The following is a 57,197-nucleotide window of genomic DNA, read 5'->3' on the forward strand; positions in this document are numbered from 1 at the left end:
AGGCACGCCAACCTGACGGGACAGCAGGATGTGCTCACGTGTCTGAGGCATCGGGCCGTCAGCAGCAGAACATACCAGGATCGCGCCGTCCATCTGCGCCGCACCGGTAATCATGTTCTTAACATAGTCGGCGTGGCCCGGGCAGTCAACGTGCGCGTAGTGACGGTTCGTTGTCTCGTACTCAACGTGAGCCGTGTTGATCGTGATACCACGCGCTTTTTCTTCAGGCGCCGCATCAATCTGGTCGTAGCCTTTGGCTTCGCCGCCAAACTGCTTGGACAAGACCGTTGTAATCGCCGCTGTCAGCGTTGTTTTGCCATGGTCAACGTGACCAATCGTACCAACGTTTACGTGTGGTTTGGTACGTTCAAACTTACCTTTTGCCATAATATCTATCCAATACTTAATCTATCTGAATATGAAAACGTTGCACCTGCCCTACCTTGGGTAAAAACAGGTGCAACACCTTTTGTGTTTTATTTGCTGCGGGCGCTGATGACTTCGTCGGCAACGTTCTTAGGTGCTTCAGCGTACTGCTTGAATTCCATCGTGTACGTTGCACGACCTTGCGTCAGAGAACGCAGGTTGGTCGCATAACCGAACATCTCGGCCAGGGGTACCTCGGCCTTGATGACCTTGCCGCCGCCAACCATATCGTCCATGCCCTGAACCATACCACGACGTGAAGACAGATCGCCCATCACAGTACCGGCATAGTCTTCAGGTGTTTCCACCTCAACAGCCATCATGGGTTCGAGCAATACGGCCTGAGCCTTGCGCATCCCTTCCTTGAAGGCCATCGAAGCAGCCATACGGAACGCGTTTTCGTTCGAGTCAACGTCATGGTAAGAACCGAAGAACAGCGTTACCTTGACATCAACAACCGGGTATCCGGCAACCACACCGGCACTCAGTGTTTCCTGAATACCTTTGTCAACGGCAGGAATGTATTCACGAGGAACCACACCGCCCTTGATGGCGTCAACGAATTCGTAGCCGGCACCGCCTGGAGGCAGGGGTTCCAGTTTCAGCACGACGTGACCATACTGACCACGACCACCGGACTGTTTGACGAACTTGCCTTCGACTTCTTCACATACCTTGCGGATGGTTTCACGGTAGGCTACTTGTGGTTTACCCACGTTGGCTTCCACGTTGAACTCGCGCTTCATGCGGTCTACCAGAATTTCCAGGTGCAGCTCGCCCATACCGGAAATAATGGTCTGGCCTGATTCTTCGTCGGTGCGGACGCGGAAGGACGGATCCTCTGCGGCCAGACGGGACAGCGCCAAGCCCATTTTTTCCTGGTCGGCCTTGGTTTTTGGCTCAACCGCCTGTGAAATCACAGGCTCAGGAAATACCATGCGTTCGAGCATGATGTGCGAATCTACGTCGCACAGCGTTTCACCGGTCGTGACGTCTTTCAGACCAACGACAGCGGCGATGTCGCCCGCCAGCACTTCCTTGATTTCGGCACGGTTGTTCGCATGCATCTGAAGAATCCGGCCGATACGTTCTTTTTTGCCCTTGATAGGGTTGTAGACCGTGTCGCCAGAGGCCAGGACGCCCGAGTAAACGCGCACGAAAGTCAGCTGACCAACAAAGGGGTCGGTCATCAGCTTGAATGCCAGTGCAGAGAATTTCTCTTTGTCATCGGCCTTGCGGCTGACTTCGTTACCGGCGTCATCTTCGCCAGTGACAGGAGGAATATCGGCAGGTGAAGGCAGATAATCGATCACTGCATCCAGCATGCGCTGCACGCCTTTGTTTTTGAACGCAGTGCCGCACAGCATAGGCTGAATTTCGCAGGCAATGGTCCGCTGACGAATGGCGGTGTTGATTTCCTCTTCGCTCAGCTCGCCGCTCTCAAGGTACTTGTCCATGAGTTCTTCGGTGGCTTCTGCTGCCGTTTCAACCAGCTTTTCGCGCCATTCATTGGCTGAGTCAACCAGTTCTGCCGGGATATCTTCGTAATCGAACTTGGTGCCGTGGCTGGCCTCGTCCCAGATGATCGCTTTCATCTTGATGAGGTCGACCACACCCTTGAAGTTATCTTCGGCGCCGATTGGGATGACCACAGGCACAGGATTGGCACGCAGGCGTGTTTTCAACTGGTCATAGACCTTGAAGAAATTCGCACCGGTACGGTCCATTTTGTTCACAAAGGCCAGACGAGGCACTTTGTACTTGTTGGCCTGACGCCATACGGTTTCAGATTGAGGCTGTACGCCGCCCACTGCACAGTAAACCATGCAAGCGCCATCAAGCACACGCATGGAACGCTCAACTTCAATGGTGAAGTCAACGTGTCCCGGGGTGTCGATGATGTTGATGCGGTGCTCAGGATAATTACCCGCCATGCCCCGCCAGAAAGCGGTAGTCGCAGCTGAAGTAATGGTAATACCGCGTTCCTGTTCCTGCTCCATCCAGTCCATGGTGGCGGCACCGTCGTGCACTTCACCGATTTTATGGTTCACACCGGTATAAAACAGAATACGTTCTGTCGTTGTGGTTTTACCAGCGTCAATGTGAGCAGAAATACCGATATTGCGGTATCGTTCGAGCGGGGTTTTGCGGGCCATGGTTGTGTCCTTAAATTACCAGCGGAAATGAGAGAAAGCTTTGTTAGCTTCTGCCATTTTGTGTGTGTCTTCACGCTTTTTCATTGCAGCGCCACGGCCTTCGGCCGCATCCATCAGTTCCCCGGCAAGACGAAGGTCCATTGATTTTTCACCGCGTTTTTTCGCGGCTTCACGCAGCCAGCGCATTGCCAGCGCGAGGCGACGGACGGGACGGACTTCGACAGGTACCTGATAGTTGGCACCACCCACGCGACGGCTTTTAACCTCGACGATGGGTTTGATGTTGTTGATTGCCAGGTTGAACACCTCGATAGGCTCTTTACCTGTTTTGGCCTGGACTTGATCAAGCGCGCCATAAATGATACGTTCTGCGACGGCTTTTTTGCCTGACAGCATGACAACGTTCATGAATTTTGCAAGATCGACACTGCCGAATTTTGGATCGGGCAGGATCTCGCGTTTTGGTACTTCGCGACGACGTGGCATTGTACTTCCTTAGAGTGTCTGTTTCAGTTGAACCACTTGCGTGGCCGTGGCTGCCTATATGAGAGGTCAGCCCCTTACGTACCGCAGATAATTTTTTCTCGCAGCTGCGGCTGCACGCTTACCAACCGGTGGGAAGGAAGCTGTCTGGGCGTTTCCGCCTTACGGATGAACCGTTCAAAAAAAGCGGATTAGGCTTTCTTCGGACGCTTGGCACCGTATTTGGAGCGGGACTGCTTACGGTCCTTGACGCCTTGCAGGTCAAGTGAGCCGCGTACGATGTGATAGCGCACACCCGGGAGGTCTTTTACACGACCGCCACGAACAAGAACCACGGAGTGTTCCTGCAGGTTGTGACCTTCACCACCGATGTACGAAATAACTTCGAAACCGTTGGTCAGGCGCACTTTGGCGACTTTACGCATCGCAGAGTTCGGTTTTTTAGGTGTGGTTGTATACACACGTGTGCATACGCCACGACGCTGAGGGCAGTTTTCAAGCGCTGGGCTTTTGCTGCTCTCATGGCTGCTTTCGCGCGGTTTACGCACGAGCTGGCTGATGGTTGGCATAACCTTCTATCCTATTTCATGTACAGAAAACCTGTACCGATTTATATTTGCGTCTGTTTTACGTACTGACGTTAATGTACGTCCGGAAGAGAATGGGGCAAAGTCGCGATATTAACGCCGGCATATGACCGGTGCGTGTCGCCACTGTTCGGACAGGATTTTTTCTCTTGCTGAAAAATCCTGTACAGGCCATGTGCGAAGCTCAGGCAATCAACACAACCGCTGCACTCGTGGGCGCAAAGCGCCTGACTGCGGCGTTGTCTGTCTGCATGTTGCTTTGGCACGACATTCTGACCAGGATACGGCTTTTAAAATTGTGCTCCCGAAGATGTCTGCACCGAAATTGCAAAACCCATTCCAGAATAGTTTACGCGAAACCTTTACCAGAACCCTGTTTTGCCACATTCGGGCCACCAAAGAGCAACAAGTCTACTGCTTTTACTGCTACCACCTAACGCTATTACCACTAGGTAGCCCGTAACATTAACATAATTGCGATAAAACGTCAAGAAAACAGGACGTTGCGAGAACAAACAGAACAACCGGATGTGTTGCAGGCCGGCCTCAGCTTTCTATCTGGATCCGAAATCCCAAAAAACAACTGTTTTGCTATAATTTCGAACCTGAGGCCCGCCACGTGCGGGCGGCTAGAGAAGCCAGTGATCCTGGCTTTGCTGCATTAGGAATACTCACATGAACATTGCCATACTGGAAGACGATCTGCCTCAGGCAGCGCAGATGACGCAGGCAGTAGAAAAAATGGGATATACCTGCAGGCATTACAGCTCAGGCAAGGACTTGATAGTCGACCTCATGGCACCGAATTCATTCGAGCTGCTTATTCTGGATTGGGAGTTGCCGGACATTACCGGCAAGGACGTCCTGATCTGGATGCGCCAGAATCTGGGTTATGCCCTGCCGGTGCTGTTTATCACCAGCCGCAGCGGCGAAGAAGACCTGGTCGATGCAATCGAGACCGGCGCCGACGACTATATTGTCAAACCTTATTCCGAACCGGCCCTGCGTGTGCGCCTGCTTGCATTGCTGCGCCGCAGGAATGCAGCAGGCCCCGATAGCACGGTTTTTGAAGTCGGTCCTTACGTTTTCGACGCGCAGGCGCGCTCCGTCCATCTGCATGACGAGGCAATCACCCTGGCACCCAAGGAATTCGATCTGGCGGTGCTGTTTTTCCGTAACCTGGGGCGGCTTTTTTCCCGCGACGCACTGAGCGTCGCCATCTGGAACCGCGAAATTCCCGCCACCTCGCGTACGCTGGACACCCATTTGTCCAACGTGAGGCAAAAGCTGCGTATCCGTCCCGAAAATGGCTTGCGTATCGTGTCGTCTTACGCATTGGGTTACCGCCTGGAAACCGTTTCCGATTCTGCACAGGCCGACAATCCCCCTTTATCGGGACAGACTGGAACAAGCAGGTCTGCCGGTCAGATATGAGCGTCCTGTGCTGTAATGGATGACAGATGCCATGCAGAAGTCACTGTATCGGCGCTATCAGCGTGAATGGATCCTGGTTGCATTGCTGATTCTGGGCATCACCCTGTTCTGCAGCCGGTTTTCCGTCTTCTCGCGCATCAGTTCCAGCCTGTATGACAAGGTGGTCAGTTACACGCATGTCCGCCAGCCCGATCACGATATTGTCATGATCGTGATCGATGACAAAAGCCTGGCACGAATCGGATTCTGGCCCTGGAGACGCAGTTTGCACGCCCGTCTTCTTGAACGACTGCACCGTGCCCGGGCGGTGGGATTCGATATTCTTTTCTCGGACGCCGATTGGGCTCACCCGCAAGATGACGACGCATTATCCGGCGCGATCCGGCGCAACGGCAAGGTTGTGCTTGCCTATTTCCTGTCAGGGACGGCCATGCAGCGGCCGGTCCGGCCGGTCTCGGGATTGAGCACGGCCACCCGGCATCTCGGCTTTATTAATATCGTGCCCGATCCCGATGGCACGGTACGCCGAATACGTCTCTTTTCTCCAAATGACCCAAGCTATAAACACCTTGCCCTGGCCATGCTCGAAGCGGGCGGTCAGACCGCGGCCGTTGACAGGCTCAGGGCCCATCGTACCGAGCCGCCCTTGCTCATCCCATTTGTCGGCGCACCCCTGCGATTTCCGATGATCCCATACAGCGAGGTGCTGGCGGGAGACGTTCCGGCAGATTATTTCGCCAATAAATACGTTCTGATCGGCGCCTGGGGAACAGGCATGGGAGACAGTTTTCCGACACCCGTTTCCGCGGACACGATCGACAATATGGCCGGCGTCGAAGTGCTGGCCAATGTCCTGCAGTCTGCGCGCGAAGGCAACTGGATCCGCCACCCAGGCCAGACCATGCAAAGCCTGATATCACTGGCGCCCGTTTTATTGCTGCTTGTGGCAGTCAGGCGACTGTCGCCGCGGCGCGTTCTGCTTGCCACCGGCATCGCCCTGGTGGTGGTGCTGTCCGGTACCCTGCTGACGCTATATCTGGGCAATTATTGGATATCGCCTGTTGCCGCCATGATGGGTATCGCCCTGACCTACCCGATCTGGAGCTGGCGCACACAGGAAATCGCCCTGAGCCAGATGAGTCGGGAAATGGGCGAGCTCAATCGCGAGTACCCCCTGCTGGGTGCCGAGGTGGCGGCGACAGACCCTGCCGGCAAGGATCGCCTGTCCCTGAATGAAAGAGTCATGCAGTTACGCTTTGGGCTGAACCGCGTGCGGTCACTGCGCCGGTTCATCAGTGACAGTTTTAACGCCATTGCCGACCCGGCGGTGGTTTTCGATGCCCATCATCAGTTGACGCTTTGGTCAGCCAGCGCCACGCGTTATATGACCAGCCTGAACGCGCCTCCGCTGACCGACGGTCTGCATATCCAGGCCTTTCTGGAAACGATTATTGCCGATCCGGTCGTGTGCCGGGAATTGGTCGCCGCCATCGACCACCCCGAGCAGGCTCAGGACGGCCACACACCACAATCCGGTGTCGGGGCATGGGCGGTGCATACTGACAAGGGGTACGAAGTGCGCGACTGTGCCGGGCGCGATTTGCTGCTCAAATCCATGTCCACCCATACCGCCACGGGTCGCCACTCTGGGTTCATTCTGAATCTGATCGATATCAGTGCTTTACGCCAGGCCGAACGCAGGCGCGACGACACCCTGCGCTTTATTTCACATGACATGCGAGCGCCGCAAGCCTCGATCCTGGCGTTGATCGATCTGCAGCAACATCCCGCACAGGCCCTTCCTGCCGGGGAACTGCTGCAACAGGTGAAGCAGCTTTCAACCCGCACGATCAGGCTGGTAGATGATTTTGTGCAGTTTACCCGTGCCGAGCAAAGCGGCATGGACTTCGTGCCGCTGAATCTGAGCGATCTGCTGCAGGACGCCGTCAACGAGTTCTGGGCGGCCAGCCGGGCGCGTCATATCACGATTGTGAACGAAGACGGGCCCGTTTGCGCCTTTGTCCGCGGAGACCAGTCATTGCTGACCCGCTGTTTTGGCAATTTGCTGGACAACGCCCTCAAATACAGCCCGGACCATACCACGGTCACCTGCACGATTGTGTCGGCAGGCGATTTCTGGGAAGTCACCATTCGCGACCAGGGCCGCGGTATCAGCGAGCATGATCAGAAGGCGCTCTTTACACGCTTTAGCCGCGTGAGTCCGGGCGAGGCGGATGACCCGGGTGGCCTGGGCCTGGGGTTGCTGTTCGTCAAGACCGTTGTCACCCGTCATCATGGCGATATCCGGGTCAGGTCCGCCCCCGCTTGGGGGTCGGACTTTATCGTGCGCCTGCCTAAGGATGAGCCTGAAGAATCTGACGAGCCTTCTCTATGACCGGCATATCGACCATCTGGCCATCCAGCTTGAAGGCGGCACGGCCGCTTTTCTGATGCTCGTCCAGCACCCGTTGCGCCCATTCCCGTTCGCTGGCCGTGGGTTCGAACACGCCATGAATGACCGCCAGTTGCGAAGGATGGATGCACAAGGCGCCTGCAAACCCCATACCCTTGGCCAGTCCGACCGACTGTGCAAGCCCGTCGCTGTCTGAAATATCGGGAAAGACGCCGTCCAGAGGCGCCTGAATGCCTGCTGCACGACTCTGTATAACCAGTTGCGGGCGAACGCTGGCCAGCAACTGCTGCGCCCCCGCCGAATCGCGATCCATGTTCAGGTCCAGCGCCAGATCCAGCGCGCCGAAAGACAGCCGGGCCACACCAGGCGCCTGGCATAGTTCCGGCATGCGCATGAGGCCCATCGCGCTTTCAATGATCGGGTACACCGGCTTTCGGGCCAGACTGGCGGCCTGAATCTGGGAGCTGCTTTCGGCCTTGGGGAGCATGACGCCGGTAATATTCGCAACTTTTGCGCACATGGCAATATCGTCGTTGAACCAGCGGCTGCGCGCATCGTTGACCCTCAGCATAAACTGCGCCTGCGGATTGGCCTGCGCAAAATCGCTTAATGCTGCGCGTGCGCTTTCCTTGGCGTCCTGCTCAACGGCATCTTCAAGATCGACAATAACGGCATCGGCGCCACTGGCCAGGGCCTTGGGGATCCGGTCGACCCGGGTCGCAGGAACAAACAGTGCAGAACGCATTCTCATGACAGGCAAAACTCCTAAATGGGGATTAACGGCAAGACAGATGACAGAAATCGGCAGGCAAGCCGCTCAAACGATACCGCCCGCTTTCCACTCACTGACGGTGGCCTCATCATAGCCCAGCTCGGCCAGAATCGCAGCCGAATGTTCGCCCAGATCCGGAACCGCATCGATCCGGAAGTCATAGCTATTGTTGACGCCCGGCGGCAATAAAGCAGGCAGCGTACCCACCGGACTCTCCATATGGGTCCAGCGATCGCGTGCCTTGAGCTGGGGGTGCTCCCACACGGCTTTCATGTCGTTGACTCGTGCGTTGGCAATCCCCGCTTTTTCCAGCCGTTCGATGATTTGTTCGTCATCATAGGCGGCAAAGGCCTGAATAATCAGGTCACGCAGCGCATCACGATTGGCGGTGCGCATGGAGTTGGAAACAAAGCGGGCGTCCGTTGCCAGTTCGGGCTTTTCGAGCACCAGGTCGCAGAACGTTTTCCATTCCCGTTCATTCTGCAGGCCCAGCATAATGGTTTTGCCGTTACCCGCCAGAAACGGTCCGTAAGGATAGATGGAGGCGTGCGCCGCCCCCGCCCTGACCGGCGCCGGTGCGTCTTCAAATGCATAGTAAAGGGGAAAGCCCATCCATTCGACCATGCTCTCGAGCATGGTCAGATCAATGTGACTGCCTTTGCCGGTCTTGCCACGCTGCAACAGGGCGGACAGAATATGCGAATAGGCGTACATGCCGGCTGAAATATCGGCAATCGAACAGCCGGCCTTGGCCGGTTCGTTGGCACTGCCCGTGACGGACACAAAACCGCTTTCGCTCTGGATCAACAGATCGTAGGCCTTCTTGTGTTCATATGGGCCGCCGGCGCCGTAGCCGGAAATATCGCAAACGATCAGCTCCGGATACTGTTCATGCAGGGCCTCGAACGACAGTCCCAGGCGCGCCGCCGCACCCGGCGCCAGGTTTTGCACCAGCACATCGACCTGAGGCAGCAGGCGCGCCAGCACTTCACTGGCCTCGCGGCTTTTGAGATCCAGCGTCAGGCTTTCCTTGGACCGGTTGGTCCAAACAAAATGCGAAGCCATGCCTTTAACACGTTCATCATAATTACGTGCGAAATCTCCCACGCCTGGCCGCTCCACCTTGATGACGCGCGCGCCCAGGTCGGCCAGCTGGCGGGTGCAGAACGGTGCCGCGATGGCGTGTTCCAGGCTCAGGACGGTAATGCCGTCAAGGGGACGAACCCCGTTTGTTTGCTTGTGTGTTTTCATTTGAAATTGACCTCTGCTGTCTGGGCAACGCTACCCTCCTGCTCTGCCCATACGCGGGCGCGACCCGGCTCGGCGATGGCGCCCTGTGCGCGAAAGACGGCCGGCGCAATCAGCGGTCGATGGCCGCGAAATGAAAAGCCGGTCACGGTTTTATCGGGATTGGCATGGGTGAAGGCCTGCAGCAGGCGTGTCGCAATCATGGGGCCATGCACCACCAAGCCCGGATAGCCTTCGGTTTCGGTGACATAAGGATGGTCGTAATGGATGCGATGACCGTTGAAGGTGACGGCGGAATAGCGAAACAGCAAGGTACTGGTCGGCGAAATGCTTTCCGACCAGGCCGCAGTTTGCGCAACCTCGGTACCACCCAGTTTCGGTGGCGAAGGCTCACGATAGACAATGTCCTGCTCTTCGTAAATGCACAGTTCACCGTCCTGTGTGTATTCGTGGGTGACGGTGACAAAAAGCAGTTTGCCGGTACTGCCTTCTTTCTCTTTGATTGCCTTGATGGTGGACACGCGCTCGCCGTCCCGGCCGACCAGAAGCGGCCGATGAAACTGCAGGCGACCGCCCGCCCACATGCGGTTGCGATCATCGGCGGGTGGCAGAAAACCGCCCCGCTGCGGATGGCCGTCAGCGCCAAGCTGATCCTGTGGTGCCGGTTCGATAAACAGCGCCCATTGCCACAAGGGCGGCAGCGGCTCGCCGGCAGCAGGCGCGCTCGCCTCCAGCGAAGCCGCAATTTTTCTTACGTGGGACGGATTGATGAAATCCTGAGCCACTTCCTGACGACCAATCCAGTCGGAAAGGTCGGACTGCCGAGCATCCTGAGTCATGCGCACTGTTTCCTGATATGAATATAATAATTAACATCAGCATAACCGGTTCGGCATTCTCAGGGGAATTATTAATCCTGAAAGGGGGACTTTGCCAGACCAGATAGGCGCGCGTTGCACCGATTTATCACAACCCGCGCCACCGATCGTAATGCCTTCTGGCATGCGTCGCGCAGATCAGAATGGACCCCGGCGGCTATCGCGCAGAGGTCGGGATGCGTTCGGACAGGTGTCGCGCAAAACGGAATGGGCCCAGGCTGGCGTCGCACTGCATCCGTGCCGGTTACGCAGCATCGGCGCCGTTTGAGGCGCCGGCGTCTTGCTGCATCAGCGCAACCAGTTCCTGGGCAAACGACGGGAGTTCTTCCAGACGGCGCACGCAGACATACAGCCGGCGCAGCGCCCAGCTGTCGGTCAGGCGAATAATTTTAAGCGGCATGGTGGCGGCATAGCGCAGCGCGGCCGTCTCGGGAATCACGCCAATGCCGGCGTTGGCGGCAATCATTCGGCAGGCGGCCTCAAAGCCGCCCACCTCAATGCGAAAGCGCAGCGGGCTGCCCAGCGTTTCGGCCGCCTGCTTCAGAAACGAATGAATGGCGCTCCACTCCGACAGGCCAACGAATTCGTATGACAGGCTTTCTGCGAACGACAGTTCATCATGGCCGGCCAGCTGATGCCCGCGCGAGGTCACCAGCACCAGATTGTCGGAGCGATAGGGAATGAAGCGCACGCCCTCTTCCGACACCGCCTGATCTTCGTCGATGCCGGCCACTACGCCGATATCGGCCACGCCTTCGCTGACCAGCTTGACGATGCGATAGCTGAGCCGCTCGCGCAGTTCGACGCTGACATCCGGATGCAACGCCAGGTATCGGCTCAGGATGTCGGGCATGAATTCGTTCATTGCAGTTGTATTGGCGTAAACGCGGACCTTGCCCTTGATGCCTTCGGCAAACTCGCGGATATCGCCGCGCAGATGTTCCAGCTGACGCAGCACGATATGCGCGTGGCGCACGAAGGCTTCGCCCGAAGGGGTCAGGGTGACACCCTGGCTATTCCGATACAATAGGGCTGTTCCCAGATTGTTTTCGAGGTTTTTGATCCGGTTGCTGGCGGCGGGCAGGGACAGGTGCGAGCGTTCGGCACCTTTGGTCAGGCTGTGCACTTCGCTGATGTGTACCATCAATTGCATATCCGTCAGGTCAAAATGCATCGCCATCTGCGGCGCTCCTTAATAAACGCTAAAGTCTTAGTTAAGCAAACAACAATATTCAGAACCGGCGCGATCTGTCACAGTACAGGCTGTTCCTGTTCATATTTCCGAGATTCCGACCATGCAACATCAAACCGACGCCTACCAGGATATTCGCGATGCCATTCGTGATTTGTGCGCCCAGTTTCCTGCCGAATACTTCCGTGATATTGACGAAAAGCGCGCCTACCCGGAAGCTTTTGTCAATGCCCTCACCGAGGCCGGCTGGCTGGCCGCCCTGATTCCGCAGGAATATGGTGGGTCGGGCCTCAGTCTAACTGAAGCGTCGGTCATCATGGAGGAAATCAACCGTTGCGGGGGTAATTCCGGAGCTTGCCATGGCCAGATGTACAACATGGGCACCCTGCTGCGCCATGGCTCTGATGCACAGAAAAAAACCTATCTGCCGAAAATCGCCACCGGCCAGCTGCGTCTGCAGTCCATGGCCGTGACCGAACCGACCACCGGCACCGACACCACCAAGATCAAAACCACCGCGACAAAGAAAGACGGGCGCTACGTGATCAATGGCCAGAAAGTCTGGATTTCGCGCGTTCAGCACTCCGACCTCATGATTCTGTTGGCCCGCACCACGCCGCTGGAACAGGTCACACGCAAGTCCGAAGGCATGTCCATTTTCCTGGTCGATATCCATCAGGCGCTCAAATCCGGCATGAGCCTGCAGCCCATCCCCAATATGGTGAACCACGAAACCAACGAACTGTTTTTTGACAACCTGGAGTTGCCCGAAGAGAGCCTGATCGGCGAAGAAGGCAAGGGGTTCAAGTATATTCTGGATGGCCTGAATGCCGAGCGCACGCTGATTGCCGCCGAATGTATCGGCGACGGCTACTGGTTTATAGACAAGGTGAGTGCGTACGTCAAGGAACGCAAGGTGTTTGGCCGGCCTATCGGCCAGAACCAGGGAGTACAGTTCCCCATTGCCAAGGCCTTCATCAATATTGAAGCAGCGAGCCTGATGCGCTATGAAGCCGCCCGTCGTTTTGACGCCAAGCAAGCTTGCGGCACCCAGGCCAATATGGCCAAGCTGCTGGCCTCGGAAGCATCATGGGAAGCGGCCAATGCCTGCCTGCAATTTCACGGCGGCTTTGGCTTTGCCAACGAATACGATGTCGAGCGCAAATTCCGCGAAACCCGGCTGTACCAGGTGGCGCCGATCTCCACCAATCTGATTTACTCTTACGTTGCCGAACACGTGCTGGGGCTGCCCCGTTCGTTCTGATCCCGTCAACACGTTTCTGCCCCAGTCCAGGATATATGCCATGTCACAAACTCCCAGTGCTACGCTCGCCGAATTTACCGCTACCCTTGCCGATGACATGATCCCCGATGCGGTCATGTCGCGCTGCGAGGACTTTCTGCTGGATACGTTCGGTTCCATGCTTGCGGGCTATCCGGCCCGCCCCGTCAAGTCCATCCGCGATTTTGCGCTTGCCATGGGGCCAGCCCAGGGCAGTGCGCAAATCATCGGTTCGACCCGGACAACGTCGCCACTTTTTGCCGCGCTGGCCAATGGCGCCGCTGCGCATATGGTGGAACAGGACGACGTGCATAACGGCTCGGTCTTTCATCCTGCCGCCGTGGTGTTTCCTGCGGCGCTGGCCGTGGCCCAGGAAACGGGCGCCTCGGGCCGCCAGCTGCTCACCGCCTGCGTGGCTGGATACGAGGCGGGAATCCGGGTTGGAGAATTCCTGGGGCGTTCTCATTACCGGATTTTTCATACGACAGGGACGGCCGGCACCATTGCGGCCGCAGTGGCAGTGGGTCGGTTGATGTCCTTGACGCCAGCCCAAATGCTGGATGCCATTGGCTCGGCTGGCACGCAGGCGGCAGGATTGTGGGAATTTCTGCGTACCGCCGCCGACTCCAAACAGTTGCATACCGCCAAAGCCGCCGCCAACGGCCTGACAGCCGCCTGGCTGGCCCGGGATGGTTTCACCGGTGCCAGACAGATTCTGGAAGGCACGCAGGGAATGGGGGCCGGCATGTCCAGCGACGCGGATCCGGCCCGCCTGACCGACAGGCTGGGATCGCGCTGGGCACTGGCGGAAACTTCGTTCAAATATCATGCTTCATGTCGTCATACCCATCCTGCGGCCGACGCGCTGGCGCAGGTCATGCAGGATAATAAGCTGTCAGCGGACGATATTGTGCGGGTCGTCACACATGTACACCAGGGCGCCATTGATGTACTGGGTGCGGTCACCCGCCCCGAAACGGTTCATCAGTCCAAGTTCTCCATGGGCACCGTTCTGGCTTTGATCGCCTTGCGTCAGCGTGCAGGCCTGCCCGAGTTCGATGCCGCGCTGGATGACCAGTCTGTGGCCGCCTTCCGTGACAAAGTCACCATGGAGCGCGATGAGGAAGTGGACACAGCCTATCCTGAGCGCTGGATCGGCAAGGTCTCGGTCACAACCCGGGACGGACGCATCCTGCAAGGCCGGGTTGATGAACCCAAGGGCGACCCCGGCAATACGCTGTCGCGCCAGGAAATCCGGGACAAGGTCCTGGGACTGGCGCAATATGGCAACACGCTGTCGGATGAGCAGTTGCATGCCGGTTTGCACGCCATTGAGACTATTCGGGGCGCGACCCAGGTAAAGCGTCTTTATTGATGTGACCGCCTTTGCTGGAAGTTACGGTTTTATTGACGCTACCGCCATCGCTGACTTTAGTGCAACAGAAATCTGTTTTACAGTTACTGATACCTTTCCCGATAGGCCAGCGGCGACAGGCCGCTGTACTTGCGAAAGGTATCCCGAAAGGCCTTGGCGTCGTTATACCCTACACCATACATCACATCTGAAATCGTGCTGGAAGTCATTTCCAGTTGCCGCTTGGCCGCCTCTACCCTTACCCGCTGCTGATATTCCAGTACCGACTGCCCGGTGGCTTTGCGAAAACGCCGCTCCAGGGTGCGGCGACCCATGGCAAACGAATCACAAAGCTGTTCAACGGTGATTTTTTCCGAATAGTGCCGTTCCAGAAACGACTGCACCGGCATGATGGACGAATCGCCATGCGCTTTCCAGCCATTGAAAATGGAAAAAGGCAACTGGGAATGACGTTCGTAATCGAGCTGAAAGACCTTCGCGCAATAAATGGCGGTGGGCCGGTCCGAATGCATTTCAATCAGATGCAGAATCAGGCGACTGGCCGACACCGCCCCACCGCTGGTAAATACGCCCCCATCAAAATCCATGGTCTTTTCGGCATTCCAGCGAACCCTGGGAAACGCCTGCTGCATGGGTTCCAGCGCCTGCCAGTGTGTCACTGCGCGCAGGCCATCCAATATGCCGGCGGCGGCCAGCAGGGCGCTGCCCATGCACAGGCTTGCCATGGGTGCGCCCTGGGCATACTGAGACCCTAGCCAGCCAATTAAGGGGGCATTGTCTTGCAACGCAGCCTGAGAGGGCTCGGTCGGCGGCACAATGTACAGATCAGCCTGCGGCACCGCAGACAGTAAATGATCGGGGTGAATAGTGTAATGACCATTGCCGGCACGAATATCTGCGTGCGCCCCTGCCAGCGATACCTCGAACGGCATGGGCAGGTTGTGCTGCTGCCGGTAGCGACACGCTTCGGCCAGGCCCAGCCTGGCCTGCTCCAGGCCGGCCAGATTGACCCCCTGGGGAACAAGAAAAACAATGTGTTTCACAGCACACCCCGCTTGGGAATTGACAGCGGCGCGACGCACCGCCCACGCGTTCACTATACGACAAGTGCGTGTCGCAATCAACCTGTGGTATTGCCGTTATCTGCACTTTCACATTTGTCATCCTGCCACTATAGTGGCTCCATGTCGTTGACACCTTTCCAGGAGATCGAACATGCGCGTCACACTTTCACCTTATCTGAATTTCAACGGCCAGTGCCGCGAGGCGCTGACACTTTACCAGTCGTGTTTCGGGGGCGAACTGCTGTTTCGCACCGTCGCCGAATTCCCTGCGGACTCCCCCGACTGTCCGACCGCCTCTGCCGATCCTGACACCATTATGCATGGCCAGCTGGTCAACCAGGATTTTATGATTCTGGGTACCGATATGAACAATCCGGCGGGGTTTCGGCCCGGTAATGATTTCGGCTTTGGCGTCAGTATCGATAGTGAAGAGAACCTGCACCGGTCCATCGAGATTCTGGCCAGCGGCGGCACCCTGGCCGTTCCGCCCGGGCCCACCCCATGGGCAGACATGTTCGCTGTTGTTGCCGATCGGTTCGGCAAAATATGGTATTTGAATTATTTTGGCAGCAAATCACCCCAATCACCATCCCGGAGTACACAATGAATACAGATAACCCCACCCTGCTTTTTGTGAACCTGCCCGTCAATTCCGTTGACACCACCAAAGCCTTTTTCTCGGGCCTGGGCTTTACCTTCAACACCATGTTCTGCGACGAAAAATCGCTATGCATGGAAGTGAATCCGATGGCAAGTGTGATGTTCCTGGAGCGCAAGCGCTTTGCCGACTTCACCCCCAAAACCGTTGCCGATGCGCACAAGAGCAGCGAAGTGCTCATGTGCATCAGCCGGGAATCACGGGCCGCGGTGGATGAGCTGACACAACGCGCCTTGTCACTGGGCGCCACCGAAGCACGCGAACCCCAGGAACATGGCTTTATGTACGGGCGCAGTATCAATGACCCTGACGGTCATATTTGGGAAATCATCTGGATGGATATGGCGCAGTTTCCAGGAAACGAAGCGGCTGGCAAAGGGGAAGAAAAACCCGCGTGAGCCGGTGCGCAATCCAGCTCAGATGCCGCCAGCAGGCGGTTCTCCGCCTTCTCTGCCGGGAGTTTTCCGATCAGGGATCAACGTGCTCGACGGCAGGATGACTGCCCATCCACTGGTGCTTATTGCGGGCCCGTCTCGCGTATCAGGTACCAGGCAAACGCGGTTCGATATCGTCAATATCGTCCTGCGATTGCCCGGCCTGCGCGCGGGCGGTCAGTATTTCCTGGACCAGCTTGTGGCGCCGCTGGATGCATAGCCGCAATACGTCACGCTTGCGCGCGTCGGAAAACGTCTGCCACTGGAACCGCTCTTCCCGGTTGCGCAGGCAGCCACGGCACAGGCCGCGGCTGTTCATTTCGCATATGCCCCGGCAGGGGCTGGGAATTTCAAAAAACTCTAGCTGTTCCATGATGTTCGAACGGGAGGTTCATTCGGTGACGGGCCGGATGAATCCCTACAGTCCGCCCTCGGTCAGTTTCTTGGGATCAAGCAGCTTGCGCAATTGCGCTTCGCCCAGATCGGTCTGTTCCGCGGCCACGTCAATAATGGGCCGTTTCTCCTTATATGCCTGCTTGGCGATTTCCGCAGCCTTCAGATAGCCGACCACCGGGTTCAGTGCCGTGACCAGGATCGGATTCTTGTCCAGCGCCTCCTGCAAGCGCGCCTGATTGACCTTGAAAGTAGCGATCGATTTGTCGGCCAGCAGGCGCGATACATTGGCCAGCAGCTCAATACTGTTCAACAGATTATGCGCAATCATGGGCAGCATCACGTTCAGCTCGAAATTGCCCGCCTGTCCGCCAATCGTGATTGCAGCATCGTTGCCGATCACCTGTGCGGCGACCATGGCTGTCGCCTCGGGAATGACGGGGTTGACCTTGCCAGGCATAATAGACGAACCCGGCTGCAGGGCTTCCAGCTCGATTTCGCCCAGGCCGGCCAGCGGGCCGGAGTTCATCCAGCGCAGATCGTTGGCGATTTTCATCAGCGTCACCGCCGTGGTTTTGAGCTGTCCTGACAGCGCTACGGCGATATCCTGAGAGCTGATATGGGCAAAAAAGTTCTCGGCCGGAGCAAACCGCACACCGGTCAAAGAACTGATCTGCCGGGCGAATTCTGCCGCAAAGCGCGGGTGCGCATTAATGCCGGTGCCCACGGCCGTCCCGCCCTGCGCCAGCGTCTGCAGCAGCGGCTGCTGAGCCTTCAGCAGCCGGATATTCTGCTCCACCTGAACCGCCCAGCCTTCGAGCGTCTGGCTCATGCGCACCGGCATGGCGTCCATCAAATGGGTTCTGCCGGTCTTGACGTAGCGGTCCACCGATTTCGCCTTTTTGCGAATCACTTTGGCCAGATGCGCCAGCGCCGGCAGCAGTTCCTTGTGCAGTTGCACGGCCGCGCTGATATGAATGGTACCCGGGATCATATCGTTACTGCTTTGCCCGTAATTGACATGATCATTGGGGCTGACCGTTTCCCCATACAGCTTGGAGGCCAGCGTTGCCAGTACCTCGTTGGCATTCATATTGGTGCTGGTGCCTGATCCCGTCTGGTAGATATCGATCGGAAAATGCACCATGAAGTCACCTTCGAGCAGTGTGTCCACGGAGGTGACAATGGCCTGACCCATATCGGCCGGAATCTGCTTGAGCCTGACGTTGGCTCTGGCTGCGGCCGCCTTGGCCAGCAGCAACGAACGAATAAAAGGGGCGGGCAGGCGCTGCCCGCTGATCGGGAAGTTATTGATGGCGCGCTGCGTCTGCGCCCCATAAAGTGCCTGGGCCGGAACCTGCAACTGACCCATACTGTCTTTCTCGATACGTGTCTTCATTCGTTCACCTCATCAGTTCGAAATCTAAAAATCGGGCAGGCGATATACCGGCCTGCCTTTCCATTATAAGCACCCCGGGCGATGTCATAAACGCAAGGGGCAATATGCATGCCGATTTGCGCTGTCCGGTGGTTGCGCATTATGATAAGAGCTGTTTGCAGCGACTCCCCTGATCACCCTTTTGCCTGTAAGGATTGTGCCATGCCAGCGAACCGTATCACCTTCTATTCCAACCCGCAATCGAGGGCCGCCGTTATTCACTGGATGCTCGAAGAAGTGGGGGAACCGTACGAGACGATTTACCTGAATTTTCAGGGCGCCATGAAAACGCCCGAGTATCTGGCCATCAACCCCATGGGCAAGGTGCCCACCATCGTTCATGATGGGCAGGTCGTGACCGAGGGAGCAGCCATTTGCGCCTTTCTGGCCGATCAGTATCCACAGGCAAACCTGGCACCGGCCCCGGACAGCCCGTTGCGCGGCACGTATTACCGCTGGCTGTTCTTTGCCGCGGGGCCGCTGGAAGAGGCAATTACCATGAAGTCACTGAATATGGACATCCCCTCGGACAAAAGCGCGATGCTCGGCTTCGGTACATTGGAGCGCACCGTGGACGTACTGGAGAAGGCCGTTTCGGACAGCCCGTGGATTTGCGGAGAACAATTCACCGCCGCCGATGTATACGTGGGCTCGGCCATCCGGTTTTATGTGCAGTTCGGCGTGCTGGAAGCGCGCCCGGCGTTCAACGCCTACGTGGACCGCCTTACACAACGCCCGGCTTATCAGCGCAGTCTGGAGATACTGCAAAAGGCCGCGGCGGCGCAACAGAAGTAAAAAAACGGATAGACCGACAAAGAGATACATCGCCGATATTGAAGCGGTGATCCCGACTAATTACGCATCCGTGTTGGCCAATGCGTCAATGACAGCCTGGGGGTTGTGTTCAATGACATTGAGCAAAACCAGCGCAGGTCCGTGCGGAACGCGGTCACCCCGTTCCCAGTGACGCAACGTTGCTGTTGAGAAACCGAAACGTGCTGCAAACTGTTCCTGAGTCATTCCTATTTTGGCTCGCACCGCCTTCACATCCACATCACGAGGCATATGGACGCGCACGCCACGTTCATCACCTTTGGCGTACGTTATCGCCTCTTCCAGCCCTTGCTTAATATTTTGATATACGGTGCTCATGATTTCGCCCTTTCCAAATACTGACCAAATGATCAACCAGTCCTGCCAGATCATTGCGCTCGGCCTGGCTCAGGTTGGCCTTATCTCCTTTGGCAAATAACGCCAAAAGATATAACGGCATACGTTCATCGTGATAATAATAAATTATTCGTACACCCCCGCTTTTACCTTGTCCACTTCTGCGCCAACGTAACTTGCGTATACCACCTGTGCCCTGGAGAATATCTCCGGCCTTGGGGTGCTCGGCTAGATAAGTGATTAAGTCCTCGTTTTCACTGCCGCTCAAAAGCTTATCTGCAGTTCTGATGTATGTGGGTAATTCAACGATACTATGCATAGCCTGGTATAATCCAATGGATTATACCAAACCAAGCTGAAAGCGTAGCAGATATAGCACAACACGGACGAAAATTATTCTTTATAACAGCATCGTAAAGGGGCTACGACGACCGCTGCTGCGGGCGCCGTCTTATCCGCAACTTCACTTCACTGACCACCACGCTCACGACAATCAACACGGCGCCGAACAGCGCCAGCGCTGAATGCCGTTCATCGGCAAATACGCGGCCGATAATGCCGGCCCAGACGGGTTCACCGGCATAGATCACAGTAGCACGCGTGGCGGAAATATGGTTTTGGGCCCAGTTCATGGTGATCTGAATAACGGCACTGGCCAGGCCCAGGACCAGAATGCTGACCACCAGAACCGGCGAGGACAATTCAGGCATCCCTTCGCCACGCGCCACGCCGGTCATCCCCGCCAGTATCGCAGCGGTCGCCAGTTGAATAATCGTGACGCGACGCAAATTCACCCGGCCCGCGAAGCGGCTGATCAGAATCACTTCCACCGCAATAGCAATCGCGCTGAAAACCGTCAGCCATTCGCCCACGCCGGCACCGCCCTCCATGCTTTGCGGATCGGCCAGCAGCACCAGTCCGACAAACGCCATGCCCGCGCCCACCCAGTTCATCAGCGTAGGCGGGCGTTTCAGGAACAGCCACTGCATTAGCGGCACCAGGGGAACATATAAGGCGGTAATGAATGCCGACTTGCTGCTCGCAATGGTTTGCAGGCCCACCGTCTGCAGGCTGTAGCCCAGGAAAATACACAGGCCGATCAGCATTCCGGCACGCACTTCCAGCGCGGTCAGCCCGCGCAGAACACGCAGCGAGCACACAGTCATGGCCAGCGCAGCGCAGCCAAAGCGCATGCCGACGAAAATAAAAGGATCGCTGTGTGCCAGCGCTTTCTGGACAATCAGGAAAGTGGCGCCCCAGAATACCGTGATGATAATCAGCGCGCATTCGTAGCGGTTAAGGATGGGAGGCTTGATGGAATCGGATGGGCTCATGATGACGGTATGCCGCAAGCCAGGCAACTGGGCCGCCGGACACTGCAGAACGCTCTACAGGATACAATAATGCAGCATGGTATCAGACCCTTGCGATTTGCCCTTCTTCTTTTTTCACTTACCCGAAAACATCATGAGCTACTGCGTGTTCGTTGCACAATTGCCTACAGAACCGGCTTCCCTTCATCGTTCTTATCACGACGAACGCTACGGCTTTCCCGTGCACGATGACAATGAACTCTTTGGCCGGCTTATTCTGGAAATCAATCAGGCCGGCCTGTCCTGGTCGACCATCCTCAACAAGGAAGCGAATTTCCTGCGCGCGTATGACAAGTTCGATATTGATACCGTCGCAGCCTATTCCGAAGCCGACCGCGAACGCCTGCTGCAGGACGCCGGCATCATCCGCAACCGCCTGAAGGTCAATGCTGCCATCCACAACGCGCAGGTCATTCAGGGATTACAGAAGGAGCATGGCTCGTTCAAGGCCTGGCTGGATCAACACCATCCCATGAGCAAAGAGGAATGGGTGCGCCTGTTCCGCAAGACATTCAAGTTCACGGGCGGCGAAATTGTCGGCGAATTCCTGATGAGTACCGGCTATCTTCCAGGCGCGCACGATGAAGATTGTCCGGTGCACCGTAAGGCCATGAAGGCCGGCGCAGCGTGGACACGACAATCACAATCGAAATAAAATTCCGTCGCTACGGCATGTCCCGGCATGGCCGGGTACACTGTGCACGATTAGCTCTGCACCCGCATCAGCATTCTTGCGGTTGCCGCCCCCAATAGCGGCTGCGCAGCGTGTCATACGCCAGATTGTAGATATACGCATACGGCAGATAGAACAGGATCAGCCCGATATCCAGCACCAGCGCTTCCCACAAGCCAATGTTCAGCCGCCACATGACAAATGGAATTGCCATGAACAGCAGCCCCAGCTCGAAGCCGATGCTGTGCCAGATGCGCAAGACAAGTGTCTTGCTTTTTCCGGTTGCCGCCAGAAAACGGTCAAACAGCGCGTTGTAGACCATATTCCAGATCAGCGCCATCACGGCGATGACCACCGTGACCACGCCCATATCGGTCATCGAATGACCCGAAAGCAAGGCGGCCAGCGGCGCAGACAGGCCAATGGCCAGTACTTCGAAAACAAGGGCATGCAGGAACCGCTCCAGAACCGTCTTGTTCTTTTCCTGACCCGTCATTGATTGTTGCATGCCTTATCTGCCGTTGCGATGGGTGGATTTGGTTCGCACCAGTGTACTCTGCCCGAACAGACTGCGTACAAGATCCAGCGCCACTTCGGCCGTCTGGTTGCGCACATCCAGTGCGGGATTGAGTTCGACGATATCGAGCGATGCCATGCATTCGGTATCGGCAATCATTTCCATGCACAATTGCGCTTCCCGATAGTTCGGCCCGCCGCGCACGGTCGTACCGACGCCGGGGGCGATATCCGGATCCAGAAAATCCACGTCGAAACTGACGTGCAAGTGCGTGTTTTCATCCAGGCCGTGCAGCGCCTGTTCCATGGTGTGGCGCATGCCATGCTCGTCAATGTACCGCATATCGAAAACTTCGATTCCCTGTTCATGAATGAATTTTTTTTCACCGTCATCCACGCTGCGAATTCCGATCTGGCGCAGCATATCAGCCTGCAATGCAGGCGCCTGCCCGGCCATGTCCACCAGTTCGCGCGGTCCGTATCCGAACAGGCAGGCGACCGGCATGCCATGTATATTGCCGCTGGGCGTCAGGTCTGCGGTATTGAAGTCGGTGTGCGCGTCCAGCCACAGCACGCGCAGCTTGCGACCCTGTTCCCTGCAATAGCGCGATACGGCCGAAATCGAACCCACGCCCAGGCAATGATCACCGCCCAGCATAATGGGAAAACGTCCTTCCGATAATTGAGCGTATAACGCATCGTGCGCCAGCTGATTCCAGGCGATGACTTCCTCAAGATGACGGTAGCCCTCCTGGGGCGGCTGCCACGGGTTCGGCGGCCCGCTCAGATTGCCGCAATCGCGCACTTCGATGCCCAATTGCTCCAGCGTTTGTGTAATTCCTGCTACGCGAATCGCTTCGGGGCCCATGCTGGAGCCGCGATGACCTGCTCCTACGTCGGTCGGCACCCCGACCAGGCTGACTTGCTTTCGTGTGTCCTGCACTTGAATATTTCTCCTGATAGTTGCGATGTGCACTGCCGTCGCGACCTACCTGGCGTTCGACAGCGGCACCACGCCTATTGCGTCGTATACGACTCTTATTGTACCCGTAAAAAGGTACCGTGCTACGGGCTCGACATGGCCTGGAACAGCCCTCGCAATGCATCACGAACAAGCACTTTCGCGTGCCCCTCTTTGCAACAGTCGCCTGCCTGATGGATTTATTTATCCGTGATCACACTTTCAACTTTTGCCTGCGCCAGTTATCATAAGCAAGACAAGTCACAAATCAAATCCACAAATGACAGCGATCAAACATCAACAGGAGACATATATGAATTTGCAGGGACGACGGGTATTGATTACAGCCGGTGGCAGCGGCATCGGCCTGGCCATGGCCCATGTTTTTACACAGGCCGGCGCAGCCGTTTTTGTCACGGATATCAATGAGGCCGCCCTCAAGACGTTGAAGACCCAATTGCCGCAAATCCACGCCATTACGGCCGATGCGGGCAATGAACAGGATGTCATCCGCACGATCGACGAGGCGGTCAGCGCGCTGGGCGGGCTGGATATTCTGATCAACAACGCCGGTGTTGCCGGACCCACCGGCCCGGTCGAGGATATTACGCTGGCCGAATGGGAAAATACCCTGCGCATCAACATCACAGGGCAGTTCCTTTGCGTGAAATACGCCCTGCCTCATCTGCGCAAGGGAACGCATCCGGCCATCGTCAACTTGTCCTCTGCGGCAGGACGCCTGGGTTTTGCCGGACGCACGCCCTATTCATCATCCAAATGGGCCGTGATCGGCTTCACCCGCTCACTGGCCAACGAACTGGGGCCCGACGGTATTCGGGTCAACGCAATCTGTCCGGGGGCGGTGGACGGTCCGCGCATCCAGCAAGTAATTGGCGCCAAGGCCAAAATGCTGGGCAAACCCCACGCTGAAGTGGAAGATACCTATAAAGCCCAGTCGGCCATGCATACCATGGTGACCGCCGACGACATCGCCAACCAGGCACTGTTCGTGTGCAGCGATCTGGCACTGAATATTTCAGGCCAGGCACTGGCCGTAGACGGACATACCGAAAAACTGTACTGATCGCAGGGGCATAAAGGGACCCGGCAGCGTCTGGCGCACGCCGGGTCCACCGGCCTTACTGCAGGCGAACCTGCCACCATTGGCAAGCCCTGCTCTGCTCTGTTCTGCTCGTCATAGCCGACACAATGACAGCAGGCCACCAAACACGCCTTAACCGGCCCCGCGGTCGTCGGGCGGCAAAAACAGACTGGGCGTGCGCGCCGCCATATAATCGTACGCGCCGCCGATATCGGCCACCACCGCCCGCCGGGCTCCTTCCGGTTCACCTTGCTGCAAGGCGTCAATCAGGGCGCGGTGATGCCTGACCGCCACCTGCTCCCGGGTGCGTGGTGACCCCTGGCGCAGGTCGTAATTCAGAATCGGCCCGATACGCAGCCACAGGCTCTCGATCATCTGAAACAGCACTGGCATACCGGCCGCTTCGTAAATGGCGAAATGAAACCGCTGGTTCAGGCTGACCAGTTCCTGGGTGTCCGCCTGTTCCTTGCTCATTTCCAGCGACAACGCGTCGTTCATCTCCCGGATAGTCTGCAACAGATCGGGGTTCGCATGCCCGGCCGCTTCGGCCACGGCCATGCCTTCAATCTCAAAACGGATACGGGTAATTTCGGTAAAGGTTTGCAGACTGAGCACCGGCACACGCACCGAGCGGTTCGGCGTGACCTCCAGTGCATGATCGGCCACCAGCCGGGAAAATGCGTCCCGCACGGGCATCATACTGACGCCCAGCGCTTCTGCCGTTTTGCGTATGGACAATTGCTCCCCGGGCATGACCTTACCACTCCACAGAATCTGTTTAATCTGTTCCAGCGTGGATGCGCTGAGCGTCTGGCGGCTGGCCGGGGCGTCGATTGTACTTTTCATATAAGGGTATTTACCAAGGTTTTTTCTGTGATCACAGTTGTTATAGTTTACTTATATTAACAACAACGTGCATCTGCAACCGCAGTGTATAGGAGACTCGATGAAATCAACAACTGTATTGCTGGCGGGATGCTGCGCTCTGGCCGCCGCCCCCCTGGCGCATGCTGCCGGTGGCATTTCTGACGACGAAATCCGTATCGGCTTTATTACCGATATGTCTGGTGTATATGCTGACACTGATGGGCCGGGCGGCACGGTCGCCATTCAAATGGCGATCGACGAACTCGGCGGCGCCATCGACGGTAAAAAAATCACCCTGGTCACCGCCGACCACCAGAACCGGGCCGATCTGGCCGCCTCCAAGGCGCGAGCCTGGATCGACCAGAACAAAATCGACGTGATTATCGGCGGAACCAATTCGGCGACAACGCTGTCGATGGCCGCCGTTGCCGCCGAGAAACACGTGCCGATGATTTCGGTGGGCGCCGGTGCCACTGCCATCACCAATGAATATTGCACCCCCTATACCGTTCACTATGCATACAATACCCGGGCGACGGCCTACGGTGTGGCCTCAGCGGTGCTCAAACAGGGCGGCAAGGACTGGTTCTTTATTACCGCTGACTACGCATTTGGTCATGCCCTGCAGCAAACCGCGTCTGACGTGGTCACCCACTCGGGCGGCAAGGTCATGGGCAGTGTGAAGGTCCCTCTGAGCACGGCTGATTTCTCTTCCTACATGCTGCAGGCCCAGTCTTCGGGTGCGAAAATTCTGGGCCTGGCCAATTCGGGCAATGATTTTATCGCCTCAGTGAAGGCAGCCAATGACTTTGGCGTGACCTCCAGCATGCGTCTGGCCGGGCTGCAAGTGTATATCAGCGATATTCACGCGCTTGGCCTCGAACCTACACAGGGCATGTACCGGACCGCACCCTGGTATTGGGACCAGGACGAAGAATCACGCAAGTGGTCGCAGGCGTTTATGAAAAAACATCACGCCATGCCCACTTTCAATCAGGGCGGCGATTATTCAGCCGTCAAAACTTACCTGAAAGCCGTAGCCGCCACCAAAACCGATGATGGCAAGACGATTATGGACTGGTTCAAGTCCACGCCGATATCCGATTTTTACATCAAGAACGGCAAAGTGCGCGCCAACGGTTTGCTAGTACATGACATGTTCCTTTATGAAGTGAAGAAGCCCTCTGAATCCAAAGGTGAATGGGACTACTTCAAGGTCTCCGCCACCATCCCCGGCGAAGAGGCCTATGGCCCCGAATCCGAAGCCGCTGCGTGCAAGTTGTAATATGATGAATGCGACTTCCTTACCTGCAGTCAGTATTATCGGTACCGGCCTGATCGGACAAGCCTGGGCTGTGGTGTTTGCCCGTGCCGGGTGCCAGACGACCCTCTGGGACGGTAATGCCCAGGCCGCCCAGGCGGCGCTCGCGCTGGTCCGCCAGCAAATGGAAACGCTGGCCTCCTACGGACTGGTGGACGATGTCCCGGGCGCCATGGCGCGCATCCAGGTTGCAGACAGCCTCGAATCGGCCGTCGCCGGCGCCGATTATGTCCAGGAAAATCTGCCGGAAGTGCTGGACATCAAGCTGGACATTTTTGCCCGGCTCAACGCTGCCGCGCCACTGCACGCTATTCTGGCCAGCTCCACATCCGGGATTCCCGCCTCCGCCTTTACCGAAAACCTCAGTGGACGCGAGCGCTGCCTTGTCGCGCATCCCGTTAATCCGCCTTCCCTGATCCCCGTGGTCGAGTTAAGCGGTGCCAGCTGGACCAGCGCGCAAACGCTGGCGCGCACCCGCGACATTATGAATGCCGTCAAGCAGAAGCCGGTGACGGTCATGAAGGAAATCAACGGTTTTATTCTGAACCGGCTGCAGGGGGCGCTGCTGCGCGAAGCCTTCCGACTGGTTGAACAGGGCTACGTCTCGGTCGAGGACCTGGACACGACAGTCAGTGACGGCCTGGGCTTGCGCTGGTCATTCATGGGCCCGTTCGAAACCATCGACCTGAACGCCCCCGCCGGTATCAGCGATTATGCCAGCCGCTATGGCCCGTTATACCAGGAACTGGCCAAAACCCAGGTAGACACGGCACCCTGGCCGAAGGCGCTGATCGACGACATCACCCAGGCCAGACGGGCTGCGCTGCCGGCAAGCGATCTGGCGACACGACGCAGCTGGCGCGACCAGCGTCTCATGGCGCTGGCAGCACACAAGCGCCAGGCCGCCGATGACCAGACCGAAACAAGCTGAGCATTTGCCCGCTGGCGTCTGCCCTGCAACGCCAGCGGCTCTCTTATTACTCTAACTAACGTCACGGAATCTACACTATGAGCACGAGCACGTCCTCTCGCAAAGTCATTATTACCTGCGCCGTCACAGGTGCTATTCATACACCCAGCATGTCAGCACATCTGCCGGTGACCGCAGAACAGATTGCCGATGACGCAATTGCCGCCGCCCGCGCCGGCGCTGCGATTCTGCATTTGCACGCACGCGATCCCAAAGATGGTCGTCCTACGCAGGACCCGGAATTTTTCAAACCCTTTCTGGCCCGCATCAAGGCCGAAACCGACGCCGTCATCAATATCACCACGGGCGGCAGTCCCCATATGACGGTCGAAGAACGCATGCGTCCGGCCACCACCTTCAAGCCCGAACTGGCATCGTTGAACATGGGCTCGATGAATTTCGGCCTGTACACCATGCTCGACCGCTTCAAGGAATTCAAACACGAATGGGAACGCGAACACCTGGAAAAAAGCCGCGATCTGGTGTTCAAAAATACCTTCAGGGACATTGAAACCATTCTGCGACTGGGCAACGAAAATGGCACCCGTTTTGAATTCGAATGCTATGACATCAGCCATCTGTATAACCTGGCTCACTTCATGGACCGCGGCCTGGTGAAATCACCGCCTTTCATCCAGTCCGTGTTCGGCCTGCTGGGCGGCATCGGCCCCCACCCCGAAGATCTGATGCATATGCGCCGCACCGCCGACCGCCTGTTCGGCAAGGATTACCAATGGTCGATCCTGGGGGCGGGCCGCAACCAGATTCCGCTGGCTTCAATGGGCGCCAGCATGGGGTCCAACGTGCGCGTCGGGCTGGAAGACTCCTTGTGGATCGCGCCAAAACGCCTGGCCCAGTCCAATGCCGACCAGGTATCGCAAATCCGCCAGGTGCTCGAGGGGCTGAACCTGCAAATCGCCAGTCCCGATGAGGCGCGCGCAACCCTGCAATTGAAGGGGGCCGCGAATGTCAACTTCTAACCCGGCACCGTCGGGGCGATTCTCGCTGGCAGGCCAGACGGCGCTGGTGACCGGCTCCAGCCGCGGCATCGGCCTGGCCAGTGCCCGTGCGCTGGCCGAGCAGGGTGCCAAAGTCATTCTGAATGGTCGAACCCGCCAGACCCTGGCGGACGCCGCCGCCGGCTTGCGCCAGGCGGGGCTGGACATTATTGAAGCACCATTCGATGCATCCAATATTGATGAATCCATCGCGACCGTGGACCGTCTGACCGACGAACATGGTCCGATCCAGATCTTCATGGCCAACGCTGCCATGCAGCATCGGGAAAGCCTGCTGACGTTTCCGCAAAAAAAGTTTGAAGAGGTTCTCGCGCTGAACCTGACGGCACAATGGGCGCTGGGCCGTCATCTGGCAGCGCAAATGGTGCAGCACCAATACGGTCGCATTATTGTGACCGGATCGGTCACGGCCCTGCAGGGACGCAGCGACATTACCGCCTACACAGTTGCCAAGGCAGGCCTGCATGCGCTGGCCCGGCAGTGGGCCGTGGAACTGAGTCCGCACAACATTACTGTGAATGCGGTGGCCCCTGGCTATATTGCGACTGAATTTAATGAGCCGCTGCAAAACGATGACCGCTTCAACCAGTGGCTGTTTGACCGGGTGCCGCAGAAAAAATGGGGCCGCCCCGAAGATATTGCCAATGCAGTCTGCTATCTGGCCTCGCGCGAAGCGTCATTTGTAACGGGTCAGACGCTGGCGGTCGACGGCGGCTTTACCACTGCGCTGTAATACGTTGTAGTAGATTATGTGCCAATGGGGCCAGCCGCCCCGACCGGGAGGGCTGGCGACCGCTGGCCGGCAAAGCTATAAAGCGACAAGGCTGCAAACCCAATGCCACCGGCTCAGCGCACAATGTCGCCCTTGAGCGCCACCCCGGTCACGAAAGCGCCGGCATGACATTCATAATTGACCGTGCTGGCGTTCACATTCTTCTTGTAATAGCTGACGATATTGCTGACGCCGGTGCCACCCAGCTCCCTGGCCCGCTGTTGTAATTGCTTGTAGGCGGACAGAAACACCCAGGCGCAGGCCTTCTCGTCGCTGCCCTTGCCGATCCGGCTGGTTTTCTTATTGGTGACGGCATCGGCTTCGATCACCCTGCCCCCGTTCTTGTGCCCGAACGTCATTTTGATACCAGGATCAATAATACCTGCCGCCTCTGGCGAAGAGAGCGCTTGCGCGATCGGCAGATCATACCGGGTATCACGTGCATGTACCTGCGTGGCAGCCATTGCCAGCACACCCGTCAGACATATCATTGAGATTTTACGAGCCATTTCATTCTCCTGAACAATATGTTGGAAACCGCTAGACTACCGTCTGGCAGCGAGGTGACAGCTGACTTTGCCCGGAAAACGCCTGGTCGCCGATGGGCGGGTAAATGCCGCCGCCGACGCCAATTGTGTACTATATCGATGAAGCGACCGACTCAACTGCAAGCGCCTTTTTGTCGCAAGTCAGAATAGTTTAATTTCTGTCACAATCAGAAACATATTATAATGTTTTTAGACAGGCACTGAATTTCAAACAGGCAATGAATACTCATGTTTTCCTTTGAACTGACCATTTCGGAACAGCATGCGCGCGCTCCCGGCCTGTCCACGGCTACACAATGGGAACAATGGCTTCTGGCCTCCGAATCCCAAAAACAGGACATGGCCCTATCAGCGGCCTCCCAGGAGGGGCCCGCCCTTGATTTTCTGCCGGCCATGCAACGCCGCCGTCTCAGCCCGCTTTCGCGCCTGGTGTTTGCGGCGGCCTGGCCCATTCTGGAAACATGCCCGCAATGCCCGGTGGTGTTCTCTTCGCGCAATGGCGAAATCAATCGCAGCTTTCAATTACTGGTCCAACTGGCCCGGGGCGAAGGCGTCTCGCCCACCTCTTTCGGTCTTTCGGTACATAACGCCATCGCCGGACAACTGGCCATTCACCACGAGAACCATGCAGAGCAATCGGCCATTTCCGCCCACGAACACGGTCTGGAAAACGCCCTGCTCGAAGCCTGGCTGATGCTGCAGGATGGCGCCGACAGGGTGCTGGTGCTCTACGCGAACGACCCGCTCGCTGCCGAGTACGAAGTGGACATCGAACGGGAGCCCTTTGCGTTTGCCACCGCCCTGCTGGTCGAAAAAGGCACAGACTGGCGTCTACAGCGAGATGATACGGTGCACACAGCTTCGGTCAATGCAGAGGGTGATATCGGAGTGACTGCGCGCCTGCTGGCCGGCCAGGATCACTGGACAACCCCAACCCCGCGAGCGCCTGCGGGCTGGACCTGGACCCGCCGCAGATGAACTCAGTCAGCACTTTTCTTTGGCATAAGTGGCGCTGGCTGGCCATCGCCAGCGGCTATATCGTGTTCGGCCTGTTTGGCCTTCTGGTCAAAGTCGTGCTGCTGCCCTTTACCTGCGGATTGCTGGATACGCGGCAACTGCGCAATCAGAACCGCGCGCGGCGCATCATCCAGTACCTGTGGCGGCAGTTTCTAAAGTTTGTACGCCTGATCGGCGGTTTCAATTACCATTTCCCCGACCACGACCAGTTGGGCCGTCCCGGACAGATCATCATCGCCAATCATCCGTCGCTGCTTGATGTGGTGTTCATGCTGGCCCATGCCCGGCAATCGAACTGCATCGTCAAGCAAAGCCTGCTGGCCAACCCGTTTCTGAACAGCGCCATCCGGGCCTGTGGCTTCATTGCCAACGATGGGTCCCCACAGGTCATCGATCACGCCGTCGCGGCCTTGCAAGGCGGGCAGTCGATCCTGATTTTTCCCGAAGGCACGCGCACGGGCGACGACGAAATTATCCGTTTTCACCGAGGTGCCTGTGCGATCGCGCTGAGGGGCGCTACCGTGATCACGCCTGTTATAATCCGGATGCGCCCCCGCTGCTTCAAGCGGAACCAGCCGTGGTACCTCATCCCGCGTGACAAAGTTAATTATGAATTCATCATCGGCGATGACATTGATCCGGCAGCGTGGTTGTCGGGAAAGCATATGCCCGCAGCAACCCGGCAACTGAATGCCTACCTACAGACTTATTTTGAACGAGAACTACAGAAATGACTACTGCGCTCAATCTTGAGATAAAAGAACTGATTATATCGAGCCTCGGACTCGAAGATATCGCGCCGGAAGACATTGATGACGGCGCCGCCCTGTTCGGCGAAGGACTGGGACTGGATTCGGTCGATGCACTGGAGCTGGGCCTTGCCCTGCAAAAGCATTTTGGCATCCAGTTCAATACAAAAACACAGAATTTGCGGGATCACTTCAAAGATATCAATACACTTGCTGCGTTTGTTACTGAACTTAAAGACAACCCACAAACCTGAGGGGCTACCATGAATCCATCAGACCAAATTTATCAGACGCTCAAGACTGCCCTGGTCGACCTGTTTGAAATCGAACCGGATCGTATTCGACCAGATGCCGACCTGTACAATGATTTGAATATCGATAGCATCGATGCCATCGATCTGATTGACCATATCAAGCGCGAAACTGGCCAGAAACTGCAGGCCGAGGACTTTCGCAGTGTGCGCACCGTGCAGGATGTGGTGGACGCGGTCAATCGCAAACTCAGTCCCGCTTAAAGGAAAGCGGGCGGATGTCATTCCCGTTGCGGCGCAGTGGCTTGCGCCTGGTGAATCTGCTGGTGATTCTGTCATTGGCGGCCTATCCTTTTCTTGTTTATTACGGCAGGGAAACAATAGGCTCGCTGTGGATCACGGCCGGATTGCTGCTGCTCTGGGGTATCAAGAGTGTCCTCAGCCGCCAGCGCTGGCAGCAGATCGTGACGCTGGCGCTGCTGGCGTGCGTGGCCGTTTTTGCCATGACCGATCGCCCCGGGTTTCTCTACTTCTATCCGGTTGTCATCAACCTGGTGCTGCTGGCCGTCTTTGCGGGCAGTCTGCTTACCTCCATGAGCGTGGTCGAGCGCATCGCGCGCAGTCGCGAGCCCGACCTGCCCGAGTCGGCCCGGCGTTATACACGCAATGTCACCAAAGTGTGGTGTCTCTTCTTTATAGTGAACGGAAGCGTCATTTATATGCTGGGACAGGCGGGTTACACCCAGGCCTGGTCGGTCTATACCGGTTTCGTGTCCTATCTGCTGATGGGACTGCTCTTTGCATGTGAATGGATCTATCGTCGCCGATACAAGCGAAAAAACGCATTATGAGTGATTCAGTTCAGGGCGTGCTACTGCCTTTCCCCCGTCCCGATGCGCTGGTTGCTACCCGGCCTGCCCTGCTACGTTCGCAATTTGAAGCCCTGATCAACGCCCTGGTCCGGCAGTTGCAGGCGCAGTCCTGCTCCCGGGCGGGTTTGTGGTTCGAGGACGCCGGTCTGTTCAGTTGCGCGCTGCTGGGCTGCTGGGCAGCCGGCGTACAGCCGCTGCTGGCGCCTGATCTGCTGGACGATACCCGCAACTGGGTCGACACCGAGGCCGCCTTGTGGATCAGTGATCAGGAAATCCCTGATCCGTCCCTGCCCGTTCTGCGGCTGGATACCCTGCTTTTGAGCTCGCCGCCGGCCGTCAGCCAGCCAGACCGGCAAATACGAAATGCAGATAGCGTTCGCCCCGCAGCCAGCGTCTTTGAGGACCGCGGGCAGGACGGCCTGTTTTTGCCACTGCCTGCCGACGCACTGGCCTATTTGCGCACCTCCGGCTCAACGGGCACCCCGGGGGTCATTCGCAAGACATTCGCGCAACTGCATGCCGAAGCGCTCACGCTGATTGATCACTGGTCGTTGCACAGGCTGCACGCCACCGTGATTGCCAGCGTCAGCCATCAGCATATGTACGGGCTGACATTTCGTATTATGGTGCCCTTGCATGCCGGACTGGTGATGGATCGGGTGCAGGCCCGTTATCCCGAAACGCTGGCCGAGCAAACGCAGACACATGAACAGTGCATCTGGATCACCAGCCCCGCCCTGTTACAGCGCCTGCCCGAGACCCTGCCGTGGCCGGCGCTGTTGCCGCGCTTGTCGCGCGTCGTGTCTGCCGGCGGCACCCTCTCTGAGGACATCCGCGGCAGGCTGCTGCAAGCCCGTTGGCCACTGCACGAGATATATGGAAGCACCGAAACCGGCGTTATCGCCACCCGGCACGAGCAGCCCTATTGGACGCCCTTTGCGGGCGTTGTCCTGGAAACAGACCAGGAAAGCCAACTGGCAGTGAGATCGCCCTGGGCGCCAGAGATGCAGCAGACCGCCGACCTCATCAGTCACAACAGCGATGGCGCAGGTTTCTTCCTGCTGGGCCGGGCCGATCGCATCCTCAAACTCGAAGACAAACGCATTTCTCTGGCACGCATTGAACAGGCCGCGCTCGCTCACCCCTATGTCAGCGACATCCACTGCGCCCCCAGCCCGCTGGGCGGCCGGTTGTGCGCCATGGTGGAACTATCGGCAGCGGGCATCGAGGCGTTCCGGCAGCACGGACGCCGCAGGACCATTGAGGCCATTGCCAGCCTGCTGCGCACGGCGGTGGACCCGCTGGCCATTCCCCGCCACTGGCGTTTGCTGGCCGCACTGCCGCGCAATGCCCAATCGAAGGTGACCCGGCAGCAAGTAGAGGATTGTTTCACCCGGCCGGTGCGCAGCCCGCAGTGGAAACGATGCAACACTGATACCAACACCAGCACACAGACGGACACTGCGATCGGAGCCGAAGCAAATACCGAGCGCGGAACCACTGCCGGGGATGCTGACAAACACTGGGTTTGCGAGCTCAAGGCCCGTATCCCCCTGGAACTGGTGTATTTTTCGGGCCACTTCCCCTCTTTCCCCCTTGTCCCCGGCGTCGTGCAGCTGGGCTGGGCGCTGCAGCAGGCCGGACACTACGGATTGTGCCGTGGCGATCTACAACGAATCGAAAATCTTAAGTTTCAGCAGTTTTTGAGACCCGCCGATACCTGCACAATGACGTTAAAATGGGACAATGCTAAACATAAACTTTATTTCTCGGTCCGTACCGGAGAAACCATGACGGCATCGGGACGCGTTGCGTTCCGCGTTCCCGTCTGATTTTGTATCGAAATGTTGCCATGACTCTCTGGAAACAGGCCCTGACAGACGTGATGGCGGTCACACTACTATGAATCGACCCATTGCCCTGATCCCGTTCTATAACCATCCGGATGCCATTCTGTCCGTGGTCGACCAATTGCGTCAGCATGAATTGCCGGTGCTCATCGTCGACGACGGTTCCGATGCCGCTTCGCGCACTGTCCTGGACACCTTCAGCACCTCGCCCCATGTACAAGTGCATCGCAAGCCCAAAAACGGCGGCAAAGGCAGCGCCGTCAAGGTAGGGTTCGAACTGGCCGATTCAATGGGTTATACGCATGTACTGCAAGTGGATGCAGATGGCCAGCACCACCTGGCCGACGTGCCTGCCTTTCTGGCACTCTCTGAAGCGCACCCCGATACCGTCATTTGCGGCCAACCTGTGTACGGTCACGATATTCCCGCCGCCCGTCTGCACGGTCGCAAGCTGACCCGGTTCTGGGTCAATCTGCAGACCCTGTCGCACGCGATTCCCGACGCCCTTTGCGGCTTTCGTCTGTATCCGCTTGAAGCGGTGCGATTTGTCAGACAAACGCCTTATATGGGCAACTGGATGGATTTCGACCCCGAAATCCTGATTCACCTGTACTGGCGTGATACGCCGCTGCGCTGGATTCCGACCCGCGTTTCATACGCCACCGACGGCGTCTCCCATTACCGCATGGTCCGCGACAACCTGCTCATGTCTCGCATGCATGCGCGCAGTTGCCTGCACATGTTGCCATATCTGCCCTCGCTGCTGCGGCGCGCCCTCAAAAGAGACGGCACATGAGCCAGCACTGGTCCACCCGCCAGGAGCGAGGCAATCTTTTCGTGCTCCGGCTGGTCACCCGGCTGATACGCTACTGCCCCCCATGGCTGATCGCCCTTCTGATGCGCCTGGTGGTGCTGTACTTTTTCATCACCTCACCTTCTGAACGGCGCAATATCGCCGAATACCAGCAGCACCTGCGATCCTGGTCGGGACGCTCCGACCTGCTGCCCGCCTTTGCGCCCGTTTATCGGCAATTTGTCGCCTTCGGGCAGGCCATGACCGACCGCTTTGCCGTCTGGCAGGGACGCCTGCGCTATGAACACATCGTGATACATGACCCCGATGGCATCCATCGCGAGATGCTCTACGCAAAAGGCCGTGGCCAGATATTGATCTGTTCGCATCTGGGCAACACCGAAATCAGTCGCGCACTGGTTTCCCATCACAAGGGGCTGGTGCTCAATATCCTGATTCACAGCAAGCATGCACAACAGTACAACCAGGTCATGGCCGATCTGGGGGCGGACAATGACATCCGCCTGCTGCAGGTGACCGATCTGGATATTGATACCATGATGATGTTGCAGCAGCGCGTGGATAATGGTGAATGGATCGCCATTGCCGCCGATCGTGAGCCGGTACGCGGCGAAAAGGTGGTGCAGGTGCCCTTCCTGGGCGAAAATGTGTCGTTTCCGCAAGGCCCCTGGCTGATGGCAGGCCTGCTGCGGGCCAGCGTCAACACCCTGTTCTGCACCCGTCAGCACGGCCGTTATGCCCTGCATATCGAACGCATGAGCGAACGTATCCAGTGGTCGCGCCAGGATCGCGACCAGGTCATCCACGGCTGGGTACAGCGCTATGCCGGTCGCCTGGAGCACGTCTGCATGCAGGCTCCGCTGCAGTGGTTCAATTTCTATGATTTCTGGAAACATCATGAATAAGCATCCCGGCCTGGGCATTTCGGTGCCAATGACCGTTCCCTTCTTCGATGTCGATGCCATGCAGATCGTCTGGCATGGACATTACGTGAAGTATCTGGAAATCGCCCGCTGTGCCCTGCTGGATAAACTGGGATATAACTACGACACCATGCGCGAGGCCGGCTATGTCTGGCCGGTGGTGACCATGCAACTCAAATATGTGCGCCCGGCCCTGTTCGGCCAGCAGATACAGGTACACGCGCAAATACAGGAATGGGAGTCGCGCCTGCGTATTCACTACACGATTACCGACGCCTCTTCGGGCGAGCGACTCACCCAGGCTGAAACCACGCAAGTGGCGGTCCTGCTGGAGACCCGTGAAATGCAATTTGAAACACCGCAGGACTGGCAAACGCTTATTGCCCGGATCCTGCAGTCACCTTCCTGACCTTCCATTGCGAGCGATATCTATTATGTCCTTGATTTCTCCCGTGCTATCGGCTCTACGTTTTTCCTTGCTGCTGTCTCTGCTGCTGTGCGGGGCCGCGCAGGCATTCACCCTGCAGGATCTGCAACAGCAACTGTCGGCCCACCAGACGGTCCAGGGCGATGTGCAACAGCGCCGGTTCCTGCGCTCCCTTGAACAGCCGCTGATCAGCGAGGGAACATTCGTCATGCAGGCGCAAAAAGGGTTGCTATGGGAAACTCGCAGCCCGATCGCCAGCCTGATCCGGATTACCCCAGACGGCATGACGCAGAAAGACAGCGCCGGGAACTGGCAGCCATTGCAACAGCAAGGGGCCGGCAGTCAATCACAGATCCGCCTTTTCATGGATCTGCTTGCTGGCAACACCCGTGCCCTATCGGGGCAATTCGACCTCTCATTGCAAGGTGATGCCGGAGACTGGACCCTGACGCTGGGCCCCACCTCTTCCATACTTAAACAGATTTTCCAGCGCATCGTCATCAGGGGTGGGCAGACCGTTAACCAGGTCACGCTCAGCGAAACGCAGGGCGACAGGACCGAAATCCTGTTTTCGAACCTGCGTCTTGATCAGCCCTTGCCAGCAGACGCCCGGCATGCGCTTGAACACTGAACGCTGCTGGGCGGGCCTGTATGCCCTGGGGCTGATCGGGCTGCTTGTGTTTGCCGGGTGGCAACTGGCCTGGCGCCAGCCCATCCATACCGACCTGCTCGCCCTGCTGCCGCCCGAACAAAAACAAAGCGAAATCCAGGCACAGGCCCAGCAGGCTATCCGCCAGACACTGAACCGCCAGATCATTATGCTGACCAGCGCCGCCGATCCGGCCACGGCCCTGGCTGCAGCACAAAGACAGGCGCAGCAATGGACAGCCAGCGGCCTGTTCGAGCGGGTGGACCTGCAGGTCTCGGGCGATCTGACCGCCTTGCGCAACGAACTCAAATATATGGACCAGGCGGGCTTACCCGCCCGGGCACGTGAACAACTGGCTCATGATCCGCAGGCATGGTTCGGCCAGCGCGCCCAGCGCATCATGTCGCCGCTGGGCGAGCAGACGCTGGTCCCCGCCGACCAGGACTGGCTTGGCTTTGCGTCGCGCGTCTCGGACAAACTGCAGTCGGCCTCGGCCGTGCACTATGACATCACCAGCAATACCATGCAAATCGAGGCCGATAACCGGATCTGGTATGTGATGCGCGCCCAGCTGGATGCCACAGATAGGCCCGGGCGCGACGAAAAGTTGCTCGGACTCATTGAACATACCCGGCAACAGGCCGACAGCGAGCAGGTGCGCGTACTGATGGCGGGCGGCGCCATCTACAGTGCCCACGGCAAAGCCGAAGGCGGTCGCGAAAGCACCTGGATGAGCCTGACCGGTAGCGGCCTGACGATCCTGTTTTTATTGCTCATGTTTCGTTCGCCACGCATTCTGCTGCTGGCGCTGCCCGTGACGGCCGGCCTGCTGACCGGATTTGCCGCCTGCATCGCGCTGCTGGGCTCGATCCATATCCTTACTCTCATTATCGGTACCAGCCTGGTCGGGCTGGTCGTCGATTTTCCCCTGCACTGGCTCAGCCACGCCACGCTGGACGCACGCTGGGAGGCCCGGGAGGCGGTCAGGCGCGTGTCGCGCCCCTTTATCATCAGCCTGTCGGTCACGGTCACCGGCTATCTGTTTCTGCTGCTCACGCCACTGCCCATCCTGCAGCAAACCGCCGTCTTCTCTGCGGCATCGCTGATCAGCACGTTCCTGTTTACGCGCCTGCTGCTTCCCGCACTGTTCAGGCGCTGGCAGCCCCGGCCGATGCCGGGCCTGGTACCCTTTCTGGCCCGTCTGCTGGCAGCCATACGCCACACCGGCGAACGTATTCTGGCTCGACCGCTCTTGGCGCTGCTGGCGGTCGTCGTACTGGGGGGCGGTTTGTACCTGAGCAATTGGCATGATGATATCCGCAACTGGGTGAGCACACCCGAACCCTTGCTGCAGCAAGCCATACAAGTGGGACAGCTGACCGGCATTGAACCAACCAGTCAATACTTTATTGTTCAGGCGAACGACGAAGACGGCCTGCTGCGAACCGAACAGCAGTTGGCGACGCGGTTGGACACCCTGGTCACACAAGGGCATTTACGCAGTTACAACGCTCTGAGCCAATGGGTCAATCCGCCAGGGGAACAGGCCGCGCTGAAAACAACGCTCGCCACGCTATCGACCCGCCCGGCAGACTGGGCGCCACTCCGGGCGCTGGGTGTGCCGGACAACGCGGTGCAGGCAGAACTGGCGCGTCGTGCGCAGCAACCGGTGCTCACCATCGACCAGGCGCTGCGCGGCCCATTGGCCGAACCCTGGCGCCCCCTCTGGCTGGGACAGGACGAACAGGGCCGCCCCAGCAGCATGGTCACCCTGAACGGGCTGGATGATCCGGCCCTGCTGTCGTCTGCCGTCGGCACGCTGCCCGGCGTCACACTCGTAGATCAGCGCAACCATATCAATGCGCTTTTTGCCCAGACGCGCCTGGAAGCCATCATTCTGAAACTACTCTCGTATCTTGTCGGCTTTCTCATTCTGTATCGTGTCTTTACCGCCAGGGCAGCCTTGCGCATTTTGCTGGTGCCGCTGTCTGCCTCGGTCACCGTCATGAGCCTGTCCGGCCTCATCGGCATACCTCTGAACCTGTTTTGCATCTTCGGCCTGCTGCTGGTGACAGCCATCGGGATCGACTACGCCGTCTACGCCTACACCCCCACCCTGCCGCCGGATGAAAAAATGGCCGGTATCGTCATGACCTCGATGACCACCATGATCACCTTCGGCCTGCTCTACTTCAGCTCGACCCCGGCGGTCTCGACTTTCGGACTGAGTGTCGTACTGGGGGTCCTGTGCAACGTCATATATACTTTCTGGTATATGCGAATTTTTCTGACAAATGGGAACTCCTCTATACAGTCATAAAGGCATACTATGAATACAGTCAGCTTACCTAAATGTACAGATGTCGCCATCATCGGCGCCGGACCGTCGGGTTCGGTGGCCGCCGCTCTTTTGCGCCAGCGCGGCTGGCAGGTGTGCGTGCTTGAACGCCAGCATTTCCCCCGCTTCTCTATCGGGGAAAGTCTGCTGCCCTACTGCATGGAAATTCTGGAAGAAGCCGGCCTGCTGCAGGCAGTCAATGAGGCCGGATTCCAGGTCAAAAACGGCGCCGCCTTTACCTGGGGAGACCGGAACACGACCATTGATTTCCGGGACAAATTTACAGCCGGCCCCGGCACGACCTTCCAGGTGCAGCGCGCGCGCTTTGACCAGATTCTGATCCAGGAAGCGGAAAAAATGGGTGCCGAGGTTCATTTCGGCCACACGGTAAACAATCTGGACTTCACGGACGAACATGCCACCTTGTCAGTCAGCACCGACCAGAATCAGTCCTACACCCTGCAGGCGCGCTTCGTTCTGGATGCCAGTGGCTATGGACGCGTCCTGCCACGCCTGCTGAATCTGGAGCGTCCATCGGCATTCCCGTTGCGAGAGGCCTGGTTCACCCATATACAGGACAACATCAGCGACCCGGATTTCGACCGCGAAAAAATTGTCATCGCAACGCATCCGCGCGATCGCGCCATCTGGATGTGGCTGATTCCATTCAGCCAGGGCAGGTGCTCTATCGGCGTCGTCGGCGAACCAAGCCACCTGGCCATGAACGGACGCGACCCGCTGGTATTTCTGCAAGACATAACCCGCGAAATTCCACTACTGAAGCGGTTGCTGGAAAACGCCATATGGGATACGCCCGTCAATCCCCTGCGAGGCTATTCGGCCAACGTGACATCGCTGCACGGCTCGCGCTATGCGCTGCTGGGCAATGCTGCCGAGTTTCTGGATCCGGTTTTTTCTTCCGGCGTCACCATTGCCATGCACTCGGCAAAACTGGCGACGGCACTCGTGGACAAAACCCTGCACGGACAAACGCCCGACTGGGAGAAGGATTTTGTCCAGGCATTGCGCGTAGGCATCGAAACCTTCAAAACATATGTGAGTGGCTGGTATGACTGTCGCTTCCAGGATGTTATATACTCCACACAAATGAACCAGGACATTCGGCGCATGATTGCCTCTGTTCTGGCAGGATATGCTTGGGATATCAGCAATCCCTTTGTTGAAAAATCGGAAAGGCGCCTGAACGCGTTGGCGGAGATATGTGGTGAAGCACAACTGGATACTTGATGGCAGGCCTGTACGTGCCTGGCTGTGTCTGCTGTTGGCGCTGCTGCTCGCCGGGTGTGCGGCAACGTCGACGCTGCCGCGCCAATATAGCGGACCTGCCCAGGTTCAATCCTGGAAACTGAGTCTGGTAACGGCCTCGGGCCAGACCGAAGACAGCCTGCTTGTCATCCAGCCCGAAGCGCAAAACGCAACCCGCTGGATCCAGACCAATCCGCTGGGCGCGCCGCTGGCCCGTTTGTCGCTGCATGACGGAAGCTGGAGCACCGACGGTTTTTTACCGCCCAATCCCCGCGCCCGCCAGCTGTTTGAAGCGATTATTGCCGCGCAGATGCCGCGTGCACAATGGCCTGCCGCCTATCCGGATACGGTTGTGACGACATCCACCGAAGGCGGCTTCGCTACGTACACATTCAGCCGCCAGGGACGCCTGCTCTGGTCGATCCGGTTGCCGGCGATGACCACTGCGAACTCCGGTACGAGCCATCAGCCATCCACGCACATCGTGCTGCCGGACCACAGCCAATGGCAACTGACTCCAATATCGACACGCACATGAGAAGTTACCTGAGCCAGCCTGCCACTGTCAGTTCCTTGGGGCTGACCTTTGCCGACACCATGCAGGCGCTGTATTCATCATCGGCCTCACCCCTGGCGCCGGAATCTCAATGGGTCAAAGGCAAAACACTGTACACCGGCCGCCCTGCTGCCCCGCCCCCGGCCTTGCCGGCCGACACGCCTGCCCAATTCGATACACATAACAACCGGCTGATGTGGCATGCCGCCAGTCAGCTGGATGAACGTATCCTGCACGCACGCTCGACCTATGGCGGGCAGCGGATCGGCGTAATCATCGGCACGACAACCACCGGCGTTGACGACAACTACCCGGCCTTTGACGCCTTCGCCCGCGAGGGAACATGGAATCGCGATCTCTACCGGCATGAATACCAATTGCTGTCGGCACCCGCCGATTTTCTGGCGCATCATTATGGCCTGAGCGGCCCGGTGTATAGCATTTCAACGGCCTGCACCTCCGGGGCACGGGCCATTATTAGCGCGCACCGGCTGCTGAGCAACGACATTTGCGATGCGGTTATTTGCGGCGGCGTCGATTCGCTGGCCCGCCTGACCATCAACGGCTTCGACTCCCTGCAGGCACTGTCCGCGGGTCTAGCCAATCCATTTTCAGTCAATCGGGATGGGATCAATATCGGCGAAGCCGCCGCGCTGTTTGTCATGACACGCAATGAGCAGGATGGCCTGCCCCTGCTCGGCTATGGCAACAGCGCCGATGCCTGGCATATGTCTTCACCGGATCCCAAGGCAAATGGCGCCATTCTGGCGATTGGCGAAGCACTGAGCCGCGCCGGCGTGCAGCCTGCAGACATTGGCTGGATCAATTTGCATGGCACCGCAACCGAGCTGAACGACAGCATGGAAAGCCTGGCGCTGGCCACCTGCTTTCCCCAAGGGGTGCCCTGCACCAGTACCAAACCGCTCACCGGCCATACCCTGGGTGCTGCGGGAGCGCTGGAAGCGGCGCTGCTGTGGGGCGTCATTGACCGCGGTTTTAATCCGACGGGCGCATTACCCGCGCAGCTCTGGGACGGCCAGGCAGATCCGGCCGTGCCGCCGATCCAGATCACAGACAAGACGTCAAAATGGCAGATGCAGCGCCGCCTGGGCATGAGCCTGTCCTTTGCTTTCGGCGGCAACAATGCCGTCCTGATACTGGGAGAACGCGAATGATGGACACCCCCATTCGACATCTTTCCCCGCTCCTGCCCCATGCCGGCGATATGATTCTGCTGGACGAAATTTGCAGCTATTCCGACGATCGCCTGCAGGCCGTGACCCGCATCGGGCCGGATCACCTGTTTCTGGATGAAAACGGGCAATTGCCCATGTGGGTTTCTGTGGAAATCATGGCGCAGGCCATCGCGGCGCTGGCCGGATGTCATGCGCATGATGCCGGCGAACCCGTCAAGCTCGGCTTTCTGCTGGGCAGTCGCCACGTTGATATTCTACGACCCAGTGTTGCCCAGGGCAGCCTGCTGCGCGTCGACGTTACGGCCTCAACACGCGACCAGGCCAGCGGCTTCGGCGTTTTCGACTGCGTACTCAGCCTGCTCAACGACACTTGTGATGATTCGCAAGACGAGGGGCAGGGCGAGCCCCTGGTCAATGCCCGGCTCAGCGTGTTCAGTCCACCCGATCTCGACCACTACCTGCAGGAGCAGACGACATGACAGCCCCTCGTGTTCTTGTGACCGGCTCCAGTCGGGGCATCGGCAAAGCCATCGCCCTGGAACTGGCGCAGGCCGGTTACGACATCACACTCCATTGCCACAGCCGGCGCGATGATGCGCTGCAGGTGGCCGACCAGATCCAGGCCCTGGGTCGCCACGCCGACCTGCTTCAGTTCGACGTTTCCGATCGCCAGGCCTGCCGGCAGGCATTACAGGAATACCTGGACAAAAACGACGCCTTTTACGGCGTGGTGCTCAATGCCGGCCTGACCCGTGACAACGCCTTTCCGGCTTTTACCGACGAAGACTGGGATCTGGTGCTGGATACCAATCTGGGCGGATTCTACAATGTCCTGCATCCGCTGATCATGCCCATGATTCGCCGGCGCAAACCAGGCCGCATTGTGTGCATGGCTTCCGTTTCGGGGCTGATCGGCAATCGCGGCCAGGTCAATTACAGCGCCTCCAAGGCGGGCGTGATCGGCGCGGCCAAGGCCCTGGCCGTGGAACTGGCAAAGCGTCGCATCACCGTCAACTGCGTGGCGCCCGGCCTGATCGACACCGATATGCTGAACGAACAGGTACCCGTCGACGAGATTCTCAAAATGATTCCCGCCCAGCGCGCGGGCCAGGCTGAAGAGGTGGCGGCCGCCGTTGCCTTTCTGATGTCGGAAAAAGCCGGCTACATTACCCGCCAGGTCCTGGCCGTCAATGGAGGGTTGTGCTAATGAAACGCGTCGTTGTGACCGGGATGGGCGGGGTGACCGCATTGGGCAATACCTGGCCGCAAATCCGCCAGGCCTTTTCCCGCGGGCGCAGTGCCGTACGCACCATGCCGGAATGGGATCGCCACACTGAACTGAATACCCGGCTGGCCGCCCCCATTATTGACTATCGCCATCCGGCACACTGGCAGCGCAAGCAGTTGCGCAGTCTGGGCAGGGTCTCGCAACTGTGCGTCGATGCGGCCGAACGCGCGCTCACCGACGCAGGGCTGCTTGGCGACCCGCGTATCCAGTCCGGCGCCATGGGCGTGGCCTGCGGTTCATCTACCGGTAGCACCGAGGATGTCAGAGCACTGGCCAGCCTGATCATGCATGGCGAATCACAGGGCGTCAGCGCCAATACGTATGTGCGCATGATGCCCCATACCACCGCAGCCAACGTCGGCATTTTCTTTGGCCTGAAGGGACGCATTATTCCCACCTCCAGCGCCTGCACCTCGGGCAGCCAGGGCATCGGCTACGCATACGAGGCAATCAAATACGGCCTGATCCCCATGATGCTGGCCGGCGGGGGCGAAGAGCTATGCCCCAGCGAAGCCTATGTGTTTGATTCCCTGTATGCCACCAGTCAGCGTAACCAGGCCCCCCACACCTCGCCACGCCCCTACGATCAGGACCGCGACGGGCTGGTCATTGGCGAGGGTGCCGGCATGTTCGTACTGGAAGAGCGCGATCATGCCCTGGCGCGCGGCGCACGACTTTATGCAGAAATCGTGGGCTTTGGCAGCAATTCGGACGGCGCCCATATTACACGCCCGCAATCCGACACCATGCAGCGAGCCATGGCTCTGGCCATTGAAGATGCAGGCATTCACGCCGACCAGATCGGCTATGTCAACGGCCACGGCACGGCGACCGAACAGGGGGATATTGCCGAATCCCACGCAACGGCAGCCCTGTTCGGCAATCGCATCGCCATCAGTTCACAGAAAAGCTTCCTGGGACATACGCTGGGCGCCTGCGGGGCCCTGGAGTCCTGGTTTTCCATTGCCATGATGCACGATCGCTCATTTGCGCCAACGCTGAATCTGGAACGGGTGGATTCGCGTTGCGCCGAACTGGATTATCTGCAGCATGACTGGCGCACCATCGACACCGACTATGTCATGAATAATAATTTTGCGTTTGGCGGCATCAACACCTCGCTTGTTTTTCGCAAGCCCGATTAACGAGGAGCGTCATCGGGCAGCGCTTGCCTGTCCGTCGGGCAGACCTGGCGGCGGTTCTGAGAAACAGCGCGCTAAGGCATTTTACGCTATTGATTTTGCTGGCGATGAAATCGCAGACGGCCTCAAAGGGTGACGGGCGATTCCGGGTAAAAACAGACCGCTTGCGCGAGCGTCAACGGACGCGTATGTCCCGGCACGGCCTGCCTGGCGACGATGCCCGCCGACGCAGAATCGTGCTGTGCCGCGCCCACGAGCGGCGCTGCGCCCTGCTTGCCGGCCAGGCCCTGCCCTGGCCATACCACCGCCATCATCCAGTCGTCATCAATCATGGCCGACAGACCGCACCACGGCCCGTTTCCGAGCCCGACCAGTTGCCATCCGCGAACGGGCATCGGCGTTACGTTTTGCCTGTCTGCCTGCCGACCAGGCAAAACCTGATCCATGTTGTCAGGCAGGCCCGCAAGGCGGGACGCGATCCCTGCGCTCACTGTCGCGCACACCGAGCCGCGTCTGATGCCAACCTTGAACATATCGGCCGGAAAATCGCCGCCCGCCGCCTTGACCAGGGCTTCCTTGAGCGTCCACAATCGGTAAAAGAGGCGCGTTCGGCACTGCCCTTGCAGACAGCGCAATAAGGCCAGTTCCTGCTCATCCGACACCAGTTCCGCCAGCGCCAGTTCGTCGACCGACTTCATTCTTTCCAGATCCACGCCGATCTGTGCATGAATACTTGAAGCCGCCCACAGGGCATGCCCATCGCTATGAGACAGATTGGAGGAACGATATGGGATTAATAATCGACGCTGCAGGGCGCGGCTCACTCGCCACTCATGCGCGTTACGCCCGGCCAGCCGGGCAGTTTCGCGCGCACGATCCCCCGCAGTGAGCGCCTGCGGATCATATTCCGCCTGCAAGGCAGGACCGGCAAACCAAAGCTGCATTGGTGCCGGCGAACCGGAATCGGAAACGAAAAACGGCATGAATACGCAACTGGAGTTTAATAAGACTCTATTTTACGCATTCATGCCGTCCACAGGACATTTGTCAAAAGATTAAGTGCAATCCCGTGACGCATTGACCTGTTATCTGCGGTTCACCTGCGACGGAATCATCGTCCATTCACCGCCGGTTCCGTTTAAGTCAGCGGACCCGATCAATGCAACAGATCAGTCAACCGGCTCATCAAGGCAATGCCGCAACCGGTTCGTCTGCCCGCGCAATCTGTCCGATGCCCAGATAGGAGAACAAGTCCTTGGGATCGGCCAGCTCGGGAACCAGGGAGATCGGCTGCATCAGATCAAGCTTACGGGCGACATCGCGCATGTAGACCAGGGCCGAAAAGTCTTCCAGGGCAAAGCCCACGGAATCGAACAGCGTGATCTGCTCGTCGGTTTCGCGACCCTTGGCCTGCCCCTGGAATACCTGCCACAAATGGCTGACGGGGAAATCTGCAGCGACATTCTGCAGTTCGCCTTCCACACGGGTCTGCGGTTCAAACTCGACAAAGACTGTTGCCATATCCAGAATGGCCGGATCCAGTTCCGTTTTGCCCGGGCAATCGCCCCCGACCGCATTGATATGCATGCCCGGTTTGATCATGTCCGGCGTGAGGATATGGGCACGTGAATATTCCGCAGTCACGGTCGTCACGATGTCTGCCCCCTGCACTGCCTGAGCCACGCTGTCGGCGATCTCGACTTTCATACCGGTGTGACGCAAGTTGTCAGCCAGTTTCTGGGACGCGCTACGATCCAGATCGTAAACGGCCAGTTCCTGGATGCCCAGCACGTAATGAAAGGCCAGCGCCTGGAACTCGCTCTGGCAGCCATTGCCGATCAGGGCCATGCGACGGCTGTTGCTGCGGGCCAGATACTTGGCGGCCAGGGCCGACATGGCGGCCGTACGCAATGCTGTCGTCAGCGTCAGTTCACACAGCACATCGGGTTTGCCGGTGCTGTTGTCCACCAGCGCACCGAAGGCCAGCACTGTTGACAACCCGTCCTTGGGGTTGTGAGGATGACAGTTGACATATTTGAATGAATAGTTCTGCTTGTCGGCTATGGGCATCAGTTCCATCACCCCGTCCTGGACATACTTGGCGACACGTGCCGACTTATCAAATTCGTCCCAGCGCAGATAGTCGGCGAAAATATAGTTCATCACGCCTTCGATGGTCTGCTTCATGCCCTGTTGCTGCACAATGCGGGCGACATCCTGGGGACGAATCAGCCCGGTGCTCAGATTTGATTGGTTCAGATTGCTCATGCTTATCTCCATCTGGATGTGCAGGCGCCATTGGCGGTTTCTTCAGTCCTTATCGGCGCATTTCCCTGCGCGCTTGCACCCTGGGGCCTCTCCTTTCAGCCCCCGACCAGCCACCCGAATTACGAAATGACCGTTAAAGCCATCGTTTCGGCAATGTGGCCGGTTGCCCGAAAAAAGACGCGCCTGCCGTACTGGCGCTGCACATATGTTGCTCAAAATTTTGTACTTTTAGTTTGCCGTATTCTGCTGGCAAAGCATATCGGCAATTCTGTACACTTTTAGGCGTTAATTTGCCATAATGGCAATAAAAATTATCGAAATGATGAAAATGGACTCAACAGACCAATCCCTTATTTCCCTGCTACGACAGAACGCACGCTACGCAGTGGCCGATCTGGCCAAAAAACTCGGACTGTCACGCGGCACGGTACGCAACCGCATGCTGCGGCTCGAAGACAGTGGTGTGATTGTCGGCTATACGGTGCAATTGCGCCCGGACACGCAGATCCAGACGATCCGCGCGTGGATGAGTATCGCTATCGAAGGCAATATGAGTCGTCAGGTGATCGCCAGCCTGCTCGGCGAACCCTGCATTGTGGCCCTGCACGACACCAATGGGCGCTGGGACCTGCTGGCCGAGCTGGAAGCGGCGTCGCTGGCCGATCTTGGGCAGGCGCTGGAACGCATCCGGCTCATCCGCAACATCAGCAACTCTGAAACCAGTATCCACCTGAAAAGTTACCGCTAGTGCGAACCTCAGGGCAGTCCTATGAAGGCAGTGTCGGCGAATAGGCGTGCCAGGCCGTCAAAGACTGAATTGCCGCGCCAATCCGCAACAATCGGCGTTCGTCACCGGGCTTGCCCACCAGTTGTACGCTGACGGGCATATTGCCTGGATCGAACCCGGCGGGCAGTGCCAGCGCGCACGTGCCGGTCCAGTTGGCCAGGCGCGTAAAGAATCCCGGACTCGCGGTTTCATCAATCTCGCTCAATAGCGGCGCAACCGCTGGTACCGAAGGCAGCATAAACGCGTCCTTGTCGACCATCCATCGCTGCCATACGAGTGCGGCTTCCCGTTGAGTTCCAAGCAAATCCTGGAACTGGCTCTCACTCACATGCCGCCCGGCCAGAATCCGTCGGCGTATGAACGGATCCATGGGCAACGCTGCATCCAGAGCCTCGTTGCCATGCAGATGCCAGCCGCAAGCCGCCATCAACAGGTTAGTTTGCTCTACGACACTGGCAACGGACAGGGGAAGCGGCTCCCGCACAATACGCGCCCCCGCCATCTCGGCCATTCGCAGCATGTCGCGCAGCCCCAGCCGGACCGAGCGCTGCACGTCAATCTCGTACTGTTCATCAGGTACCGCGCACAATATCATGCCGTCCAGGCCATCACTCTCATCGGATAAACCATAACAGGACGCATCCGATCCGCTGTCCGGGTCGCTGGTCAGCGCCTGGTACACGATCGCTGCGTCATCAGCGGTGTGGGTAATCGGCCCGACACTATCCAAAACCGGGGCCAGCGGCATGACCCCACTGGTGTCAATCCGCCCAGCCGTCATCTTCAAACCGGTCAGACTGCAGAAAGCAGCCGGAATACGCACGGAGCCCCCGGTATCGGTACCAATGGCACACGGGGCAAGGCCCGCCGCCACGGCAACGGCGGAACCGCTGGACGAACCACCCGGCGCACGGGCGCGATGACTGTCCCATGGATTGCGCGGCGTGCCCTTATGCGTATTGGTGCCCCAGCCGCCAAAGGCAAATTCGACCGTATGCGTTTTGCCGATCACAATGGCGCCATGCGCCTGCAGACGCCGCACCAGTGCTGCTGTCTCCTTACAGGCCTGCCCCGCTTGCAAAGCTGAACCCTGTGTCGTCACGGCCCCGGCCACGTCGATCATATCCTTGATCGCAATCGGAATGCCGTCAAGCGGACCCAGCGTCTGGCCCGCCCTGCGCCGGACATCTGACGCCTGCGCATCCCGAATGGCCTGCTCGCGAAACACCGTCACAAACGCATTGAGCGTGGGGTTCAATTGATCGATACGCTTGAGAAAAAACGTCGTGAGCAATTCGGCCGTTACACTCTGCGTATCCAGGTAGCCGGCCAGCCTGGCGATGGTATTAAATGCGTAATGTTCCATAATGTCTGCCTGAGTCGCCCTGTTCAAATCATCAAATCCTGCAGCAATTTCCGTGCCATCGTCCTTTCCCAGTGTAAGCCAATCACCTGCAGCCGACAGTCAATTTCACTTGTCATGCGCATGGCTGAGCGGTTACGCGTATATTCGTTTATATTCTTCTCATCGGCCCGATCGTTCAGCTTAATGTCATCTTCGTGGCATGCTGCGTGATTGCGGCCTGCCTTCGGGCATCATATCAGTGCCTGTTTGTTGTCATCGGGTGCGTCTTTGTCATTGAACCAAGGAGATTTGCATGAAACCAGCCATTCGCCCAATAGCACAGTTACCACTCTCTTTCTCTGCCTCGGTCAAAATGCTCTCACCCGTGCGTCCGCTGTCTCAGGCTTGCCTGGCAGCGATGCTGGCAACGATAAGTATCGCCAGCCTGGTGCACGCTCCCGCAGCGCGCGCCGATACGGTCATGTCGCCCGGTGAAAAAACGCCGGTGGCAAAAAATATTGCAACTGAAACCCTTCTGGAAGGACTGGACCACCCGTGGTCCATGGCCTTTCTGCCGGACAATGGCGGCATGCTCATTACTGAACGCAGCGGCGCGCTCAATTTCTGGAAACCCGGTAATGACAAACCCGCGCCAATCAATGGCACGCCGCAGGTCTGGGCTCAGGGCCAGGGCGGCTTGCTGGACGTGGTGCTGGCACCCGACTTTGCCACAAGCCGCCATATCTACCTGAGTTACGCTGAAGAAGGCAAGGACGGCAAAGCGGGTACCGCCGTGGGCTTCGGCACGCTCTCGGCAGACAACACCACACTCGCCGACTTTAAAGTTGTCTTCCGCCAGGAGCCCAAACTGTCGACCGGCAATCATTTCGGCTCGCGTATCATTTTTGATCGCAAGGGCTATATGTTTATCGCCCTGGGTGAAAACAACCAGCGGCCGACCTCGCAAGACCTGGACAAACTGCAGGGCAAGATCGTCCGACTGTTCCCCGACGGCCGCATTCCCCAGGACAATCCCTTTGTCGGTAAACAGGGCGTGCGCCCTGAAATCTGGTCATATGGGCATCGCAATCAACAGGGCGCGGCGCTCAACCCCTGGAGCGGTGCATTATGGACCAACGAACACGGTCCGCGCGGCGGCGATGAAGTCAATATCCCGGAGCCCGGCAAAAATTACGGCTGGCCCCTGGCCACTTACGGTATCAACTACTCCGGCCTGCCGATTCCCGAAGCCAAGGGCACCGACGGCCCCGGCCTGACTCAGCCCATTTATGCGTGGAAAGTGTCGCCCGCCATCAGCGGTATGGCGTTCTACGATAGCGATCGCTTTGCTTCGTGGAAGCATTCAGTGTTTATTGGCGCCCTGTCGCAGAAACGACTGCTCAACCTGAAGGTCGACGGCAACACCCTGAAGGATGAGCAGGTCATTTTCGAAGGAGAACGCATTCGTGATGTGAAGGTCGGGCCAGACGGCTATGTGTATGTGCTGACCGATGACAGTAATGGCAAGCTTATCCGGCTGGGCCAGAAAAACTGACACGGTTCGAACTCATTCAGACTAACTTTACTCTGAGCAACTTAATGCAGACCGGCGCAATTCAAAACTGCTACAGGTGACCTTCTCATGCGGTGTCGGCCGTAACGCAGCCCCCGTCAGCCCACCGCACAAGTTCAGCGTTAGCCGGCCAGAGACAGCGCTTAATCCGCCTAAAACAAGGCCCGCTCACATTTGCAATGTGGCGGGCTTTGGTCGGCCGGGTCGCTGAGAGTGGTTCATCAATAACCAATATCCACCCGATCAGCGCCCATCAGGCGCTGGCGATCAATACAGGACGCGGGCCTTGATCGTGCCCGGAATGGCCTTGAGCTGATCCAGTGCGTTATCCACTTCCGGCGTTTCTACGTCAATGACCACGTAGCCATTCTGGGGATCGGTCTGCAGATACTGCCCCACAATGTTGACGCCTTCCTTCTGGAACACCTGGTTGATGGCCGTCAGTACGCCTGGACGGTTCTCATGGATATGCAGGAAGCGGCGGGCTGCCCTGTTTTCCGGCAAGGACACTTCAGGGAAATTGACCGCAGACAGCGTAGAGCCATTGTCGGAATATTTCACCAGCTTGCTGGCTACTTCGATCCCGATGTTTTCCTGCGCTTCGGAGGTCGAGCCGCCGATATGCGGGGTCAGGATCACGTTATCGAATTTGCGCAACGGTGACACGAATTCTTCGTTGTTGGATTTCGGCTCGGACGGGAAAACATCAATGGCGGCGCCGGCCAGGCGTTTTTCTTCCAGAGCCTGCGCCAATGCCTCGATGTCCACCACCGTGCCGCGCGATGCGTTGATCAGATGCGCACCCACTTTCATTTGAGCAATGCGTTCTGCGCTCATCAGATTTTTGGTGCTGTCGTTTTCCGGCACGTGCAGTGAAACCACATCTGAAATATTCAGCAGCTCAGAGAGCGAATTGATGGCACGTGCATTGCCCAGTGGCAGCTTGCTTTCCACGTCGTAGAAATAAATTTCCATACCCAGCGCTTCGGCCAGCACGGACAATTGAGTGCCGATATGACCGTAACCGATAATACCCAGCTTCTTGCCGCGCACTTCGTGGCTGCCCACGGCCGATTTCACCCATTCGCCCCGGTGCACTTCCGCGTTGGCCGCCGGAATGCGGCGCATCAGCAGAATCAGTTCCGCGAGCACCAGCTCGGCAACAGAGCGGGTATTGGAAAACGGTGCGTTAAAGACAGGGATACCCAGGCGCTTGGCCGCCTGCAGGTCCACCTGATTGGTGCCGATACAGAAACAGCCGACGCCAACCAGTTTCTTGGCCGATTGCAACACATCCGCGGTCAATTGGGTGCGCGAGCGAATCCCCACGAAATGCGCATCTGCAACCGCCTCAATGAGCTGATTGCCTTCCAGCGCTTTCTTGTGATAGTCAATATTGGTGTAGCCCGATGCGTGCAATACGTCCAGCGCATTCTGATGAACGCCTTCGAGCAATACAATTTTAATTTTATTCTTATCGAGTGACACTTTTTCCATGGGTTTCTTCGCTTGTGCAGTTTGGGTGTGGGAGGAGATCAATTGTATCGAAATGCGCTGGTGGCGTCTTGCAAAGCCAGCGCACCATTCAAATGTAGCGCGTCCTTTCTTAAACCAAGGTAAATTTTCTCATATCTGCGTGAATTGTCTGCATAGAAAAAGCGCCCTGCATTCACGATACAGGGCGCTTTGAGCCCGGCCGAGGCCGGGATGACATCTGAAATACCTTCGCTTATTCGGCTGCAGGCGGTTCTTCGTCGTTGTTGGTACCCAACGGTGCAAACACATTGTCCAGCGTGACCGGCGCAGATTCCTCGAAAGGATTCTCCTGGGCACGTACGGCAGCGCGTTCGGCACGTTCGTTTTCCTCTTTGGCCTTGCGGGCCTGATGGAAAGACAAACCGGTACCGGCAGGGATCAGACGGCCCACGATCACGTTTTCTTTCAGACCACGCAGTTCATCACGTTTACCCATGATGGCCGCTTCGGTCAGCACCCGAGTGGTTTCCTGGAAGGAAGCCGCAGAGATGAACGAATCGGTAGACAGAGATGCCTTGGTAATACCCAGCAGAATGTTCTCGTAGGTTGCCGGGATTTTGCCCTCGGCCACCACGCGATCATTCTCATTGAGCAGTTCGGCACGCTCAACCTGTTCGCCCGTAATGAACGCCGCATCACCTGCATCCACGATGTTCACACGACGCAGCATCTGACGAACGATCACTTCAATGTGCTTGTCATTGATCTTCACGCCCTGCAGACGGTACACGTCCTGAACTTCGTCAACAATGTAGGTCGCCAGCTTCTCGATCCCCTTGAGACGCAGAATATCATGCGGATCAGCCGGGCCGTCCACAATCATCTCGCCCTGGTTGACCACCTGACCGTCGTGTACCAGCACCTGTTTCTCTTTCGGAATCAGGAACTCATGCACGGTACCGTCGGTTTCGGTAATGACCAGACGCTGTTTACCCTTCGTGTCCTTACCAAACGACACCGTCCCTGTGACGTCTGCCAGCATGCCGGCGTCTTTCGGAGAACGGGCTTCGAACAGTTCGGCCACACGCGGCAGACCCCCGGTAATATCGCGGGTCTTCTGCGACTCCTGCGGAATCCGGGCCAGAATTTCACCGATATTGACCTGTTGACCATCACGCACGGTAATCAGTGCGCCAACCGGGAATGAAATATTCACGGAGTGGTCGGTACCGGCAATTTTCACCTCTTCGCCGGCCTCGTTGGTCAGCTTGATCTGAGGGCGCATCAGCGTTTTACCGCCACGTGTCTTCGGTGTAATCACCACCAGCGTAGACAGACCGGTTACTTCATCAACCTGCTTGGCCACGGTCTGACCTTCCTCGATATTCTCGAAGCGAACGGCGCCCGAGTATTCGGACACAATCGGACGAGTCAGCGGATCCCATGATGCCAGACGGGTACCGGCTTTCACGTTATCGCCGTCGCCCACCAGTACAGTCGCACCGTAAGGAATTTTATGACGTTCACGTTCACGGTTGCTATCGTCGAAAATGACGATTTCGCCGGAACGGGAAATAGCCACACGCTCACCTTTGGCGTTGGTCACGTAGCGCATGGAACCGGCAAAACCGACCGTACCGGCAGATTTGGTTTCAACCGAAGAAGCCATGGCTGCACGCGAAGCCGCACCACCAATGTGGAAGGTACGCATCGTCAGCTGTGTACCAGGTTCACCGATAGACTGCGCAGCGATCACACCAACCGCTTCACCGGTACTGACCATATTGCCGCGACCCAGGTCACGTCCATAGCAGTGCGCGCAAAGACCATGACGGGTTTCGCAGGTCAGCGGCGTGCGGATCTTAACTTCATCCACGCCAATGCGGTCGATCAGTTCAACGGCATCCTCATCCAGCAGTGTGCCCGCGGCAATCGCGGTTTCCTGTGTATCAGGATTGACGATATCGGCAGCCGCAACACGACCCAGAATACGGTCGTGCAATGGTTCGATAACCTCACCACCCTCAACCAGGGCTTTCATCAGATAGCCGTTGGTTGTGCCGCAATCGGTTTCGGTGATGACCAGATCCTGGGTCACGTCCACCAGACGCCGCGTCAGGTAACCGGAGTTGGCCGTTTTCAGCGCCGTATCGGCCAGACCTTTACGGGCGCCGTGCGTTGAAATAAAGTACTGCAGAACGTTCAGGCCTTCGCGGAAGTTGGCGGTAATCGGCGTTTCAATGATCGAGCCATCAGGCTTGGCCATCAGACCACGCATACCGGCCAGCTGACGAATCTGTGCTGCGGAACCCCGGGCACCGGAGTCGGCCATCATATAAATGGAGTTGAACGATTCCTGGCGGGCATTTTCGCCCAGACGGGTCACAACCGGCTCAGTCGCCAGTTGCTCCATCATGGCCTTGCCCACTTTATCACCGGCCTTGCCCCAGATGTCCACAACGTTGTTATACCGCTCCTGCGACGTCACCAGACCAGACGAATACTGCTTGTCGATCTCTTTGACTTCGTTGCTGGCCTGCGTCAGGATTTCGTCCTTCACAGTGGGAATAACCATATCGCCCATGGCAATTGAAATACCAGCACGTGTAGCCAGGCGGAAACCGGACTGCATCAGCTTGTCGGCAAAAATCACCGTATCGCGCAGACCGCAGCGGCGGAAAGACTGGTTGATCAGCCGTGAAATTTCTTTCTTTTTCAGGGCGCGGTTCAGCACGCTGAACGGCAGTCCCTTGGGCAGAATTTCAGACAGGATCGCACGACCCACCGTCGTTTCAAACCGGCGCAACACAGGCTGCCACTCGCCCTGATCGTCTTTTTCGTATTCGTTCAGACGCACAGTCACGCGTGACTGCAATTCGACTTCACGATTGTCATAAGCACGGATCAGCTCGGCCAGATCGGCAAAGAACAAGCCTTCGCCTTTTCCATTGATACGCTCACGGGTCGTGTAATACAGACCCAGCACGATATCCTGTGATGGCACGATAGAGGGCTCGCCACTGGCCGGGAACAATACGTTATTGGACGCCAGCATCAACGTGCGGGCCTCCAGCTGCGCTTCCAGCGACAGGGGTACGTGAACCGCCATCTGGTCACCGTCGAAGTCGGCGTTAAAGGCTGCACACACCAGTGGGTGCAGCTGAATCGCTTTACCTTCGATCAGAACCGGCTCGAACGCCTGAATACCCAGACGGTGCAGGGTTGGTGCACGGTTGAGCATCACAGGATGTTCGCGAATGACTTCTTCCAGAATATCCCAGACCACAGGTTCGTGGGCTTCAACCAGTTTTTTCGCAGCCTTGATCGTCGTGGCCAGACCCATGATTTCAAGACGGTTGAAAATAAACGGCTTGAACAGTTCCAGCGCCATCAGCTTGGGCAGACCGCATTGATGCAGTTTGAGCTGAGGACCCACCACGATCACGGAACGACCGGAGTAGTCCACGCGTTTACCCAGCAGGTTCTGACGGAAGCGACCGCTCTTACCCTTGATCATATCGGCCAGAGACTTGAGCTGGCGCTTGTTGGCGCCGGTCATGGCCTTGCCGCGACGACCGTTATCCAGCAATGAGTCAACCGATTCCTGCAGCATGCGTTTTTCGTTGCGCAGAATGATGTCCGGTGCCTTCAGTTCGATCAGGCGTTTCAGACGGTTGTTACGGTTGATCACGCGGCGATACAGATCATTCAGGTCAGAGGTCGCGAAGCGGCCGCCGTCCAGCGGCACCAGCGGACGCAGGTCCGGTGGCAGCACGGGCAGCACTTCCATGACCATCCAGTCCGGCTTGATGCCGGATTTCTGGAAGCCTTCAATCACTTTCAGACGCTTGGAGATCTTTTTGATCTTGGCATCGGAACTGGTTGCCTTCAATTCGGCGCGCAAAGACTCTGCTTCACGATCGATGTCGATCGTGCGCAGCAGCTCACGCACGGCTTCCGCACCCATCAGGGCCGTGAAGTCGTCGCCGTACTCTTCGGTCTTGGCCAGGAAATCGTCGTCGGACATGATCTGCCCGCGCTTGAGCGGGGTCATGCCGGGCTCAATCACGCACCAGGCTTCGAAATACAGCACACGCTCGATGTCGCGCAGGGTCATGTCCAGCACCATGCCCAGACGGGATGGCAGGCTTTTCAGGAACCAGATATGCGCAACGGGGCTGGCCAGTTCAATGTGACCCATGCGTTCACGACGCACTTTGGTCACGGTGACTTCGACGCCGCATTTTTCGCAGATCACGCCGCGATGCTTCAGGCGTTTGTATTTACCGCAAAGGCATTCGTAATCCTTGATCGGGCCAAAGATTTTGGCGCAGAACAGACCATCACGTTCCGGCTTGAATGTCCGATAGTTGATGGTTTCTGGCTTTTTGACTTCGCCATAGGACCATGAACGGATTTTCTCAGGTGAAGCAATCCCGATCTTGATGGCATCGAACTGCTCATCCTGGGAAATCTGTTTGAATAAACCTAATAATCCCTTCATTCTTTACGCTCCAAATCCATGTCCAGTGACAGAGAACGAATCTCTTTCACCAGCACGTTGAACGACTCAGGCATACCTGCGTCGATGACGTGATCGCCCTTCACAATGTTCTCATACACTTTGGTACGTCCGGCAATGTCATCCGATTTAACGGTCAGCATTTCCTGCAGCGTATACGAAGCACCATAGGCCTCAAGTGCCCACACCTCCATCTCACCGAAACGCTGGCCACCGAACTGGGCTTTACCACCCAACGGCTGCTGCGTTACAAGAGAATACGGACCAGTAGAACGTGCATGCATCTTGTCGTCGACCAGGTGATGCAGTTTCAGGTAATGCATATAGCCGATCGTAACAGGACGCTCAAAGCGCTCGCCCGTA

Annotated in this window: 56 protein-coding genes (1 of these 56 running past the window's edge); 32 read left to right on the plus strand and 24 right to left on the minus strand. The window is 57.7% G+C overall.

Going from position 1 to position 57,197, the window contains the following annotated elements:
- From W822_RS29525 to rpsL, 4 genes are all read right to left on the minus strand, one after another.
- On the minus strand, positions 1-387 hold a 387-nt coding region (locus W822_RS29525; protein ID WP_024004172.1), incomplete at its 3' end, for a GTP-binding protein.
- Positions 388-476: 89 nt separating this feature from the next.
- The gene (gene fusA / locus W822_RS29530; RefSeq protein WP_024004173.1) at positions 477-2,582 is read right to left on the minus strand and encodes an elongation factor G; all 2,106 of its coding nucleotides are present in this window, start codon (positions 2,580-2,582) and stop codon (positions 477-479) included.
- A gap of 15 nt (positions 2,583-2,597) precedes the next feature.
- Positions 2,598-3,068 carry a 30S ribosomal protein S7 gene (gene rpsG / locus W822_RS29535; protein ID WP_024004174.1) on the minus strand — a complete coding sequence of 157 codons (471 nt, stop codon included), beginning with the start codon at positions 3,066-3,068 and terminating at the stop codon, positions 2,598-2,600.
- A 188-nt stretch (positions 3,069-3,256) separates the two neighbouring features.
- The gene (rpsL, locus tag W822_RS29540) at positions 3,257-3,634 is read right to left on the minus strand and encodes a 30S ribosomal protein S12 (protein WP_024004175.1); all 378 of its coding nucleotides are present in this window, start codon (positions 3,632-3,634) and stop codon (positions 3,257-3,259) included.
- Between the two features lie 693 nt (positions 3,635-4,327).
- Between rpsL and W822_RS29545 the strand changes: the two genes are divergently transcribed.
- Positions 4,328-5,086, plus strand: a complete 759-nt coding sequence (locus tag W822_RS29545; RefSeq protein WP_024004176.1) for a response regulator transcription factor — start codon at positions 4,328-4,330, stop codon at positions 5,084-5,086.
- 31 nt (positions 5,087-5,117) lie between these two features.
- Entirely contained in the window at positions 5,118-7,481 is a 2,364-nt protein-coding gene (locus W822_RS29550) for a CHASE2 domain-containing protein (protein ID WP_172642764.1), read from the plus strand.
- On the opposite strand, the gene W822_RS29555 is transcribed toward W822_RS29550, so the two are convergent.
- From W822_RS29555 to W822_RS29570, 4 genes are all read right to left on the minus strand, one after another.
- A complete protein-coding gene (locus tag W822_RS29555; RefSeq protein ID WP_024004178.1) occupies positions 7,441-8,250 on the minus strand; it encodes an HpcH/HpaI aldolase/citrate lyase family protein in 810 nt (269 codons plus the stop codon). The genes W822_RS29550 and W822_RS29555 overlap by 41 nt on opposite strands.
- Before the next feature lie 66 nt (positions 8,251-8,316).
- Entirely contained in the window at positions 8,317-9,522 is a 1,206-nt protein-coding gene (locus tag W822_RS29560) for a CaiB/BaiF CoA transferase family protein (RefSeq protein ID WP_024004179.1), read from the minus strand.
- Complete coding sequence (locus tag W822_RS29565) at positions 9,519-10,358, minus strand: HTD2 family dehydratase (RefSeq protein WP_024004180.1); 840 nt, start codon at positions 10,356-10,358, stop codon at positions 9,519-9,521. Before W822_RS29565 ends, W822_RS29560 begins: the two co-directional genes overlap by 4 nt.
- 283 nt (positions 10,359-10,641) lie before the next feature.
- On the minus strand, positions 10,642-11,577 hold the full coding sequence (locus W822_RS29570) for a LysR family transcriptional regulator (protein WP_031242234.1): 936 nt from the start codon (positions 11,575-11,577) through the stop codon (positions 10,642-10,644).
- 115 nt (positions 11,578-11,692) lie between these two features.
- On the opposite strand from W822_RS29570, the gene W822_RS29575 reads away from it, so the two are divergent.
- Complete coding sequence (locus W822_RS29575) at positions 11,693-12,853, plus strand: acyl-CoA dehydrogenase family protein (protein WP_024004182.1); 1,161 nt, start codon at positions 11,693-11,695, stop codon at positions 12,851-12,853.
- Positions 12,854-12,893: 40 nt separating this feature from the next.
- Positions 12,894-14,246, plus strand: coding sequence for an MmgE/PrpD family protein (locus tag W822_RS29580; protein ID WP_024004183.1), 1,353 nt, complete (start codon positions 12,894-12,896; stop codon positions 14,244-14,246).
- An 83-nt stretch (positions 14,247-14,329) separates the two neighbouring features.
- Here the strand turns inward: W822_RS29580 and W822_RS29585 are convergent, their stop codons facing one another.
- The gene (locus W822_RS29585) at positions 14,330-15,289 is read right to left on the minus strand and encodes a GlxA family transcriptional regulator (RefSeq protein ID WP_024004184.1); all 960 of its coding nucleotides are present in this window, start codon (positions 15,287-15,289) and stop codon (positions 14,330-14,332) included.
- A gap of 172 nt (positions 15,290-15,461) precedes the next feature.
- Between W822_RS29585 and W822_RS29590 the strand changes: the two genes are divergently transcribed.
- Both W822_RS29590 and W822_RS29595 read left to right on the plus strand, forming a co-directional pair.
- On the plus strand, positions 15,462-15,917 hold the full coding sequence (locus W822_RS29590; protein ID WP_024004185.1) for a VOC family protein: 456 nt from the start codon (positions 15,462-15,464) through the stop codon (positions 15,915-15,917).
- Positions 15,914-16,366, plus strand: coding sequence for a VOC family protein (locus W822_RS29595; protein WP_034279481.1), 453 nt, complete (start codon positions 15,914-15,916; stop codon positions 16,364-16,366). Before W822_RS29590 ends, W822_RS29595 begins: the two co-directional genes overlap by 4 nt.
- 142 nt (positions 16,367-16,508) lie before the next feature.
- On the opposite strand, the gene W822_RS29600 is transcribed toward W822_RS29595, so the two are convergent.
- Together W822_RS29600 and W822_RS29605 are read right to left on the minus strand one after the other, a co-directional pair.
- Positions 16,509-16,775 (minus strand): DUF1289 domain-containing protein, encoded by a 267-nt coding sequence (locus tag W822_RS29600; protein ID WP_024004187.1) that lies wholly within the window; start codon positions 16,773-16,775, stop codon positions 16,509-16,511.
- 45 nt (positions 16,776-16,820) lie between these two features.
- Positions 16,821-18,194 carry a class II fumarate hydratase gene (locus W822_RS29605; protein WP_024004188.1) on the minus strand — a complete coding sequence of 458 codons (1,374 nt, stop codon included), beginning with the start codon at positions 18,192-18,194 and terminating at the stop codon, positions 16,821-16,823.
- A gap of 201 nt (positions 18,195-18,395) precedes the next feature.
- Here W822_RS29605 and W822_RS29610 point away from each other — a divergent pair, with 201 nt between their 5' ends.
- Positions 18,396-19,028, plus strand: a complete 633-nt coding sequence (locus W822_RS29610; protein ID WP_024004189.1) for a glutathione S-transferase family protein — start codon at positions 18,396-18,398, stop codon at positions 19,026-19,028.
- A gap of 60 nt (positions 19,029-19,088) precedes the next feature.
- Here the strand turns inward: W822_RS29610 and W822_RS29615 are convergent, their stop codons facing one another.
- The 3 genes from W822_RS29615 to W822_RS29620 all read right to left on the minus strand — a co-directional run bounded on the left by W822_RS29615 (position 19,089) and on the right by W822_RS29620 (position 20,737).
- Positions 19,089-19,385 (minus strand): helix-turn-helix domain-containing protein, encoded by a 297-nt coding sequence (locus tag W822_RS29615; protein ID WP_024004190.1) that lies wholly within the window; start codon positions 19,383-19,385, stop codon positions 19,089-19,091.
- On the minus strand, positions 19,360-19,722 hold the full coding sequence (locus W822_RS46670; RefSeq protein ID WP_081724294.1) for a type II toxin-antitoxin system RelE/ParE family toxin: 363 nt from the start codon (positions 19,720-19,722) through the stop codon (positions 19,360-19,362). The genes W822_RS29615 and W822_RS46670 overlap by 26 nt, the downstream gene beginning before the upstream one ends.
- A gap of 103 nt (positions 19,723-19,825) precedes the next feature.
- The gene (locus tag W822_RS29620) at positions 19,826-20,737 is read right to left on the minus strand and encodes a DMT family transporter (protein ID WP_024004191.1); all 912 of its coding nucleotides are present in this window, start codon (positions 20,735-20,737) and stop codon (positions 19,826-19,828) included.
- A gap of 133 nt (positions 20,738-20,870) precedes the next feature.
- Between W822_RS29620 and W822_RS29625 the strand changes: the two genes are divergently transcribed.
- Positions 20,871-21,431 carry a DNA-3-methyladenine glycosylase I gene (locus W822_RS29625; RefSeq protein ID WP_024004192.1) on the plus strand — a complete coding sequence of 187 codons (561 nt, stop codon included), beginning with the start codon at positions 20,871-20,873 and terminating at the stop codon, positions 21,429-21,431.
- Positions 21,432-21,498: 67 nt separating this feature from the next.
- Here W822_RS29625 and W822_RS29630 read toward each other — a convergent pair whose 3' ends face one another.
- Positions 21,499-21,957 (minus strand): PACE efflux transporter, encoded by a 459-nt coding sequence (locus W822_RS29630; protein WP_172642765.1) that lies wholly within the window; start codon positions 21,955-21,957, stop codon positions 21,499-21,501.
- 3 nt (positions 21,958-21,960) lie between these two features.
- Complete coding sequence (gene rocF, locus W822_RS29635) at positions 21,961-22,908, minus strand: arginase (RefSeq protein WP_024004194.1); 948 nt, start codon at positions 22,906-22,908, stop codon at positions 21,961-21,963.
- 331 nt (positions 22,909-23,239) lie between these two features.
- On the opposite strand from rocF, the gene W822_RS29640 reads away from it, so the two are divergent.
- Positions 23,240-24,010, plus strand: coding sequence for an SDR family oxidoreductase (locus tag W822_RS29640; RefSeq protein WP_024004195.1), 771 nt, complete (start codon positions 23,240-23,242; stop codon positions 24,008-24,010).
- 150 nt (positions 24,011-24,160) lie between these two features.
- Here the strand turns inward: W822_RS29640 and W822_RS29645 are convergent, their stop codons facing one another.
- Positions 24,161-24,874 carry a GntR family transcriptional regulator gene (locus tag W822_RS29645; protein WP_024004196.1) on the minus strand — a complete coding sequence of 238 codons (714 nt, stop codon included), beginning with the start codon at positions 24,872-24,874 and terminating at the stop codon, positions 24,161-24,163.
- A 100-nt stretch (positions 24,875-24,974) separates the two neighbouring features.
- Here W822_RS29645 and W822_RS29650 point away from each other — a divergent pair, with 100 nt between their 5' ends.
- The 4 genes from W822_RS29650 to W822_RS29665 all read left to right on the plus strand — a co-directional run bounded on the left by W822_RS29650 (position 24,975) and on the right by W822_RS29665 (position 28,938).
- Positions 24,975-26,180: an ABC transporter substrate-binding protein gene (locus W822_RS29650; protein WP_024004197.1), complete on the plus strand. Its 1,206-nt coding sequence runs from the start codon at positions 24,975-24,977 to the stop codon at positions 26,178-26,180.
- 1 nt (position 26,181) lies between these two features.
- Entirely contained in the window at positions 26,182-27,147 is a 966-nt protein-coding gene (locus W822_RS29655; RefSeq protein WP_024004198.1) for a 3-hydroxyacyl-CoA dehydrogenase, read from the plus strand.
- 77 nt (positions 27,148-27,224) lie between these two features.
- Positions 27,225-28,166, plus strand: coding sequence for a 3,5-dioxohexanoate:acetyl-CoA acetone transferase (locus tag W822_RS29660; RefSeq protein WP_024004199.1), 942 nt, complete (start codon positions 27,225-27,227; stop codon positions 28,164-28,166).
- Complete coding sequence (locus tag W822_RS29665; protein ID WP_024004200.1) at positions 28,153-28,938, plus strand: SDR family NAD(P)-dependent oxidoreductase; 786 nt, start codon at positions 28,153-28,155, stop codon at positions 28,936-28,938. Before W822_RS29660 ends, W822_RS29665 begins: the two co-directional genes overlap by 14 nt.
- A 113-nt stretch (positions 28,939-29,051) precedes the next feature.
- Here the strand turns inward: W822_RS29665 and W822_RS29670 are convergent, their stop codons facing one another.
- Positions 29,052-29,486, minus strand: a complete 435-nt coding sequence (locus W822_RS29670; RefSeq protein ID WP_024004201.1) for a hypothetical protein — start codon at positions 29,484-29,486, stop codon at positions 29,052-29,054.
- Between the two features lie 267 nt (positions 29,487-29,753).
- Here W822_RS29670 and W822_RS29675 point away from each other — a divergent pair, with 267 nt between their 5' ends.
- The 17 genes from W822_RS29675 (at position 29,754) to W822_RS29750 (ending at position 44,866) form a co-directional block, all read left to right on the plus strand.
- Positions 29,754-30,503: a beta-ketoacyl synthase chain length factor gene (locus W822_RS29675; RefSeq protein WP_024004202.1), complete on the plus strand. Its 750-nt coding sequence runs from the start codon at positions 29,754-29,756 to the stop codon at positions 30,501-30,503.
- Complete coding sequence (locus tag W822_RS29680; protein ID WP_024004203.1) at positions 30,500-31,276, plus strand: lysophospholipid acyltransferase family protein; 777 nt, start codon at positions 30,500-30,502, stop codon at positions 31,274-31,276. The genes W822_RS29675 and W822_RS29680 overlap by 4 nt, the downstream gene beginning before the upstream one ends.
- Complete coding sequence (locus tag W822_RS29685) at positions 31,273-31,545, plus strand: phosphopantetheine-binding protein (protein ID WP_024004204.1); 273 nt, start codon at positions 31,273-31,275, stop codon at positions 31,543-31,545. The genes W822_RS29680 and W822_RS29685 overlap by 4 nt, the downstream gene beginning before the upstream one ends.
- 9 nt (positions 31,546-31,554) lie before the next feature.
- Positions 31,555-31,806 carry an acyl carrier protein gene (locus W822_RS29690; protein WP_024004205.1) on the plus strand — a complete coding sequence of 84 codons (252 nt, stop codon included), beginning with the start codon at positions 31,555-31,557 and terminating at the stop codon, positions 31,804-31,806.
- 14 nt (positions 31,807-31,820) lie between these two features.
- Positions 31,821-32,393, plus strand: coding sequence for a COG4648 family protein (locus W822_RS29695; RefSeq protein ID WP_051401612.1), 573 nt, complete (start codon positions 31,821-31,823; stop codon positions 32,391-32,393).
- Positions 32,390-34,246 (plus strand): ApeI family dehydratase, encoded by a 1,857-nt coding sequence (locus W822_RS29700; RefSeq protein ID WP_024004207.1) that lies wholly within the window; start codon positions 32,390-32,392, stop codon positions 34,244-34,246. The genes W822_RS29695 and W822_RS29700 overlap by 4 nt, the downstream gene beginning before the upstream one ends.
- Positions 34,247-34,316: 70 nt before the next feature.
- Complete coding sequence (locus tag W822_RS29705; protein WP_024004208.1) at positions 34,317-35,060, plus strand: glycosyltransferase family 2 protein; 744 nt, start codon at positions 34,317-34,319, stop codon at positions 35,058-35,060.
- Positions 35,057-35,983 carry an LpxL/LpxP family acyltransferase gene (locus W822_RS29710; RefSeq protein WP_024004209.1) on the plus strand — a complete coding sequence of 309 codons (927 nt, stop codon included), beginning with the start codon at positions 35,057-35,059 and terminating at the stop codon, positions 35,981-35,983. The genes W822_RS29705 and W822_RS29710 overlap by 4 nt, the downstream gene beginning before the upstream one ends.
- Positions 35,976-36,410, plus strand: coding sequence for an acyl-CoA thioesterase (locus W822_RS29715; protein ID WP_024004210.1), 435 nt, complete (start codon positions 35,976-35,978; stop codon positions 36,408-36,410). The genes W822_RS29710 and W822_RS29715 overlap by 8 nt, the downstream gene beginning before the upstream one ends.
- 25 nt (positions 36,411-36,435) lie before the next feature.
- The gene (locus W822_RS29720) at positions 36,436-37,059 is read left to right on the plus strand and encodes a LolA family protein (RefSeq protein ID WP_081724296.1); all 624 of its coding nucleotides are present in this window, start codon (positions 36,436-36,438) and stop codon (positions 37,057-37,059) included.
- Entirely contained in the window at positions 37,043-39,397 is a 2,355-nt protein-coding gene (locus tag W822_RS29725) for an MMPL family transporter (protein WP_024004212.1), read from the plus strand. Before W822_RS29720 ends, W822_RS29725 begins: the two co-directional genes overlap by 17 nt.
- A gap of 9 nt (positions 39,398-39,406) precedes the next feature.
- Positions 39,407-40,663, plus strand: coding sequence for an NAD(P)/FAD-dependent oxidoreductase (locus W822_RS29730; protein WP_031242246.1), 1,257 nt, complete (start codon positions 39,407-39,409; stop codon positions 40,661-40,663).
- Positions 40,641-41,219 carry a DUF3261 domain-containing protein gene (locus W822_RS45790; RefSeq protein ID WP_024004214.1) on the plus strand — a complete coding sequence of 193 codons (579 nt, stop codon included), beginning with the start codon at positions 40,641-40,643 and terminating at the stop codon, positions 41,217-41,219. Before W822_RS29730 ends, W822_RS45790 begins: the two co-directional genes overlap by 23 nt.
- Positions 41,186-42,412, plus strand: coding sequence for a beta-ketoacyl-ACP synthase (locus tag W822_RS29735; RefSeq protein WP_253272235.1), 1,227 nt, complete (start codon positions 41,186-41,188; stop codon positions 42,410-42,412). The genes W822_RS45790 and W822_RS29735 overlap by 34 nt, the downstream gene beginning before the upstream one ends.
- The gene (locus tag W822_RS29740; protein WP_024004216.1) at positions 42,409-42,912 is read left to right on the plus strand and encodes a hotdog family protein; all 504 of its coding nucleotides are present in this window, start codon (positions 42,409-42,411) and stop codon (positions 42,910-42,912) included. The genes W822_RS29735 and W822_RS29740 overlap by 4 nt, the downstream gene beginning before the upstream one ends.
- Positions 42,909-43,640, plus strand: a complete 732-nt coding sequence (fabG, locus tag W822_RS29745; protein ID WP_024004217.1) for a 3-oxoacyl-ACP reductase FabG — start codon at positions 42,909-42,911, stop codon at positions 43,638-43,640. The genes W822_RS29740 and fabG overlap by 4 nt, the downstream gene beginning before the upstream one ends.
- Entirely contained in the window at positions 43,640-44,866 is a 1,227-nt protein-coding gene (locus W822_RS29750; protein WP_024004218.1) for a beta-ketoacyl-ACP synthase, read from the plus strand. The genes fabG and W822_RS29750 overlap by 1 nt, the downstream gene beginning before the upstream one ends.
- Positions 44,867-44,988: 122 nt before the next feature.
- Here W822_RS29750 and W822_RS45795 read toward each other — a convergent pair whose 3' ends face one another.
- Together W822_RS45795 and W822_RS29760 are read right to left on the minus strand one after the other, a co-directional pair.
- On the minus strand, positions 44,989-45,807 hold the full coding sequence (locus tag W822_RS45795) for a 4'-phosphopantetheinyl transferase family protein (RefSeq protein ID WP_172642766.1): 819 nt from the start codon (positions 45,805-45,807) through the stop codon (positions 44,989-44,991).
- A 241-nt stretch (positions 45,808-46,048) separates the two neighbouring features.
- Positions 46,049-47,131 (minus strand): ornithine cyclodeaminase, encoded by a 1,083-nt coding sequence (locus tag W822_RS29760; protein ID WP_024004220.1) that lies wholly within the window; start codon positions 47,129-47,131, stop codon positions 46,049-46,051.
- Positions 47,132-47,459: 328 nt separating this feature from the next.
- On the opposite strand from W822_RS29760, the gene W822_RS29765 reads away from it, so the two are divergent.
- Complete coding sequence (locus tag W822_RS29765; RefSeq protein WP_024004222.1) at positions 47,460-47,879, plus strand: Lrp/AsnC family transcriptional regulator; 420 nt, start codon at positions 47,460-47,462, stop codon at positions 47,877-47,879.
- 19 nt (positions 47,880-47,898) lie between these two features.
- Here the strand turns inward: W822_RS29765 and W822_RS29770 are convergent, their stop codons facing one another.
- The gene (locus W822_RS29770) at positions 47,899-49,311 is read right to left on the minus strand and encodes an amidase (protein ID WP_155848085.1); all 1,413 of its coding nucleotides are present in this window, start codon (positions 49,309-49,311) and stop codon (positions 47,899-47,901) included.
- Positions 49,312-49,636: 325 nt separating this feature from the next.
- Here W822_RS29770 and W822_RS29775 point away from each other — a divergent pair, with 325 nt between their 5' ends.
- Entirely contained in the window at positions 49,637-50,818 is a 1,182-nt protein-coding gene (locus W822_RS29775; protein ID WP_031242250.1) for a PQQ-dependent sugar dehydrogenase, read from the plus strand.
- Between the two features lie 285 nt (positions 50,819-51,103).
- Here W822_RS29775 and serA read toward each other — a convergent pair whose 3' ends face one another.
- From serA to rpoB, 3 genes are all read right to left on the minus strand, one after another.
- Complete coding sequence (gene serA, locus W822_RS29780) at positions 51,104-52,333, minus strand: phosphoglycerate dehydrogenase (protein ID WP_024004225.1); 1,230 nt, start codon at positions 52,331-52,333, stop codon at positions 51,104-51,106.
- Positions 52,334-52,565: 232 nt separating this feature from the next.
- Positions 52,566-56,816 carry a DNA-directed RNA polymerase subunit beta' gene (gene rpoC / locus W822_RS29785; protein WP_024004226.1) on the minus strand — a complete coding sequence of 1,417 codons (4,251 nt, stop codon included), beginning with the start codon at positions 56,814-56,816 and terminating at the stop codon, positions 52,566-52,568.
- On the minus strand, positions 56,813-57,197 hold the end of the coding sequence (gene rpoB / locus W822_RS29790) for a DNA-directed RNA polymerase subunit beta (RefSeq protein ID WP_024004227.1). 3,731 nt of this gene lie beyond the right edge of the window; only the last 385 of its 4,116 coding nucleotides appear in the window; the start codon falls outside the window, past its right edge — the gene reads right to left on this strand; the stop codon is at positions 56,813-56,815. The genes rpoC and rpoB overlap by 4 nt, the downstream gene beginning before the upstream one ends.

This window comes from Advenella kashmirensis W13003 (assembly GCF_000506985.1).
Classification (GTDB): domain Bacteria; phylum Pseudomonadota; class Gammaproteobacteria; order Burkholderiales; family Burkholderiaceae_B; genus Advenella; species Advenella kashmirensis_A.

Excerpts from the sequence above, each read along its gene's own strand:
- W822_RS29675 (WP_024004202.1), top strand. The coding sequence starts at position 29,754 with ATGTTTTCCTTTGAACTGACCATTTCGGAACAGCATGCGCGCGCTCCC.
- W822_RS29630 (WP_172642765.1), bottom strand. The coding sequence starts at position 21,957 with ATGCAACAATCAATGACGGGTCAGGAAAAGAACAAGACGGTTCTGGAG.
- W822_RS29710 (WP_024004209.1), top strand. The coding sequence starts at position 35,057 with ATGAGCCAGCACTGGTCCACCCGCCAGGAGCGAGGCAATCTTTTCGTG.
- fusA (WP_024004173.1), bottom strand. The coding sequence starts at position 2,582 with ATGGCCCGCAAAACCCCGCTCGAACGATACCGCAATATCGGTATTTCT.
- W822_RS29620 (WP_024004191.1), bottom strand. The coding sequence starts at position 20,737 with ATGAGCCCATCCGATTCCATCAAGCCTCCCATCCTTAACCGCTACGAA.
- W822_RS29725 (WP_024004212.1), top strand. The coding sequence starts at position 37,043 with ATGCGCTTGAACACTGAACGCTGCTGGGCGGGCCTGTATGCCCTGGGG.
- W822_RS29665 (WP_024004200.1), top strand. The coding sequence starts at position 28,153 with ATGTCAACTTCTAACCCGGCACCGTCGGGGCGATTCTCGCTGGCAGGC.
- W822_RS45795 (WP_172642766.1), bottom strand. The coding sequence starts at position 45,807 with ATGCAGCTTTGGTTTGCCGGTCCTGCCTTGCAGGCGGAATATGATCCG.
- W822_RS29700 (WP_024004207.1), top strand. The coding sequence starts at position 32,390 with ATGAGTGATTCAGTTCAGGGCGTGCTACTGCCTTTCCCCCGTCCCGAT.
- W822_RS29660 (WP_024004199.1), top strand. The coding sequence starts at position 27,225 with ATGAGCACGAGCACGTCCTCTCGCAAAGTCATTATTACCTGCGCCGTC.
- W822_RS29595 (WP_034279481.1), top strand. The coding sequence starts at position 15,914 with ATGAATACAGATAACCCCACCCTGCTTTTTGTGAACCTGCCCGTCAAT.
- W822_RS29765 (WP_024004222.1), top strand. The coding sequence starts at position 47,460 with ATGGACTCAACAGACCAATCCCTTATTTCCCTGCTACGACAGAACGCA.
- W822_RS29580 (WP_024004183.1), top strand. The coding sequence starts at position 12,894 with ATGTCACAAACTCCCAGTGCTACGCTCGCCGAATTTACCGCTACCCTT.
- W822_RS29645 (WP_024004196.1), bottom strand. The coding sequence starts at position 24,874 with ATGAAAAGTACAATCGACGCCCCGGCCAGCCGCCAGACGCTCAGCGCA.
- rpsL (WP_024004175.1), bottom strand. The coding sequence starts at position 3,634 with ATGCCAACCATCAGCCAGCTCGTGCGTAAACCGCGCGAAAGCAGCCAT.
- W822_RS29720 (WP_081724296.1), top strand. The coding sequence starts at position 36,436 with ATGTCCTTGATTTCTCCCGTGCTATCGGCTCTACGTTTTTCCTTGCTG.
- W822_RS29695 (WP_051401612.1), top strand. The coding sequence starts at position 31,821 with ATGTCATTCCCGTTGCGGCGCAGTGGCTTGCGCCTGGTGAATCTGCTG.
- W822_RS29670 (WP_024004201.1), bottom strand. The coding sequence starts at position 29,486 with ATGGCTCGTAAAATCTCAATGATATGTCTGACGGGTGTGCTGGCAATG.
- serA (WP_024004225.1), bottom strand. The coding sequence starts at position 52,333 with ATGGAAAAAGTGTCACTCGATAAGAATAAAATTAAAATTGTATTGCTC.
- W822_RS29775 (WP_031242250.1), top strand. The coding sequence starts at position 49,637 with ATGCTCTCACCCGTGCGTCCGCTGTCTCAGGCTTGCCTGGCAGCGATG.
- W822_RS29640 (WP_024004195.1), top strand. The coding sequence starts at position 23,240 with ATGAATTTGCAGGGACGACGGGTATTGATTACAGCCGGTGGCAGCGGC.
- W822_RS29680 (WP_024004203.1), top strand. The coding sequence starts at position 30,500 with ATGAACTCAGTCAGCACTTTTCTTTGGCATAAGTGGCGCTGGCTGGCC.
- W822_RS29550 (WP_172642764.1), top strand. The coding sequence starts at position 5,118 with ATGCAGAAGTCACTGTATCGGCGCTATCAGCGTGAATGGATCCTGGTT.
- W822_RS29555 (WP_024004178.1), bottom strand. The coding sequence starts at position 8,250 with ATGAGAATGCGTTCTGCACTGTTTGTTCCTGCGACCCGGGTCGACCGG.
- W822_RS29570 (WP_031242234.1), bottom strand. The coding sequence starts at position 11,577 with ATGGCGATGCATTTTGACCTGACGGATATGCAATTGATGGTACACATC.
- rpoC (WP_024004226.1), bottom strand. The coding sequence starts at position 56,816 with ATGAAGGGATTATTAGGTTTATTCAAACAGATTTCCCAGGATGAGCAG.
- fabG (WP_024004217.1), top strand. The coding sequence starts at position 42,909 with ATGACAGCCCCTCGTGTTCTTGTGACCGGCTCCAGTCGGGGCATCGGC.
- W822_RS29600 (WP_024004187.1), bottom strand. The coding sequence starts at position 16,775 with ATGGAACAGCTAGAGTTTTTTGAAATTCCCAGCCCCTGCCGGGGCATA.
- W822_RS29760 (WP_024004220.1), bottom strand. The coding sequence starts at position 47,131 with ATGAGCAATCTGAACCAATCAAATCTGAGCACCGGGCTGATTCGTCCC.
- W822_RS29690 (WP_024004205.1), top strand. The coding sequence starts at position 31,555 with ATGAATCCATCAGACCAAATTTATCAGACGCTCAAGACTGCCCTGGTC.
- W822_RS29615 (WP_024004190.1), bottom strand. The coding sequence starts at position 19,385 with ATGAGCACCGTATATCAAAATATTAAGCAAGGGCTGGAAGAGGCGATA.
- W822_RS29715 (WP_024004210.1), top strand. The coding sequence starts at position 35,976 with ATGAATAAGCATCCCGGCCTGGGCATTTCGGTGCCAATGACCGTTCCC.
- rpsG (WP_024004174.1), bottom strand. The coding sequence starts at position 3,068 with ATGCCACGTCGTCGCGAAGTACCAAAACGCGAGATCCTGCCCGATCCA.
- W822_RS29545 (WP_024004176.1), top strand. The coding sequence starts at position 4,328 with ATGAACATTGCCATACTGGAAGACGATCTGCCTCAGGCAGCGCAGATG.
- W822_RS29750 (WP_024004218.1), top strand. The coding sequence starts at position 43,640 with ATGAAACGCGTCGTTGTGACCGGGATGGGCGGGGTGACCGCATTGGGC.
- W822_RS29605 (WP_024004188.1), bottom strand. The coding sequence starts at position 18,194 with ATGAAGACACGTATCGAGAAAGACAGTATGGGTCAGTTGCAGGTTCCG.
- W822_RS29575 (WP_024004182.1), top strand. The coding sequence starts at position 11,693 with ATGCAACATCAAACCGACGCCTACCAGGATATTCGCGATGCCATTCGT.
- W822_RS29740 (WP_024004216.1), top strand. The coding sequence starts at position 42,409 with ATGATGGACACCCCCATTCGACATCTTTCCCCGCTCCTGCCCCATGCC.
- W822_RS29625 (WP_024004192.1), top strand. The coding sequence starts at position 20,871 with ATGAGCTACTGCGTGTTCGTTGCACAATTGCCTACAGAACCGGCTTCC.
- W822_RS29650 (WP_024004197.1), top strand. The coding sequence starts at position 24,975 with ATGAAATCAACAACTGTATTGCTGGCGGGATGCTGCGCTCTGGCCGCC.
- W822_RS29705 (WP_024004208.1), top strand. The coding sequence starts at position 34,317 with ATGAATCGACCCATTGCCCTGATCCCGTTCTATAACCATCCGGATGCC.
- W822_RS29685 (WP_024004204.1), top strand. The coding sequence starts at position 31,273 with ATGACTACTGCGCTCAATCTTGAGATAAAAGAACTGATTATATCGAGC.
- W822_RS29655 (WP_024004198.1), top strand. The coding sequence starts at position 26,182 with ATGATGAATGCGACTTCCTTACCTGCAGTCAGTATTATCGGTACCGGC.
- W822_RS29610 (WP_024004189.1), top strand. The coding sequence starts at position 18,396 with ATGCCAGCGAACCGTATCACCTTCTATTCCAACCCGCAATCGAGGGCC.
- W822_RS29730 (WP_031242246.1), top strand. The coding sequence starts at position 39,407 with ATGAATACAGTCAGCTTACCTAAATGTACAGATGTCGCCATCATCGGC.
- W822_RS29735 (WP_253272235.1), top strand. The coding sequence starts at position 41,186 with ATGGCAACTGACTCCAATATCGACACGCACATGAGAAGTTACCTGAGC.
- W822_RS46670 (WP_081724294.1), bottom strand. The coding sequence starts at position 19,722 with ATGCATAGTATCGTTGAATTACCCACATACATCAGAACTGCAGATAAG.
- W822_RS29565 (WP_024004180.1), bottom strand. The coding sequence starts at position 10,358 with ATGACTCAGGATGCTCGGCAGTCCGACCTTTCCGACTGGATTGGTCGT.
- W822_RS29590 (WP_024004185.1), top strand. The coding sequence starts at position 15,462 with ATGCGCGTCACACTTTCACCTTATCTGAATTTCAACGGCCAGTGCCGC.
- W822_RS29560 (WP_024004179.1), bottom strand. The coding sequence starts at position 9,522 with ATGAAAACACACAAGCAAACAAACGGGGTTCGTCCCCTTGACGGCATT.